This window comes from Novosphingobium sp. TH158 (genome assembly GCF_002855555.1).
Lineage (GTDB): Bacteria > Pseudomonadota > Alphaproteobacteria > Sphingomonadales > Sphingomonadaceae > Novosphingobium.
Genome location: NZ_PKRT01000002.1, coordinates 111331 through 167147, shown reverse-complemented (window position 1 = coordinate 167147; position 55817 = coordinate 111331). Strand labels below are relative to the sequence as shown.

The following is a 55817-nucleotide window of genomic DNA, read 5'->3' as shown; positions in this document are numbered from 1 at the left end:
GGCTGCAGTTGCGACCAGCTGGCGGGCGATCCGGCCGCCGAGCTTGGCGGTGAAGTGGAACCAGCCGCGCTTGTGCAGGATGGCATAGAGCAGCAGGCAGTTGAGGCTGGCAGAAGCCGCCGTCGCCGCCGCGAGGCCGACGATGCCATAGCGTTCGACGACGTAGATGTTCACTGCCACGTTGAAGATCAGCGAGGCGAGTGCCGTCCACACCGGGGTGCGCGTGTCCTCGCGGGCGAAGAAGCCGGGGTTGAGGATCTTGACGATGACATAGGCGGGCAGGCCGGCAACAAGGGCAACCACGATGTTGGCCATGATCGCTCCGTCATTGGCCGTGAACTTGCCGCCGACGAAAAAGGCCGTGCAGAATGCCGGTGCGCAGACTGCCAGTGCCACGGCAGCGGGCAGGGTCAGCAGGGTGGCGATCTCGAAGGCGTTCGATTGCAGGCGCTGCGCTTCCTTCGCATCACCGGTGTGAATGTGGCGCGAGAGCATCGGCAGGATCGCGGTGCCCAGCGCGATGCCGACAATGCCCAGCGGCATCTGGTTGAGCCGGTCCGCCAGCTTGAGCAGCGACAGCGATCCCTGCGGCAGGCTGGTGGCGAAGAAGGTGTCGACCAGCTGGCTGATCTGGTAAATGCCGGCGCCGAAAGTGGCGGGCAGGATCAGCGCGCCCATCTTGCGCACTTCGGGCGTCAGGCGCGGCATTGTGACCTTGAGGCGCACGCCTGCGCGGCGCGTTTCCCACCACAGGTAGAGAAATTGTGCCAGGCCCGAGAGCGAGACTGCCCCGGCCAGGCAATAGCCGACAACGGTATCGTCGATGCTGGTGCCGCGCAGGTGGTTGCCCAGCAGGATGCCGCTGATCAGGAAAATGTTGAGCAGCACCGGCGCAAATGCGCCCGGCCCGAAGCGCGAGCGCGCATTGAGCAGGCCGGATAGCATGGCGACCAGGCTGATGAAGAACAGGTAAGGGAAGGTGACCCGGCTGAGGAAGACCGAAAGTTCGAACTTCCCGGCTACGTTGGCATATTCGCGGGCCAGCAGCCAGACGATCCCCGGCATGAAGACCATGGCCAGCGCGCTGAAGGCAAACAGCACCCAGACGAAAACCGCGAGCACGTCGTCCGCGAACTTTTCGGCCGCTTCCTCGCTACCCGGCTTGCCGTCCGCACCGTGCAGGGCGCGGCTGTACATCGGCACGAAGGCAACGCTGAAGGCGCCTTCGGCAAACAGCCGGCGGAAGGTGTTCGGCAGGGTAAAGGCCAGCTGGAACGCGTCTGCCACCAGCCCCGCGCCGAGCACGCGGGCCAGCAGCATGTCGCGTGCGAAGCCGAAGACGCGGCTGATCGCCGTCAGCCCTCCGATCGTGCCGACGTTCCTGATCAGGCTCATGCTGCGACCCGCGGTTCAGCCGGGCGTCAGGCGTTGCCGGCCGGCTCGCCTTCAGCGGCGGACTGCGCTGCGGCAAGCTGCTGCGCGTAGAGCCCGTTGAAGTCGATCGGATCGAGCATCACCGGCGGGAAGCCCGCATCGCGCACGGCATCGGCGATGATGCGGCGGGCGAAGGGGAACAGGATGCGCGGCGCTTCGGCATAGGTGAAGGCGTGCATGGCCTCGGCCGGAAGGCCGCGCATGCCGATCAGGCCGCAGTAGGTCAGTTCGACGATGAAGGCCGTGCCGGCTTCGTGCTTCGAGGTGAGCTGGATGCGCAGCTTCACTTCGTGGATTTCGCCATCGACCTGGTCGGATTCGACGTTCAGCTGCACGTCAAGCTGCGGAGCGTCCTGCCACTGGTAAGCCGCCGGGGCATTCGGGTTCTCGACCGACAGGTCCTTCACATACTGCGAAATCACGCCTGCTGCGGGACCGGTGTCTTCGCCGTTGGGAGCGGGCGAATCGAGGTTGAGATCGGTGATGACGTTGCCTTCGTCGGCCATTTTCGACATGTTCCTGAAGCTAGATGGAAAGCTGTTGCGGCGCGCCTAGCACCCCGCAGGTGGCGCGGCAACCGTGCTTGCATGGACACACTGCGGCAGGCCTGCATCGCTTGGGCGCGAAAAGTTGCCCGAATATCGCCGCTCACTCGTTGTTCATTTGTCAACGATACCTATCTGGGTTTAGGAAACAGCAGTGTGGGGCATTCCCACGCATGGAGTGAAAGTCGCAACCGTGACCGAGATCGTCATCCTGGCCCTTATCGCAGCCTTCCTTGGCCTGCGCCTCTATTCGGTTCTCGGCCGCCGTGCCGAGCACGAGGAAGAGACGATTGCCGGTCGGTTCGACGCTGGTTCGCAAGCCCGCCCGTCAAACGTGGTGCCGATGCCCAAGCCGGCTGACCGGCTTGCTCCGCCGCAGGGTCGTGAACGCGAGATGCAGGGCGTGATGGCGCCGGCAGATCGCGCGCTGCGCGAGATCGCCGCCGTTGACCGCCGGTTCGACCTGCTCACCTTCCTTGCCGGTGCCGAAGGTGCCTATCGCATGATCCTCGAAGCCTATTGGCGCGGTGACAAGGAAGAGCTTTCGCACCTGTGCGACCGTGACGTCTACGAAGGCTTCTGCGCCGCCATTGATGCGCGCAATGCGGCGGGCGAAGTTCTCGACAACCGGCTGGTCCGCATCGAGGAAGCGGTCGTTGCCGAAGCCAGCTTCAATGCCCCGATGGCGCGCATCACCGTGCGCTTCCGCTCGGACATTGCCGCCGTCACCCGCGACGCCAGTGGCACTGTCATTGCCGGTTCGCTGACTGACGCGGTCGAGGCGATCGACGTGTGGACCTTCAGCCGCAACGTGAAGTCTGCCAGCCTGGACTGGCTGCTCGACGAAACCGACGAAGGCTGAGGTTCCGGTTATGGGGGGCTGGTTCAGGGGTGCCTTTGCACTCGCCGCACTTGCCAGCCTTTCCGCCTGCACCCTGATACCGCAAGCATCGCCGCCGCCGGGCTATCCGGCTGCGATCCCTAGCCCCGCAATTACGCCGGCTCCTGTGCCGCCGCCGCCTCCTGCCGCCACTGCCGCGCAACTCGGCGTGCGGCCCGGGCCTGCGATAGAAACACTGGCGCTGGGCAACGGACGGGCAAGCGCCGCGCTGCGCTCGTTCATCGAAAGCTGCCCCCGGCTGACCGCGCGAACGGACACCAGCGGGCTCACCCGGCCTTCCGACTGGGGCGAGGCTTGCCGCGCCGCGCCGGCATGGAGCGCGGCCGAGGCCCCGGCCTTTTTCGCCCGCCACTTCGAGACCGCGCAGGTAGGCGAGGGCAAGGCCTTTGCCACCGGCTATTACGAGCCGGAGATCGCCGGCACCCGCTCCGAACAGCCCGGCTTTACCGTTCCGGTCTACAAGCTGCCGCCTGATCTGGTGCGTGGCTGGCCTGATGAAATTCCCCTCGAACAGCGCACGGGCACACCGCCGCTTGGCCGGGTGAACGAGTTCGGCAAGTTCGTGCCTTACCATGATCGTGCAGCCATCGAAGACGGTGCGCTCAAGGGCAAGGGGCTGGAAATTGCCTATGCTGCCGACGCCATCGAGTTCTTCTTCCTGCAAATCCAGGGCTCCGGCCGCCTGATCGGTCCCGATGGCACGGTGATCCGCATTGGCTATGCCGGGCAGAATGGCCGCGATTATGTTGGCATCGGCTCGCTGATGCGCGAACGCGGGCTGATCGGCGGGCCGGGGCAATATCCAACCTCGATGCAGGGCCTGATGGCCTGGCTGCGCGAGAATCCCGAGGCCGGCAAGGCAATCATGCGGGAAAACCTTTCCTACATCTTCTTCCGCGAGATCACCGGGGATGGACCGCTCGGAGCGCTTGGCGTGCCGGTGCGCGGACAGTCCAGCGTGGCGGCAGATCCGGCCTTCACCCCGCTTGGTGCCCCCGTCTGGCTGGCGCTTGACCGGCCGGAGGCAAGCGGCCTGTGGGTGGCCCAGGATACCGGTGGCGCAATCAAGGGTGCCAACCGTTTCGATACGTTCTGGGGAGCCGGTCCTACCGCGCGGACAATCGCCGGCGGAATGACCGGCCGGGGCGAGGCCTTGCTGCTGCTCCCCAAGGGCACGCTTTCGCGGCTCGGAACCCAGTAAACGTGCGCCGTCCCCGCAAGTTGAGCGGCGAGGAAGCTGCGCTGTGGTCGCGCGTCGCGGCAACGGTGAAGCCGCTTCACGGCGCGCGCATGGCGATGGCCGATCTCGAGCTTGCAGCCAGCCCGGACCCGGCGATGCGCGCCGCGCGGACGAAGTCCGCTCAGGCTCCCGCCGCGCCGCAGCCGGTCGAGGCTCCGCGCCCTGGGGCAGAAGCGCCGCGCTCGCTGGTCCGCCATGGTCTTGATGCCACCTGGGATCGCAAGCTGTTGCGCGGAGTGGTTTCGCCCGATTTCACCATCGACCTGCATGGCCATTCGCTCGACGCGGCGTGGAGCCGGCTGGAGCATGGCCTGCACCTTGCCCACTCCCAGGGCGTGCGGATGGTGCTGGTGATAACCGGCCGGCCGCGCCCGGTCGATCGCGGGGCGGGGCACGGTCAGCGCGGGGTGATCCGCGCCAAGCTGCTCGACTGGCTGGCTCACGGTAGCCATGCGTCGAAGATCGCTGCCGTTCGTGGCGCCCATCCGCGCCACGGCGGTGCAGGTGCGGTCTATGTCGTGCTGCGGCGAAAGTAGCGCCGCTACTCGGTCAGCATGAACTGTTCCCAGCAGCCCTGATCGCCGGCTTCGGCATAGGTGCTGAGGTAGAGCGACCGGCCCGGCCAGCTCACCTTGAACACCCGGTTGACGAAACCGCCGCGCAGGCGGGGCGAGCGCAGCGGCTCGATCGCGGTCGGCTCACCCAGCCGGGCCAGGGTTTCGCGATAGTCCGCAAGCGTCGCCGGCGTGAAATAGTACCGGGCGTTTTCGGTGAACCGGGCCGGATCGATGGTGCCCTTCGCGAGTCCGGCGAGGACAGAGCGGGCATCCTCCGTGCGGGGTGTTTCGGCGAGGCTCGCCTGCGGGCCGCGCGGCAGGACAATCTCTGCCACCGCATCCGAGATCTTGTCCTGCGCTCCGCCGAAATCGCCGTTGGTCAGGACGGACACTGCCGCCCGGGCGTCCGGCCAGACCCGGTTGAGCGAGAGGAAGCCCACCGAAGCGCCGCCATGGTCGATCAGCGTTCGACCGCCCGAAGTGACCTTGAATACACCCAGGCCATAATTGCTTGTTGTGCCGCCTTTAAGGATCGCCGGGCGCTCCATCTCTTCCCAGTCTTCGGGCGGCAGCAGCTTGCGTTCGATCCGCGCGATATTCCACTTGGCCAGATCCTGGGCCGACATGGCGAGTTCGCCCGCCGCCCACAGCCAGCCGCGCGCCGGGGGCGTTGCCGGCCGCACCGGGCCAAGGGCAAAGCGGTTGTGCCCTTCAGGAAAGGCGGGGCCGGTGGTGGAATCGATCGGCACCGGATCAATCCCCAGCGGCTTGAATATCCGCTTCTCGAACTGATACCAAAGATGCGCCCCGCCGGCCTTTTCGGCGATCATCCCGGCCACGACATAACCGGTGTTGGAATATTGCCAGCGCGTGCCAGGTTCGTAGTCGAGTGGCTTCCTGCCCCAGCGCTCGACGATGTCGCGCGGCGAGACGGGCTTTTCCATCGCGGCAAAGGCAAAGTCCTGCGGCCAGTAATCCTGCAACCCGGAGGTGTGGTTGAGCAGCTGCCGCACGGTAATGCGATCGGCCCCGGTCACCTCGGGCAGCCACTTTGCCACCTTGTCGTCGAGGCTCAGCTTGCCCTCATCCTCGAGCATCAGCATCAGCGCGCCAAGGAACTGCTTCGAGATCGAGGCTACCTGGAACCGCATGTCCGCCCGTGCCACCGGCTGGCTGCGCGATGCTTTGCCCCAGGCCCGCGACAAGACGATGCGGCCGTCGCGCACCACGGAGACCTGCGCTGCGGGCACACCGGTTTCCGTCAGGACCTTGGTAACCGCCGCATCGATGCGCGCGGCCTCGTCCGGCGAAAGCTCTTGCGCGAAGGAGATTGCGGGAAGGGTGACTGCTGCAACGGCGATGACGGCCTTGGCCGCGAACAGGGACATCTTCATGGCCCCGCAGGTTAGCTCTGTCCGCCGATTAGTCCACACCCGAGCGTGTCTCACCATTGTCATGAAACCGTCATGCAACTAGCGCGTTTTGCGGATGGGAACGCGATTCGAACACTTCGTTTCGAGGGGAATTTTTCATGTTTGCTTGGTTCCAGAGGCTGCTGCCCAAGTCGGGTGACTTCTACGAACTGTTCGAGAGCCACGGTGCGACGATTGTCGAGGCTGCCAAGGCGCTCGATGCCCTGTCGCGCGGCGAGGGCGATGCCCACGCCCAGATCGCGACGATCCGCGACCGTGAACACGATGCGGACGATATCATCCGCAAGACGCTGCACGAGGTCCGCCAGACCTTTCTCGCACCGTTCGATCGCGGTGCCATCACTTCGCTGATCGGCGCGATGGACGATGTGATCGACGAGATGCAATCTGCCGCATCGGCCGTGGAACTGTACGAGTTCTCCGCCTTCGACGTGCAGATGCAGGAGATCGCCGGAATCGCTCTCACTGCCTCGAACATCATTGCCGAAGCACTGCCCCTGCTGCGCGATCTGGAGCGCAACGGCGATCGCCTGCACAAGCTGACCGGCGAGCTGGTCAGCCTGGAAGGCAAGGTGGACAACCTGCACGATGCCGGGATGAAGGCGCACTACATGAAGGCGCGCGACGGCGGCAAGACGCTGGACTTCATCGTTGCCCGCGAGATCTACAAGCACCTCGAACGCATCGCCGATGCCTTCGAGGACGTTGCCAACGAGATCGACAGCCTCGTCATCGACCACGCCTGAGAAGGCTCGCGAAGGAGAACGGCAATGCACGAGCTTGCCATGCCGCTGCTGATCGGCCTCGTCGCTCTGGCGCTGGCTTTCGATTTTCTCAACGGGCTGCACGATGCGGCCAATTCGATTGCCACGGTGGTTTCCACCCGCCTGCTTTCGCCGGTCATGGCCGTGGCATTTGCCGCGCTCGGCAACTTTGCCGCTTACTGGCTTGTCGGCCTCCACGTTGCCGAGACCATCGGCAAGGGGATCATCGATCCCAATACGGTCACTCCGGCTGTGGTTTTCGGCGCCTTGGTCGGGGCCATGTTCTGGAACGTGCTGACCTGGATCAAGGGCATCCCCTCATCGTCCAGTCACGCGCTGATCGGCGGCCTGCTTGGCGCCGGTATTGCCCATGGCGGTACCGAGGCGGTGGGCGGCCCGAAGACCATCGAGACCTTCCTGGCCATCTTCCTTTCGCCGACACTCGGCATGGTGATTGCCATGGCTCTGGTGCTGCTGACCTCGTGGATCTTCCGCGCGGTTCACCCGCGCAAGGCGGAGAACGTGTTCAAGGGCATGCACCTGTTCTCGTCTGCGGCCTATTCGATCAGCCATGGTGGCAACGATGCGCAGAAGACGATGGGGATCATCACCGTCCTGCTCTATTCGACCGGCCACCTTGGCGGCGAATTCCACGTGCCGGAATGGGTGGTGCTGAGCTGCTACGGCGCGATCGCACTGGGAACGCTCTCAGGCGGCTGGAAGATCATCAAGACCATGGGCACCAAGATCACCAAGCTGAACCACCACACGGGGTTCTGCGCTTCGACGGCAGGGTCCATCATCGTGTTCGGCGCTTCTTCGCTGGGCATTCCGATTTCCACCACCCATGCGATCACTGGCTCGGTCATCGGCACGGGCGTTGCCCGCCGTGCAAGCGCGGTGCGCTGGGGCGTGGCGGCAAATGTGGTCGCGGCCTGGTTCATCACCATCCCGATGAGCGGCTTGGTGGGCGCAGCGTTCTATCTCCTCACCCGCCTGTTCTGATCGGCAGGCTGGCTTCCAGCCGCCTGATAGCGAACAAAAAAATGGCCCGGACGTTGCCGTCCGGGCCTTTGAAAGTCTTTGGGAGAGGATGCCTGAAAGGCACGCTCCATATGAGTTGCGAATCGCAATGCTGCAAGTGCGAAAGCGGCATAAGCGATTGCGCATTTTGCAACTGGATAAGGAAAAATCCCCGCACGCTGCAACGGCTGGCGGGCGAAACGGCGGTCACGCGGCTCCGGCAATAGCTCCGAACAGGTCGTGCGCATCGGCGTCCTCGATCAGTACCTGGACGACATCTCCGGCTTCGAGGCCTTCGGGCACGTTGCGCAGGTAGACCGCGCCGTCGATTTCCGGGGCATCAGCCTGTGACCGGCCGGTCGCGCCGACATCGCCGTCTTCGTCGGGTTCACCCACTTCGTCGATGATGACCGGGATCGTGCGCCCGACCTTTGCGGCCAGCTTTGCTGCCGAAATGCGCTCGGTCACTTCCATGATCCGGGCATAGCGCTCTTCCTTCACCGCTTCGGGCACCGGATCGGGCAGGTCATTGGCCGAGGCACCTTCGACCGGTTCGAAGCGGAAGGCGCCGACGCGATCAAGCTGGGCCTGTTCCAGCCAGTCCAGCAGGTACTGGAAATCCTCTTCCGTTTCGCCGGGGAAGCCGACGACGAAGGACGAACGGATGGCGATATCCGGGCAGATCGCGCGCCACTGGGCGATCCGTTCCAGCACTTTCGCCTCGTTAGCCGGGCGCTTCATGGCCTTCAGCACCTTGGGGCTGGCGTGCTGGAAGGGAATGTCGAGGTAGGGGGTGATCAGGCCCTCGGCCATCAGCGGGATCACCGCATCGACGTGCGGATAGGGATAGACGTAGTGCAGCCGCACCCACGGCGGCGTGCCATCGGCGCAGCGCAGGGCGCCAAGCTCGCGGGCAAGGTCGGTCATGTGCGTGCGGACCGGCCGGCCTTTCCACTCGCGCTCCTCATGGCGCACATCGACGCCATAGGCAGAGGTATCCTGGCTGATCACCAGCAGTTCGCGCGTGCCGCCTGCCACCAGCTTTTCCGCCTCGCGCAGCACGGCGTCGATCCGGCGGCTGGCCAGCTTGCCGCGCAGCGAGGGGATGATGCAGAACGAACAGGCGTGATTGCAGCCTTCGGAGATCTTGAGATAGCTGTAATGGCGCGGGGTCAGCTTGACGTCGCCTTGCGGCACGAGGTCGATGAACGGCCCCTGCGCGGGGGGTGCAGCCTCGTGCACGGCCTCCACCACGGCTTCGTACTGGTGTGCGCCGGTTACGGCGAGGACCTGCGGAAACTTGGCCCTGATCGCTTCTGCCTCGTTCCCCATGCAGCCGGTCACGATGACGCGGCCGTTCTCGGCAATCGCCTCGCCAATTGCGGCAAGGCTTTCTTCCTTGGCGGAATCAAGGAAGCCGCAGGTGTTGACCAGCACCACGTCCGCCCCGGCATAATCGGGGCTCATGGCATAGCCGTCGGCGCGCAGCTTGGTGAGGATGCGCTCGGAATCGACGAGCGCCTTGGGACAGCCGAGGCTGACCATGCCGACGCGTTTCTGATCGGGAATCTTGGTGGTGGAGTTCGAGGCCATGGGCGCGGCCCCTACACCTTCGCGGCTCAATAGGCTACCATTGCCGCATTGCAGGAACGGGAGCGGGGCAATGGGAACGATTAACTGGCTGGCGGTAGTGCTTTCCGCCAACCTCGCCGTGGCTATCGGGCTGGTATGGTATGGCCCGCTGTTCGGCGGTGCCGCGCTGTTCGGCCGGGTGACGGGCGATGAACAGGGGCCTGCCCACAAAAGCCCGGTCGGCGGGATGCTGGGGGCGATCGTCCTGCAGGCGATTTCCGCGCTGATGCTCGCCCATGCCTTTGCCCGGATCGGTTCGGACACGCTGGCGGTGAAGCCCTGGCTTTACTGGATGCAGTCCGGCGGGGTGGCCCTGGCCTTCGTGGGGCCGGCGATCTTCATTTCCTATGCCCGTCACCGCATGCCCCTGCGCGAAGCGCTGGTCGATGCCGGTTTCTGGCTGGCGGTCTATATTGCCAGTGGCACCGTATTCTGGCTGCTCGCCTAGCGCTCCGGCAGCAGGAGTTCGGGATCGACCGGCAGGTTATAGCGCCGCACTTCGAAATGCAGTTCGGTGCGCGGGGTTTCGCCAGTGTTGCCAAGCAGGCCGACACGTTCGCCCGCCTTGGCCCGGTCTCCTTTTTTCACCGTCACCTTCTGCAACTTGGCATAGGCGCTGTGCCAGCCGTTGCCGTGGTCGATCACTACAAGGTTGCCCAGCTTGCGCGGTTCGAGACCGGCAAAGATGACCCGACCGGCGGCCACCGCGCGGACCGGGGAGCCGAGTTCACCGCCGATATCCAGGCCCGGATGGGCGTTCCGGCGCGAAGTCGGCACGAATCCGCGCAGCAGCTTGCCCGATGCAGGCCAGGCAAATGCCGGCCGGTTGGGCGCGGTTGCCAGCGTGGGGCGTGGGGCCTTGGTCGGCGCCAGTCCTTTGCTTGCAGGCACTGCCGGGCCAGCGGGCGGGGCATCGACCTTTGCCATCGTGGGAATTGCCAGCTTGGCCCCCGTAACGACCGGCTTTTTCGAATCGAGGCCGTTGGCCGTGGCGATGGCTTCCCAAGGCACGCCATATTGCAGGGCGATTTCGAAGCCGGTCTCGCCCGCCTTCACCGTGTGGCTGCGGCGGCGCGGAATGACGAGTTTCTGACCGGCCTTCAGCGCATAGGGGGCTTTGAGCCCGTTTGCCTCGATGATGAGGATGCGTGGCACCACGGCGCGCTGGGCGACCCCGCCCAAGGTCTCACCCGGCTTGACGACATGGACCGTCTCGGTCGCTGGATCGCTTTCCTGCGCCTGTACCAGCCCTGCGGGAATTGCCAGCAGCAGCGCAAGCGGCGCCAGCCGCCTCATGCAAGGCGTTCCCGCAGCAGGGCGAGCGAGGCTTCGTGCGTCAGGTCAAGCTGCAGCGGCGTCACGGCGACATAGCCGTCGGCGATCGCCTCAAGGTCGCTGTCATGCCCGCTGGTGTGCTCGATCCCGTGCAGGCCGAACCAGTAATAGCGATAGCCGCGCGGGTCCGTGCCTTCGACCACCGAACCGCGGGCATAATCGTGGAACCCCTGTCGCACCACGCGAATGCCTTTCACGTCATCCGCCGCAAGTGGCGGGAAGTTGACGTTAACCAAGGTACGCGGGGCGAAAGGCACGTCAATAAGGGATTTCAACAGTTTGCATCCCCAGGCCTCGGCCGCGTGGAATGGAACGGCATCGGCCATGCCCTCCTTCACGTAGACCTGGCTGAGCGCGACCGAGCGGATGCCCGCCAGCGCGCCTTCGATGGCCGCGGATACGGTGCCCGAATAGGTCACGTCATCGCCAAGGTTGGCCCCGCGGTTGACGCCGGAAAGCAGCAGGTCGGGCGGGCCGGGCAGCACCTTCTTGAGCGCCATGGTGACGGCATCGGTTGGCGTTCCGGTTACCGAAAAGCGCCGCTCGGCGTGCTTGTGCAGGCGGATCGGGCGGTTGAGCGTCAGGCTGTGCCCTGCGCCGGACTGCTCTTCCGAGGGGGCGCAGATCCACACGTCGTCGGAAAGCTGGCGCGCAATCCGTTCCAGCACGTTGAGGCCGGGGGCGTTGATGCCATCGTCGTTGGTCAGCAGGATGCGCATCACGGCACCAGCCGCGTCACGCCGCCCATGTAGGGTTGCAGCGCGGCGGGGACATCCACCGAGCCATCTTCCTGCTGGTAGTTTTCCAGCACCGCCACCAGCGTGCGCCCGACGGCGAGGCCCGATCCGTTAAGCGTATGGACGAATTCGGGCTTGGCCTTCTCACCGGCCGGCCGGTAACGGGCATCCATGCGCCGCGCCTGGAAATCGCCGCAGTTGGAGATGGAGCTGATCTCGCGGTACGCGCCCTGGCCCGGCAGCCAGACTTCAAGGTCGAAGGTCTTGCGGGCAGTGAAACCCATGTCGCCCGAGCACAGCAGCACCTTGCGATAGGGCAGTTCCAGCGCCTGCAGGATCGATTCGGCCGCCGCCGTCATCTTTTCGTGCTCGGCCTCGCTATCTTCGGGGCGGCAGATCGTGACCAGCTCGACCTTCTCGAACTGATGCTGGCGGATGTAACCGCGCGTGTCCTTGCCGGCGGCACCGGCCTCGGAACGGAAGCACGGGGTCAGCGCCGTCATGCGCAGGGGAAGGGCGCCATCGGGCAGGATCTGTTCGCGCACCGAATTGGTCAGGCTGACCTCGGCCGTGGGGATCAGCCAACGCCCGTCCGTCGTGCGGAACAGGTCTTCGGAGAACTTGGGCAGCTGGCCAGTGCCAAATGCGGCCTCGTCGCGCACCAGCAGTGGCGTGGCACATTCGGTATAGCCGTTCACCTGCGTCTGGTGGTCGAGCATGAACTGGCCGAGCGCGCGCTGCAGGCGGGCCATCTGGCCCTTGAGGAAGGTGAAACGGGCACCCGAAAGCAGGGCCCCGGTTTCGAAATCGAGCCCCAGCGCCGGGCCAAGATCGGCGTGTTCCTGCGGGGTGAAGGCAAAGCTGCGCGGAGTGCCCCAGCGGCTGACCTCGACGTTCTGGGTCTCGTCCTCGCCATCCGGCACCTCGGCGACGGGGATGTTGGGATGGCGGGCGAGGGCGTCCTGCAGGGCGGCGGACAGCTCGCGATCTTCCTGCTCCCATGCGGGCAGGGTATTTTTCAGCTCGGCAACCTCGGCCTTCAGGGCCTCGGCGGTGTCCTTGTCACCCTTGGCCATGGCCGCGCCAATGGCCTTCGAAGCCTCGTTGCGGCGGTTCTGCGCTTCCTGCATCTTCGTCGCGACTGCGCGGCGCGCAGTATCGAGCGCAAGGATGGCACTGGCCTGAGGCTCGACGCCGCGACGGGCAAGCCCGGCATCGAAAGCTTCGGGGTTTTCGCGGATCAGTCGGATATCGTGCATGGCGCTGCGCTATGCCGCCAGCGGCACCGCAGCGCAAGCACGGCTTCCCGGCCTCAGCGGCGCGGGCAGGTGTTCATGCCGATGATCGAATAGAGCGGGCAGGTGCTGAGGAACCCGGTTGCCAGCGGTATCAGGCCGAGCCAGCCCCAATTGCCGATGGGGGCGCCAACCTTGTCTCCGATGAAGACGAGGGCGATCAGCACCACACCGATCACGATACGCAGAACGCGGTCAATGCCGCCAACATTGGTCTTGAACATGGCTGGGTTCTCCTTCCAGAACGCCTGCGACCATCGGCCTAGGGGTAATCCCGTGCATTGATGCGAATCAAAAGCAGGAAGGGGAAGGAAGTGGTGGGCGCGACAGGGATTGAACCTGTGACCCCACCCGTGTGAAGGGTGTGCTCTACCGCTGAGCTACGCGCCCACTTCCATGAAGAAGCGCGCCCTTAGAGCGCCCCGCGCGAATTGACAAGCGGGCTTATCGCACTAGAGGCGCGGTTTATGACCGAAGAACAGAATTCCGCCCCTGCCGCCGGTGCTGGCGACGTTCCGCCCGATCGCCTTGCGATCAATCCGCGCAGCCCGCACTTCGATGCAGAAAAGTTGCAGCGCGGTGTCGGCATCCGCTTCAAGGGCGTGGTGCGCACGAATGTCGAAGAATATTGCATTTCCGAAGGCTGGGTGCGCGTGCAGGCAGGCAAGACGATGGACCGCAAGGGCCAGCCGCTGACGATCAAGCTCAACGGTCCGGTCGAGGCGTGGTACGAGGATCTTGGCGAGAACGCGCCTGTCGCCAAGGCCTGACGCTGTTTTCTAACCACATTTGTACATTCCCCGCGTTGTGACATGATGTTAGCCTGAGGGCGGACACGTATGCTTCAGTGGGGAATGGCAATTGGGGTTGATCAGGTGGTGCCTGGCGGCAATGGCCGGGCTGGCGCTTTGCGGTGCCGCGCAGGCACAATCCCCCGCTGAAATCACGGCGACATTCAACACGGCCAAGGCCGCGCTGGATCGCGGCGATTTTGCCACTGCCCTGGCAGGCTTCCAGAAGGGCTGCGATCTGGGCGATGGCGGTGCCTGCACCAACCTGGGTTTCCTCTATTACAACGGCCGCGGAACGCCGCGCGACGTGAGCCTTGCCATGGGGCTTTACCTCAAAGGCTGTAACAGCCGCTCCATGGCCGGGTGTTCCAACCTTGGCAGGATGTACAGCGAGGGCGTGGGTACGCCGGTCGACCTCGTGAAGGCGGCCGGCTATTTCCAGCAGGCCTGCACGGGCAGCCATATGCCGGGATGCGCCGAACTTGCATTTGCCTATGCCAACGGCCGGGGTGTGCCGACCGACCGGGCGCGGGCAGTCGCGCTCTACAGGCAGGCCTGCGACCGTGATCTGGCGCATGCCTGTGCCAATCTTGGCATCGCTTTGATGAATGGCATCGCCGTTCAGAAGGACCCGGCCGGGGCCGTGGCCATCTATCGCAAGGGCTGTGACATGGGCTCTGGGGCGAGCTGCACCAATCTTGGTGCGGCCTATGGAACGGGCATCGGTGTCAGCAAGGATCAGGTCCAGGCCGCGGCCCTGTACAAGCGGGGCTGCGATGGCAAGGATATGCTGGGCTGCGGCAACCTGGCAGACTATTATCTGAACGGTACCGGCGTGGTGAAGGACGTGGCGAAGGCCAATGCGCTTTACCGGCAGGCCTGCGAAGGAGGCCAAGCGGCTGCTTGCGTTGCCGTGGGCAATTCCGCCGAGTTCGGACGCGGACAGGCAATCGATCTTCCCGCCGCCGCCGCTGCATATCGCAAGGCCTGCGAGGGTTCCATCGGCAGGGCTTGCACGAACCTTGGCATCATGTTTTCGCAAGGCAGAGGCATGGCCAGGGATGATGCCAAGGCTGCCGAAGTCTATCGCAAGGCTTGCAGCCTGAAGGACAGCTGGGGCTGCACCAACCTTGGCGTAGCCTATGTCACCGGCAAGGGGGTCGCGGTGGATGCGGCGTCGGGAGCCAGCTTCTACAAGCAAGGCTGCGAGCTGGATGACATGCTGGGCTGCAACAATCTGGGCATGATGTATGATGACGGCAACGGCGTCCCCGTCGATCGGGCAAAGGCCATGGAACTGTACCGCAAGGCCTGCGACGGGAACAATCCGAACGGCTGCGCCAATCTGGGAGCCATCTATGAATCCGGGCGAGGCGTTGCCGCGAACAAGGCAACTGCGCTGAACCTCTACAAGAAGGCGATGCAGCTCAAGCCGAGCGACGCCCAGCGCCAGCGCATCGAAGCAGCGATTGCGCGGATAGGGGGCTAGGCCGGGGAAGGCGGGCCCGCTTACTTGCGGCGGGCGCGCAGGCTTTCGGCGATGATCGCGCCGATGGGATCTGCGGCATAGCGCGGATCGATCGGAGGCAGCTTCTGCTTCTTCGCCGGCGTGGAGGTGACTTCATCCAGCAGCGAAGGCTTGGGCTTGTCCTCGCGGTTGGAGAGCTTGTCCTTCTTGCCCGGCTTTTCGTTGTAAATGAAGCCGTGCACTGGCCAGGCCGTGCCGCCGATGTCCTGCAGGGGGGCAAACCAGACGCGGACCTTCGACCAGTCGTTATTCTCCGACACGTCGATGGCGCGCACGTCGTCCTCGATCTGCCCGCGCGCACCGTTGATCGGCGACCAGTTGGCATGACGGAGCAGCACGGTGCGCGAATCGATGATCCGGCTGACCGCGGCGACATGGCCCAGTTCCATGCGGCCATAAGGCTTGAAGGCCATGACCGCGCCGATCTTCGGCCGGTCTCCGCGGGCATACTTGCCGGCGGCCTGGTTCCACCAGGTATGGGCATCGCCATAGATCTGGACGCCCGAAACGGTCCGGGCATAGGGAACGCACTGCAGCATCATCAGTTGCAGCGCCGACATTCCCGCCGCACCGGCAATCGCCGTTTCAGTGCCCGCAGACTGGCCCATTGCGGGGGTTCCGCAAAGGGCAAGGGCTGGCAGCAGCAAGGAGGAAAGTGGGCGCTTCATGATCTCGCAGCAATGGTGAAAGCGACCGGTTAAGATCCGGATATCTACTTATGGTTACTGTCCGGTTTACGTCCCGTTACACACGAGTTTACATTTAGTTTACATTTAAGGCAAGTTGGGCCCGCAGGCAAAAAGCGGCAGCGCGCTTGCCTAATTGCTCGGGAAAGGCCACTTGGCCGGCATGGCGAAAGCGCAGGTCATCATCATCGGGCGTCCGAACGTCGGCAAATCGACGCTGTTCAACCGGCTTGTCGGCAAGAGGCTGGCGCTGGTCGACGACCAGCCGGGCGTCACGCGTGACCGCCGCTTCGGCGAGGCGAACCTGCTGGGGCTGGAATTTACCGTGGTCGATACGGCCGGCTGGGAGGACGAGGATCCCGACAGCCTGCCCGGCCGGATGCGCGCACAGACCGAGGTTTCGCTGCAGGGGGCCGATGTTGCCCTGTTCGTCTTCGATGCGCGAGCAGGGCTGACCCCGCTTGACGAGGAGATCGCCCGCTGGCTGCGCCAGTCCACCGTGCCGGTCGTGCTGGTGGGCAACAAGGCGGAAGGACGCGCGGCGGAACCGGGCCTGCTGGAAAGCTATTCGCTCGGCTTTGGTGAACCCATCGGCCTTTCCGCCGAACATGGCGAGGGCATGGCCGACCTGTTCCAGGCGCTGCTGCCGCATGTCGAGGGCAAGGAAGCGCAGGAAGACTACGACGAGGATGAAGAGGCCGCCGCCGGCCCGCTCAAGCTTGCCATCGTCGGACGACCGAACGCGGGCAAGTCGACGCTGATCAACGCCATGCTGCGCGAGGATCGCCTGCTGACCGGGCCCGAGGCCGGCATTACCCGCGATTCGATTGCGGTTGACTGGCAATGGACCGATCCGAAGACCGGCGAGACCCGGCCTGTCCGCCTGATCGACACGGCCGGTATGCGCAAGAAGGCGCGGGTGGTGGAAAAGCTGGAAAGGCTTGCCGTTGCCGATGCGCGCCACGCAGTGGACTTTGCCGAGGTTGTCGTGCTGCTGCTCGATGCCACCAAGGGGCTGGAACACCAGGACCTGAAGATCGCCTCGCTGGTGCTCGAAGAAGGCCGCGCGCTGATTATCGCGATCAACAAGTGGGACGTGGCTGAGGATGCGTCCGGCCTGTTCAACGGCATTCGCAACGCGCTGGACGAAGGGTTGGCGCAGGTGAAGGGCCTGCCGCTGCTCGCCGTGTCTGCCCGCACGGGCAAGGGGCTGGACGATCTGATCGCCGCCGCCTTCGAAATCCGTGAGGCATGGTCGAAGCGCGTGCCAACCGCGCTGCTCAATCGCTGGTTCGACGATGCGCTGGAAAAGAACCCGCCCCCGGCTCCCGGCGGCAAGCGGATCAAGCTGCGCTACATCACCCAGGCCAAGACCCGCCCGCCTGGCTTCGTGCTGTTCGGCACGCGGCTGGACGAGCTGCCGATGTCCTACCAGCGCTATCTGGTGAACGGCATCCGCCGCGACCTGGGGTTCGATTCGGTGCCGGTGCGGCTGACCCTGCGCAGCCCGAAGAATCCCTTCGCCAAGAACTGAGGGGCCGGCGACAGGCGCCAAGCCCCTCGCGTTCGGGGATCAGCTGCCGACAGCCTCGCTGTTGAGCTGCACGTAGTTCTGCAGGCCCATGCGCGCGATCATCTCGAACTGGGTCTCGATGAAGTCGACATGCTCTTCCTCGCTGTCGAGGATCGAGCGGAACAGGTCGCGGCTGACGTAGTCGCGCACGCTTTCGCAATGGGCGATGGCATCGCGCAGATCCGGGATGGCGTCCTGCTCCAGCGCGAGGTCCGCCTTGAGGATTTCCTCCACGTTCTCGCCAATGCGCAGCTTGCCGAGCGCCTGGAAGTTGGGCAGGCCTTCAAGGAACAGGATGCGCTCAGCAACCTGGTCGGCGTGCTTCATCTCGTCGATCGATTCGTGCCGTTCATGGTCGGCCAGTTTCTTGATGCCCCAGTTGTCGAGCATGCGGTAATGCAGCCAGTACTGGTTGACCGCGGTGAGTTCGTTGAACAGCACCTTGTTGAGGTATTCGATAACCTTGGCATCGCCCTTCATGGCGAAAACTCCCCAGTTTGACCGGCTTTGAATGGATCCGGATTCTACGTTCGGGCGTGGCTGGCGACAAGGGATTTCGGTTAGGAATCAAGATCTTTGCGAGGCACTCGCAATAAGCGCAAGCGGCGCGCCAAACCCTTGAACCGGTGGGATTATCAGAAAGGTGTGTAAACCGGAGGTTCGGTCAGTCCACGTTCCTCGATGAGGATTTTTGCCGCATCGTCGAGGCATGAGCCGCACTGGGGCGTGCAGCCGAGCGATTCGTAAACCGCGTCCACATCGCCGCTGCATATCTTTGCTGCGGCGCGCAGGTCCTTTTCGCGAATGGCGTTGCAGATGCAGATGTACATTGCCGTGAGCCTCGATTCGCGGATCAGCTTATTGCGAACCGCTCGCAAGAACAAGTGCCAACTCCGTACCTGCCTTCACGAGGCCAGCCTGCGCCATAACCGCTCGGCCGGCCCCTGACCGAACCGTGCGAGCCAGGGCTTGCTCCACCACAGCATGGCGATCCATCCGCCGAGCACGAATGCCCAGTGCCAGCGTTGCGGTACCGTGCCGATCAGGCCAAGGCCCCAGCCGTAGAAGATTGCGGTGAAGGCCAGCGAACAGGCGAGATAATTGCTCAGCGCGAGTTGCCCAACCGCGACGATGCGGCGGCCGAACCGGCCTTCGCCATGGCGTTCCCCCAGCAGCACGAGGAGGGCGGCGTAGCCCAGTGTCATCAGGAGGTGGGGCACCGCAGCCCAGTAGGCGAGCACGGCCTCCATGGTGATAGCTGCAAAGTCCGCCCTCGATGCCATGATGGCGAGCCCCAGCGTCACGATCGCCCCGCAGCCGATGCCCGCGACGGCCACGCGTCTCAGCATTCGAACTGGCCAGCCGCCGGTGAAGAATCCGCTGCGGTAGAGGGCCATGCCGATCAGCATCATCGGCAGGACTTCGCCGAGGCTCAAAAGCGCGGCGATCATCGGCAAGGCGGCATCCGGTCCGGCCTTGTGCGCCAGCAGGGGGAGGTATGCGCCCTGTTCGCGGGCCAGTTCGGCCCTGTTCATCGCCTCCTTGCGCGCTTTCAGCTCGGCGAGAGCTTTTGCTTCCGCCGGTGGCGAGACCCTCGCCTCAAAGCGGGCCTCGGCGAGGATCGGGGCGATGCTCGATGCCATGCCGGATCCATGCCATGCGCCAAAGGCCAGGAGGGCCGCCGGTACCATCGCCTTTACCGGCAAGTGCCGCAGCAGCAGCGCGAAGAACCCTGCAAGCGCGTAAGTGAACAGGATATCGCCCCACCAAAGCAGCAGGAAATGCAGGTAGCCGATCACCCCGAGCCAGATAAGCCGGCGCAGCTGCAGGCCATCGCCGCTGCGTCCGCGAGCTTCTGCACTTTCAAGGAACAGCATCATGCTGGCACCGAACAGCAGGCTCAGCAGGCCGCGCATCTTGCCTTCGAAGAGAACGAAGGTGGCAAGGAAGGCGAGGTGGTCACCGGCAGAGGCCGGACCGTTCCAGTCGGGCGTCAGGGTAGCAGCCATGGGGCCGGCGAAACCGGCCATGTTGACGGTCAGGATGCCCAGGATCGCAACGCCCCGGATAAGGTCGAGCGTGCGGATTCGCCCGGCCGACCTTGCAGGGGCATCGATCATCGGCGCATCAGTTCCGCACCGGGGCGCAGGCAAAGCCTGCCGCGGCAAGGCTGCGGCAGGCGGAACGGGCGCCGTCTTCGCTATAGCCGCCGGCCTGCAGCTTGGTCACCGCACCGGCACTGACATTGATGCGGCCATGCCCGGCAATCTCGGGCCGGCCCTTGATCCGGGCCCAGAGGGCATCGGCATTGGCCGCTACACCAAATGCGCCGAGCTGGATGCGCCAGCTGCCGGCGGCAGCCGTGGCGGCTGGTCGCGGTGCCGGGGCGGCGGAGTTCGTCGTCGCCGGTTTCGGTGCAGTGGCTGCGGGGAAGGGCTGGCCCTGCGGCAAGGAGACCGGCTTGGGCGCCGCTGCAACCGCCGGCGGAGGCGTGGCCGGGCGGGCATAGTCTGCCCCGGCAGAGCGCGGGCTGGACCCGGCGGCGACGCGTTCAGCCTCGGCCACGGCCTCTTCCGGTGTCGGCTGGCGACGGACCGGTGCTGCGGCGACCTGTGGCGGCGTTCTGGCAACGCCCGCAGGATTTTTCACGCCAAGGTCATCGGCGGCGAACTGGCGGTTGCGCGTCGCTTCGGCTTCTGCGGCGAGCTGCTGCGACAGGCTTACCGCCTGCTGGCGCTGGGCAAGGGGGATGTGCACGTCCATCTGCTGCAGCCCCGGCGTAGCCTGCGGCAGGCCTGCCTGCTGCGCCAGGCTCATCAGCGCATAGGCGCGGACCCAGTCCTTGTTCACCAGGTCGCCGTTGAAATGCATGATCGCCAACAGGTACTGCGCGCGCGGATCGCCGCGGCCGGATGCCGCCTTCACATAGGGCAGGGCCTGCCCGCGCTCACCGCGGTCGAACAGCAGCAGGCCGTAATTGTCCGAAGCTTCGATATGGCCCTGCGCCGCGGCCTTGCCGAAGTACAATTCCGCCTTCTTCAGGTCCTGGTTGACGCCCTTGCCCCATTTGTAGGCCTGGCCAAGGTTGAACTGGGCATCGGCATCGCCGCGTCCTGCCGGGCCTTCCCACTCCTTGATCGCAGCCGGAAAATCGCCTCGTGCCCAGGCATCGACACCGGCCTTCACATCGGCGCGGGCCACGCCGGCCAAGGCGAGACCGCCGAGCATCGCCCCGGCCAGCAACAAGCGCAGCTTCATATCTACCCCCTGAAGTCGCGGCGACCCCGCCGGCGTTAACCATGGCAAATTGCCACATGATTTCTATGCGCGATACCCCTTGCCAAGCAATGAACGCCCGACTCCGCCGCGAACAATTCCGTTCGGCGCATTAATACAAAATTAGGGAGGTTCTGTTCTTTTTACGCGCAATCGAATGGCTCCTTTCGTTCGGGGGGAATGAACTTTGCGCGTATTGGCACTGGCATCACAGAAGGGTGGATCGGGCAAGACGACCTTGTCCGGGCATCTAGCCGTGCAGGCGCAGCGCGCCGGCGCTGGCCCCGTTGTCCTGATCGACATCGACCCGCAGGGGTCTCTGGCTGACTGGTGGAACGAGCGCGAGGCGGAGTTTCCCGCCTTTGCCCAGACCACCGTTTCACGCCTTGCAGCCGATCTTCAGGTCCTGCGCCAGCAGGGCTTCAAGCTGGCCGTGATCGACACGCCGCCGGCGATTACCATGGCGATCCAGTCGGTGATCTCGGTTGCCGAACTGATCGTCGTCCCCACCCGTCCCAGTCCGCATGACCTGCGCGCTGTCGGCGCCACGGTCGATCTGTGCGAACGTGCCGGCAAGCCGCTGATCTTTGTGGTGAACGCGGCAACTCCCAAGGCCAAGATCACGTCGGAAGCTGCCGTCGCGCTGTCGCAGCACGGCACGGTCGCGCCGATCACGCTGCACCATCGCACAGACTATGCCGCCTCGATGATCGATGGCCGCACGGTGATGGAAGTCGATCCCATGGGCCGTTCGGCGATGGAGATCGCCGCGCTGTGGAACTACATCTACGACCGGCTGGAAAAGAACTTCCGCCGCACCGTCTTTGCGGCGCCCGCCCAGGTCGGCGGCGTTCAGGCAGCGCCCGGTTATGCTCGCCCGGTAGGTGGCTTCGGCCGCCGCGTAGCGGGGTCTTAAGGAGGCATGGCCTTGGAAAATTCCAAGCCCTCCGGCGGAAAGCCCCTGGCCTCGCTCTCGCCCACGCTGCTTGCCCGCAAGGGTGGCGCCAAGCCGGCCATGCGTCCGCACACCATGGCGATTCCCGCACCGGCCGACTTTTCCGCCGATTCGATCGATCACGAACTCGGCTGGAACGACATGGGCGAGCCTGCGCATGAAGCCCAGGTGGTTCCGATCAACCGCGAATCGGAAGTCCGCCGCCAGCAGGATCGCCTTGCCCGCGAATTCGCTCCGCGTTCCTCGCGAGAGCGTCGCTCGGCATTCGCCGAAGGCCGCAAGGCCGCCTTCACCCTGCGTCTCGACGAGGAGCGGCACCTGCGCCTGCGCCTTGCCTGCACGGCGCAGAACCTCAGCGCCCAGGCCGTGGTGACCCAGGCGCTCGACCAGTTTCTCTCCGATCATCCGGAACTCAGCGCCATTGCCGGCGAACTGCGCCGCAAGCGCAAGTGAATTTACCAAGGGGGTAAGAACCATGGCTTCCCGCATCAAGAAGACCCGCCTCAACCTGTTCGCCGGAGCCGTGATGGCCGTGGGCCTGCTTGCCGGCTGTGCCGCGCAGGGCATGACCGTACGTAACAATTCCGCCGAGGCGGCGCGCCTTGCGCTGAAGAGCGGCAAGGGCGAAAAGGCGGTTTCCAGCGCCGAAGCGGCGGTTGCCGCCAGCCCGCGCGATGCCTCGCTGCGCGTCCTTCTGGGCCAGTCCTATTTCAAGGCCGGCCGCTTCCAGTCTGCCGCCACGACCTTCGACGATGCGATGAAGCTGGGTGACAATTCGGCCCGCACCGCGCTGAGCCTTGCGCTTGCGCAGATCGGCGCCGGCCAGCAGCAGGCGGCACTTTCCGTGCTGGATGACTGGCGCGGCGAAATCCCCGCCAGCGACCTTGGCCTTGCGCTTGCCCTTGCCGGTGAGCCGGAACGCGGCGTTGCCGTGCTTGCCGATGCCCTGCGCAATGGCGAAAACACGCCGAAGATCCGCCAGAACCTTGCCTATGCCTATGCGCTGGCCGGTCGCTGGAAGGAGGCCCGCATCATGGCCTCGCAGGACGTGCCCGCCGACAAGCTTGACGTTCGCCTGACCGAATGGGCCAGCTCGGTCGCGCCGGAACTTTACCAGAAGCGTGTCGCCACGCTGCTCAACACCCCGATTCGCCGCGATGCCGGCCAGCCGGCCATGCTGGCGCTGGCCAACAATCCGGCGATGGAACAGGTCGCGGCAGAAACCACGGCCAACCCCGCCGCTCCGGTCGCTGCCGAAAAGGCCCCGGTGGTTGCAGTTGGCGGCGAACTGCCTGCCGCCGATGCCGCTCCGGCGCTGGCTGCGGCGCCCGCTCCGGTCGCGCCTCCGGTTGCAGCGCCGGTTGAGGCTGCTCCCGTGGAATTCGCGGCGGCGCCCGCTGCCCCGGCCCCGCGCTTTGTTTCCGAACCGGTCGTGCAGAACCTGGTGATCGCCCCTGCCCGTCAGGCCCGTGCCGTCGTTCAGAAGGCGGCCGGCACGCATCTCGTGCAGCTCGGCTCGTTCTCCAGCCCGCAGGGCGCGCGTCGCGCCTGGGGCATCTACAGTGCCCGCAACAGCGCGCTGTCGAACTATCACATGCAGATCACGCCCGCCGTGGTGCGCGGCAAGAACGTGTGGCGTGTCGCCGCAGCCGGCATTTCCGGTGCCGGTGCCGCGAACGGCCTGTGCTCGTCTGTCAAGAAGCGGGGCGGGGCGTGCTTTGCCTATGCTGCGCCGCGCGGCAAGTCGCCTTCGGCGCCCGGTCGCGATGCCAGCGGCCCGATGATGGCGAGGAAGCGTTAACCATCGCGTTTAACCGGCTGGCATCTTTCGTCGGCTAAACCCGTCCTATCGACCAACCGGAGCCCCTTCCACCCAGCGTGGAGGGGGCTCTTGTCTTATCCGGGGGTACGCTTGCCGAGGAACTGGCTGAGCGGATTCGGCCCGCGCATGCGCGCCTTGTCCGGGTTCATCGCCTCGTAGACGACTGCATTTTCCAGCACCCGCTGCACGTAATTGCGCGTTTCCGACAGGCCGATGCGTTCGATCCAGTCGATCCAGTCGACCGCTCTGGTGCGCGGGTCGCCGTTGGCGCGCAGCCACTTGTTCACGTTGCCGGGACCGGCGTTATAGGCGGCAACGGCCAGCGGATAGCTGCCGTTGAAATAGGACAGCACCCGCTGAAAATAGCCATCGCCCAGCCGCAGGTTGTAGCTGGCATCGCCCATCACCGCTTGCGGATCGTAGGGCAGGCCCATCTTGCCTGCCTGCTCGCGCGCTGTCCCCGGCATCAGCTGCATCAGCCCGCGCGCGCCGGCATGGCTTACAGCGTTCATCGCGAACTGGCTTTCCTGCCGGCTGATCGCGTGCACCATGGTCCAGTTCGAACCCTGCGGCACGGGGATGAGCGGATAGCTTGTGGTCCGGTAGATGCCGTGGCCGTCGACATGGGCTGCCTGGCCAAGGATCACGCCCAGATCGCGCCGCCCGATTTCGCGTGCCAGATCGGCAACGAGAACGTGATCGGTCTCGCTCTCGGCCTGGTCGGCGATCTCGCGGAAAAAGCGAACGGCGGTCGGCCAGTCGCTTTCCCTTGCAACCTCGCGGACCGCCTGGGTGATCGGGCGATCATTGAAGGCATCACGCTGCGCCCGCGACGGGCGGGCCGAGGGGCCGCCGGCAAGCGTCGGGATCTGCTGGCCCAGCCGCTCAAGCGCCAGCATGCCATAGAACTGGTCGGGATATTCGGCAGCGGCCCTGAAATAACGCTGCGCTCCGGCCTGATCGCCGGCCAGCGCCATTGCCCGGCCGGCCCAGTAGAAGCCCTTCGAGCGCGTCTGCGGCGTGCGTGCGGCAGCGCCATAGCGCCAGAACAGCGGCGCGGCACCGCGCGGATCGTTGAGGTGGTACAGCGACCGCTGGCCGCCAAGCCACATCAGCGAGGTGTAATCATCACGCAGGTCGAACGAGAGCTGGCTGATATCCTGCCCCGGCGCAAAGCCATCGTCGATCTTCGCGGCAATCCGCACTGCGGTCGATGCATCGGCATCGCGCGCGGCGGCCAGTTGCAGCTCCACCCACTTTTCCGCATCGAGCGGCGGGCGCGAAAGCGCGGGGCGGTTGGCAAGCAACGATGCGGCAGAGAGCTTCTCGTTGATCCGCCGCAGCTGCCGTGCGCGGTTATACAGCCAGCCCGCATCGGAATAGGCCCCCGCCGGCACCACCAGCGTCGTGTCGCCGGGATCGTTGCCTTGCAGGGCGGCCAACCGCGAAGCGAACAGCGGCCGCATTGCCAGCGAAACATTGTCCATCTGACGGGCCGCGGCCTCGCTCAGTCCCGCCCATAGCAGGGCGTCCATGCGGGCGTCGTGATCGGCAACGGTCAGTTTTCCGGCGAGCATTGCGGCCAGCGGGCCTTCAAGCCTTTCGCCCGCCGCACCGCCGCGCCACGCCGCAAGTCCCTGCGCCTGTGCCTGGGCGAGCCGCCCGGACGAAGCGAGGGCGAGGGCATATTGCGCCCGCGCCGCATTAGTCAGCGGTGACATGCGATCGAAATAGGCGACCACGCGTGAGGCATCTGCCCCCTCGCGATCGAGTGCGCGTTCGGCATTACGGCGGAACTTGGCCTCGTTGGGCAAGCCGGGATAGGACAGGACGAAGCCGGAATAGTCGGCAAAGCTCAGCGAATCGGACTGGTTGAGCATCTTCCAGCGCGAAATCGCGAAGGCCATGTCCGTGGGCCCGCTCTGCCGGTGTCGGGCGCGCGCATGGTCCCATTCGCCGCCTTCACCCACCATCGGGATCACCAGCGGGGCACTGGGCCGGGGCGCACCTTCCTGCGGTTCGCTGCCGGGCCGGTAGCCTTCGGGCAGCTTCTGCACGACCGGGACCGACACGCTCTGGGCGAGCGCGGGGGCCGAAACCAGGAGGCCGATCAGCAGGGCGAGGGGGCGATCAATGAAAAAACGTGGCTTCACCATGCTGGACATTTTCGCCAAAGGCTCCTTATCAGGCGCTGAACACACGACCCCTTGACCGCGGATTGCGCGATCCGAGCGTTCCTTGGGGCAAACGACGGGATATTGTCCATGTTTTCCGGTTCCATTCCGGCTCTGGTGACTCCTTTTCGCGATGGAGCGTTCGACGAACCGGCCTTCCGCCGCCTTGTCGAATGGCAGATCGAGAACGGCAGTTCGGCACTGGTGCCCTGCGGTACGACGGGGGAAGCATCGACGCTTTCCAATGCCGAACACCACCGCGTTATCGAAGTCTGCATCGAACAGGCCGCCGGCCGTGTGCCGGTGATCGCCGGCTGCGGCAGCAACGATACGATGAATGCGCTGCTACACCTGACCTTCTCGAAGAAGAGCGGCGCGGCGGCGGGGCTCTGCGTGGCGCCTTACTACAACCGGCCCAGCCAGGCTGGCCTGATCGCGCATTTCAGCTATCTGGCCGAACATACCGACCTGCCCATCGTGCTTTACAACGTGCCGGGGCGCACCGTGGCCGATCTCAAGCCGGAAACGGTGATCGAGCTGGTCAATCGCTATCCCGACAGCTTCATCGGCATCAAGGACGCCAGCGGCGATCTCAGCCGGGTGACCGACCACCGGATGGGCATCAAGCACGCCTTCGCCCAGCTTTCGGGCGATGACGAGCTTTGGCTGCCGCACTCGGCCGCGGGCGGGGTGGGCTGCATCTCGGTAACGACCAATGTCGCCCCCAAGCTGTGTTCGGAGTTCCAGGCGGCGATCGCGGCGAATGACCTGACCAGGGCGCGCGAACTGAACGACAAGCTCTATCCGCTGCACTACGCGATGTTCGCCGATGCCAGCCCCGCACCCTGCAAGTATGCGCTCAGCCGCGTGCATGACTGGATCACGGATGATTTGCGCCTGCCGCTGGTCAAGGTTGGCGATGCGGTGAAGAAGCAGGTGGACGAGGCGCTTGAACACGCCGGGCTGATCTGATGCCGCCGCGCATCCCCCCGCTTCCGCGCGAGGAGTGGACGGACGCTGCCCGCGATGTCTTCGCCTATTGGGAGGGGGATGAGGCGCGCCAGAACGGTTCGCGGTCGAACACCATGATGGTGCTGGCCCAGCACCCGGCGCTGGCCATGGCCAGCCTCGATTTCGGCAAGTACTTCATGGTTGCCGCCACCCTGTCGGGCCGTCTCCAGAAGATGATCGTGCTGCGCGTGGCGCATCGCACCGGTTCCACTTACCAGTGGACGCACAATGCGCTGGGCGCGCAGCAGATCGGCATGACCCCCGCCGAAGTGGAAGCGCTCGCCAGCCCGCTCGAAGCCGGGCAATGGTGCCCGTCGGAACGGGCCATGCTGCGGGTGATCGACCAGTTGCTTGACGGCGGCCGCATCAGCGACGACGCCTGGGCCGAAGCCAGCACACACTTCGACAAGCGCCAGATGCTCGATCTGGTGCAGGCCACCGGCTATTTCACCACCGTCGCCTGGACCTTGCTGGCCGCAGGCGTGGAGATCGAACCGGACTTCGCCGAATTCTCCAGGAACCGCGCGAAGGCGGACTGACCGCTTCGCGGCGCACCCCGGCGCAGCTGCCGGAACTGTGCCACAGGCCGCAGGTTGTGCCGGCATGGACCGGGTGCCCAGTCATATCCACGATGCGCCACTGCGCGCTGCCGCCTCTGCCCATCGGCGAGCGGTCGTTTTCCATGCTCCCGATGGCCGCGTCTTCGCCCTGACGCCCGAGGCCGTCGAGCAATCGCTGGCCGGCATGGCAGAGGCCGCGCGGCTCGCAGGTGCGAACGGTGCTTGCCGGGGCACGGTGCTGTTCCGCCATTTTCCGGCCTTTCGCCCGGTTGCCAGGCTGCGCCAGCGCATGATGCTGGGCGCCGGGCAGGGCAGCAGCCAGCGGCGGCTCGTAGCCCTGCTGCTGGTGCCGATTGTCTTCGTCGTGCTCGCTGGGAGCGGCGCGATCGCGCTTCTGGCCTGGCTGGATGGCAAGTCGCCGGCGCTCTGGTGGCTGCTGTTGCCGCTGTTCGCCCTGGGCGCGGCGCTGCCCATTGCCTGGCGAATCGCTCCGCACCTGATGGCCTGCGACGAGAGCCGCCCGCAGCAGCGAAGGGCGCAGCTTCGGCTTGTCTAGCGACATCAGGCGCAAACGCCGCTTTCCAAGCGGGCACGGCATCCCTACATGGCGGCAATCATGGCCCGCCCGACTCCCGCCCAGTTCGACAAGAAGAAGGTCGTCGCCGAAAACCGGCGCGCGCGCTTCGATTATCATATCGAGGACACGACCGAGGCGGGCATCGCGCTGACCGGCACCGAAGTGAAGAGCCTGCGCTTCGGCGAGGGCTCGATCGCCGAATCCTATGCCGAAGTGAAGAACGGCGAGGTCTGGCTGATCAATTCGAACGTGCCCGAATTCAGCCACGGCAACCGTTTCAACCACGAGCCCAAGCGTCCGCGCAAACTGCTGCTGCATGAGCGCGAGATCGCCAAGTTCACCGGCGCGGTAGAGCGCAAGGGCATGACGCTGGTGCCTTTGTCGATCTATTTCAACGGCCGGGGCCGGGCCAAGGTGGAACTGGCGCTCGCCAAGGGCAAGAACTCTGCCGACAAGCGCCAGACGATGAAGGAACGCGACTGGAAGCGCGATCAGCAGCGCATCTTGCGCGAACACAAGTAGGGCTTGCTTGCGCGCCGCCTTTGTCGCGCTAGAGCCGCCCTTCATCGTGTTGCAAGGATTTGCTGCCTAGGCTCCCCTTTCAGGAGCCCGAGTGAATGACTACATCTGCAAGGCCCATGGGAATGTTCACACGCATCGCCGCCTGGAGTGACCGTAACCTGCCCAAGCGCGAAGAGCTTGAGCAGGTGCGTTTCGTCGCCCCGCTGGCGCGCCGTGCGGAACTGTGGCGTTTTACCCGCCGGTCTGTGCCGCGCGGGGTATTCGTTGGCCTGCTGATCGGCATCTTCGCCCTGATCCCGGGTATCCAGATCGTCGGCGCGGCGCTGATGTGCGTGCCGTTCCGCGGCAATATCCCGATCGCCGCGGCCATGACATTCCTGTCCAATCCGGCGACCACGCCCTTCATCCTGGCGGGTTCGATCTATGTCGGCAACACGCTTGGCTACCATGCCGATATCTCGACCTTCCAGACGCTTTATTCGCACGGCGCCGGGATCGACAAGTGGCTCGGCTGGCTGTTTTCCGATGCCGCGCCATCGCTCGTATCGGGCCTGCTGATCATCAGCCTGGTGGTTTCGGCTGTGGGTTACTTCATCGCGGTCTTTACCTGGAACTGGTGGGTACGGCACAAGCGCCGCGTGAAACTTGAAGGCATGAAGGCGGATCAGGGGTGAGCGCTTCGGCGCAATCTCCCAAGCAATCCCGGACCGAATGGCTGGCACTCGTGCTGGCCGTTGCGGCGTCGTTCGCCCTCGTCTGGTTCGCCACGCGCTCTGTCGCGGTCCTGGCAGGTTTTGCCGGCGGAACCATTGCCCTTGGCGGAATTGCCTTCCTTTTCATCCGCCGTCGCGGGCCCGAACCGCAGGCCGAATGGGCCTTGCCGGACTGGTCGGTTACCGTCGCTGCGATTGCCCGGCCCGATGCCGGAATGTGCATCACCGATCGCGCCGGGCGGCTGACCTGCGCCAATGCCCTGTTCGAAAGCTGGTTCGGCACCGGCCAGTCGCCGCCCAAGCTTGACGTCGATGGCCCCTCGCTCGAACGGCTGGCCAAGGCGGCGCGCACGGCCTGGCGCGACGGGTTGGGCACTGCCGACCTTGTCGAAGGGGCACAGGGCCGATGGCGGGCCGAGGCGGAGCGGGCCGGGCGGGGCGACGATTACCTCGTATGGCGCTTTGCCCCGCTGACGGTCGCCGACCCCATTGCCGATACCGTCCGCGCCATCGAGGGCAAGGCCGGCCGCGCCATGGCGAAATACGGCATTGCCGCCGCATTGGTCGATGCCGATGGCATGATCCGCAGCGCCAGCCCCGGCTTTGTCGAACGCGCGACCGGCGATCCGCGCGCGCTGGTAACCGGCAAGCCGTTCGTCTCGTTCCTCCAGCAGGACGACCGCGAGAGGTTGAGCTGGGCGCGCGAAGGCCGGCGCGGCGCGGCGCTGACCATGTACTACGTGCCGGTCGCCGATCCCGACGGGCCAGAGCCAGACATGGACGAAACGCCTTCGCTGATGCTGGTGGTAGACGCCGGCATCGCCATCGGCAGCAGTCCGGAGCGGGATGTCCCCACCGCCGCCCCGCATCTGGAAGCGCTGCTAGGGCAGTTGCCGCTCGGCCTCGCCATGGCCGATCGCGATGGGCACATGCTGTTTGCCAACCCCGCCTTCATGCGTGCGGCCGGGATGGAGGGCGAGCCGCCTCCGCCCTATCCGACCGACCTGGTGGTCAAGGAAGACAAGGGCGCGCTCTCCGATGCGGTGCGCCGTTTTGCCCAGGGACCGGCCGCCAGCGGCGATATCGCCGTGCGGCTCAAGCATCAGCCGGACGAGCCGGTTTCGCTCAGCCTTGCCGGCGTTCGCGGGCTTGGCGAAGCCGCCGTGCTGCTGGGGCTTACCGACAGCACCGAGGAAACCCGGCTTAAGCGACAGGTCGCCCAGGCCACCAAGATGCAGGCGGTGGGCCAACTCGCCGGCGGCGTGGCGCACGATTTCAATAATGTGCTCACCGCCATCCTCGGGACCTGCGATCTCATGCTGCTGCGTCATACGCCGGGCGACAGCGACTATGACGATATCCAGCAGATCCGCGCCAATTCAAACCGCGCGGCCTCACTGACCCGACAGCTGCTTGCCTTCAGTCGCCAGCAGACGCTGCGCCCCGAAGTGCTGCAATTGCCCGATGTCGTCGCCGATATCGGCCAGATGCTGAAGCGGCTGGTGGGCGAGAAGATCCAGTTCACCATCACCCATGACCGCGATCTCGGCCCGGTCCGTGCCGATCCGACCCAGCTGGAACAGGTGATCGTCAACCTGGTGGTCAATGCGCGCGATGCCATGGCGGGCAAGCTGGATGGGCACGCAAAGCTTACGCTCTCCACCCGCCGGATCACCGCCGACACCGTGCGCGCCATGCGCAGCGAGATCATCCCGCAGGGCGATTATACCGCGCTGGTGGTCGAGGACACGGGCAGCGGCATTGCGCCTGAGCACCTCGGCAAGATTTTCGAACCCTTCTTCACCACCAAGGAGCAGGGCCGCGGAACCGGGCTGGGGCTGTCGACCGTCTATGGCATCGTCAAGCAATCCGGCGGCTTCATCTTTGCTGATAGCGAGCAGGGCCGGGGCACCAGGTTCACCGTTTACCTGCCCGTCCACCACGGCGAACCGGCCGCAGCCGGCGATGTCGCAAAAGCCGAGCCGAAGGCCGCCTGGGGCGGCGGCGGGCGCGTGCTGCTGGTCGAGGATGAGGACACCGTCCGCGCCGTTGCCGAACGCGCTCTCTCCCGCGCCGGCTACACGGTCACCTGCGCCTCCGATGGCGAAGAAGGGCTGGAACTGGTGCAGCAGGGCGGCGAGTTCGACCTTGTCGTTTCCGATGTCGTCATGCCGGTGATGGATGGCCCCGCCATGGCCAAGGCGATCCGCAAGCTGCATCCGGGCATGCCGGTGCTGTTCATGTCGGGCTATGCCGAGGAACAGCTGCGCAAGGAAATCGACCTCGAAGGCGTCCATTTCCTGCCAAAGCCGTTCTCGGTCCAGCAGATCAGCGACAAGGTGGGGACCGTGCTCGGAGCCCGGTGAGCGGCGTTCCGGCAATGAGAACAAAAAAAGATCGTTCCACTCTTGTTCCGTAGGAACAAATGCGATACACGAATCGCAGAGGTTGACCTTTCCGGTCGCCGCCACCTAGGCAGAGGGGACTAACCATGGCAGCGCAGCTCAAGCTGATTCAGGAAGGCAAAGACAAGGATATGGACCGGCAGAAGGCGCTTGAAGCGGCACTCGCACAGATCGATCGGGCGTTCGGCAAGGGGTCGGCAATGAAGCTCGGATCGAAAGAGGCGATGGAGGTGGAAGCCATTTCCACCGGCAGCCTCGGGCTCGATATCGCGCTGGGCATCGGTGGCCTGCCGCGTGGCCGCGTGATCGAGATCTACGGGCCGGAAAGCTCGGGCAAGACCACGCTTGCCCTCCATGCGATTGCCGAGGCGCAGAAGGGCGGCGGCACGGCTGCCTTCGTCGATGCCGAGCACGCGCTCGATCCCGTCTATGCCAAGAAGCTGGGCGTCGACATCGATGAACTGATCGTTTCGCAGCCCGATACGGGTGAGCAGGCGCTGGAAATCGTCGACACGCTGGTGCGCTCCAATGCCATCGACGTGCTGGTGGTGGACTCGGTTGCCGCACTGGTTCCCCGCGCCGAAATCGAAGGCGAAATGGGTGACAGCCACGTCGGCCTCCAGGCCCGCCTGATGAGCCAGGCCCTGCGCAAGCTCACCGGTTCGATCAGCCGCTCGCGCTGCATGGTGATCTTCATCAACCAGGTGCGCATGAAGATCGGCGTGATGTACGGCAATCCGGAAACCACCACCGGCGGCAACGCGCTCAAGTTCTACGCCTCGGTCCGCCTCGACATTCGCCGCACCGGCCAGATCAAGGACCGCGACGATATCGTCGGCAACACCACCCGCGTGAAGGTCGTCAAGAACAAGGTGGCCCCGCCGTTCAAGCAGGTCGAATTCGACATCATGTATGGCGAAGGCATTTCGAAGATCGGCGAAATCCTCGATCTCGGCGTCAAGGCCGGCATCGTCGAAAAGTCGGGCGCGTGGTTCTCCTATGACTCGATCCGCATCGGTCAGGGGCGCGAGAATGCCAAGACCTACCTCAAGGAAAATCCCGAAGTTTGCGACCGTCTGGAAGCCGCGATCCGCGGCCGGACCGACAAGGTCGCCGAAGAGATGATGTCCGGCCCGGACGCGGACGACGACATCTGATCTTCAAGGAGCCGCCAAGCCCGCGCCTCGGCGCGGGTGGCTCGGAACCAGCAGCCGGCGCGAAGGTCCCCCCTTCGCGCCGGTTTCCGTTTGTTCGCTTCACGCAGCCTCGGCCAGCCTTGCCCTTACGACCTCGTCGGCCTGCTTGCCGCCCAGTTCCGACAGATGGTCGAATGTCGCCGTGAAGCTCGCCAGGCCCTGACTCATGGAGCGCAATTCGGAATCGAGACCGTGCAGACCGGCTTCGGGCAACAGTGCTTCGACGCGCTCCCAGCGGGCCCAGTCGGGGTGCGGAGACAGACCAAGGATCTGGCCCCGGCGACTGGAAAGAACCGACCCGGCCTTCGATCCCGTGCCGGCAGGCGTATCGACGCTGATCCGGACGACCGGTTCAAGCAGGTAGGGGGAGGCCATAGCCAGAGCTTCGCCCATGGCCATCCTGCCCGCGATCCGGAATGCAAGCTCGCTCGAATCGACGGAGTGGCACGATCCGTCGGTCAGTGTCACTGCGACATCGACCACCGGAAAGCCGAGCGGACCGCGCTCCATGGCATCCCTGATACCCGCTTCGACAGCGGGGATATATTGCCGCGGGATGGCGCCGCCGGTGATCCGGTCCTCGAAGACAAAGCCCGACCCGCGCTCGAGCGGGCGGATCTCGATCACGCAATCGCCGTACTGTCCGTGTCCGCCCGACTGTTTCTTGTGCCGCCCCCGCGCCCCGGCCGCCTTGCGGATCGATTCGCGATAGGCGATTCGCGGTGGGCGGCCTTGCACGGCCACGCCATAGCGCCGCTCCAGCCGCGACAGCACGACCGACAAGTGCTCGTTGTTGATGCCGCGCAGCACGGTCTCATGGCTGGCATCATCCTGCAGCCATTGAAGCGCCGGGTCTTCCTCGCACAGGCGGTGAAGCGCGGTGGAGAGCTTGACGTCATCCTTGCGATCACGCGTGGAGATCGCGATCGCCGCATTGCGCACCGGTGCGCCGATTGGCGTTTCGCCAAGAACCCCGGCGCTCCGGCTGCCCAGCAGCGAGCCGGGCCGGGCACCGTCCACCTTGGCCACGGCGATCACGTCTCCGGGTGCTGCGCGGGCCTGTTTCGCGGTCTTTTCACCCTGCACGAAAAAGATCGATCCGGTGCGCGACGGCTCCCCATCGACCAGGAGCTCGGCACCTTCGCTCAGCGGTTCGCCCAGCACCCGGCCGAGCGCCAGCCGTCCCATGGCGCCGGCATTGGTTACCTTGAAAACATGCAACGCGCCGCCCCCGGCCAGTCCAACGCGCTCGCTCGCTGCGACCGGCGTGGGAGCCTCGTGGCGCAGGAACTTGAGCAGTCGGTGCACGCCGCCATCCCCAAGCGCCGAACCAAGCAGCACGGGCACGATCTTGTTCGCACCAGTATCGGCGGCAAGGTCGCCCATTACAGTTGCCTGCTCCGGCTGCTCGTCCATCAGCAGGGCTTCCATTAGCGCAACGTCGAAATCGGCCAGCGTTTCGAGCAGGTGCGTGCGCTCTTCCTTCTCACGCAGCAGCACGTCGCCCGGGATTTCCACCCGCTCGCTTTCCTTGCCGGGGCGGTAGCGATAGGCCCGTTCCAGCGCGAGATCGACGTAGCCGGTAACATGGTCCCCCTCGCGAATGGGAATCTGCCGCAGGGCTAGCGGTTCGCGGCTCATCGGCTGCAATTCGGCCACCAGTTCGCGCACGGCCCCGGCGCGGGCGGTTTCGATCTTGTTGACGAATATCGCGTGCGGCAGGCCCAGCTCGTCCAGCCGCCGCAGCACGGGTTCTACCAGCGCGGCGCGTTCGGGCGAGGGGTCTATCACCACCAGCGCCATGTCGGCCGCTGGCAGGGCCGCGAGCGCATCGGCAGCAAAACCGGGCGCACCGGGGGTGTCTATCAGGGCAAAGCGATCGCCCATGTAGTCGAAATGCATCAGGTTCAGCTCGGTCGAGCCGCGTCGCGCCCGGGCCTCGGGGCTGGTATCGCCCACCGTATTGCCCGCCTCTACCGAACCCTGCCGGTTGATCGCGCCACTGGCAAATAGCAGCGCCTCCGCCAGGCTGGTCTTACCCGTGCCTGCCGGTCCGACCAGAACGACCGCACGGGTGGCTTTGCTGCCATCGGGTGTACTGCCAAACGGGGTGTTGCCCATTGTCCGCCTCCTCGTCGATGAGGCGCGCCGGGCGCTCCGTGCGTCAGACGCGCACTGGGACATGGGAAGGGATGGTCTGCCTCTTGCCGGTGAGTCGCAAGCGGAATCTGCATTGCTGCGCCAGAGGGCGGTGCCTAGACAGGGGGCATGACCGATGTTCGAGACTGGCAGGAAGGCGTGGGCAAGGCCTGGGCCGCATCGTGGAAGCTGACTGACCGGTCCTTCGCCGGCCTGACCGCGCAATTGCTCGATACGCTGTCCGGGATGCCGGGGCGCCGGGTGCTCGATATCGGCTGCGGGGCGGGTGAGCTTTCGCTGGCGCTGGCCCGGCTGCGGCCCGATGCCGAAGTTATCGGCGTCGATGTTTCGGCAGACCTTCTCGCCGCGGCGCGCGATCGTGCGGGCGGCAATCCGCGGGTGCGCTTTATCGAGGCAGATGCGGCGGTGTGGAACGGCGACGGTTTCGAACCGGACCTGCTGGTTTCGCGTCACGGGGTGATGTTCTTCGATGATCCGCCGGCGGCTTTTGCCAATCTGCTGGACCTTGCCGCCCCGCAGGCGCGGATGATCTTCTCCTGCTTTCGCTCGCCGCAGGAAAACGGCTGGGCCAGCGGGCTTGCCGCGCTCCTGCCCGGCGGTGGTCCCAGGCCCGATCCCCATGCGCCGGGGCCCTTCGCCTTTGCCGATGCCGGGCGCGTCCACGCCCTGCTCGAAGAGGCGGGCTGGCATGGTGTGCGGATCGAGGCGCGCGATTTTGCCTATGTGGCAGGCACGGGGGATGGTCCCGTGGCCGATGCCATGGCCTTCTTCCAGCGGATCGGCCCTGCCGCCCCGGTCCTGCGCGCGCTGGAGGGCGAGGAGCGGCAGGCTATTCTTGAGCGGATGGAGCGCTGGCTGGGCGGCAACCTGCACGATAGCATGGTCGTGTTCCCTGCCGCCGCCTGGCAGGTCACCGCGCGCAAGGGTTGATCACCGGTTGACGAACCTGCGCCTAGAGACTTGCCGCATTTCCGCGCCTGCCCTATCGGCGCAGGCATGACTTCGACGAACGAAATCCGCCGCTCCTTCCTCGAATACTTCGGCCGTAACGGGCACGAGGTGGTGCAATCGGCGCCGCTGGTTCCCTACAACGACCCGACCCTGATGTTCACGAACGCCGGCATGGTGCCGTTCAAGAACGTTTTCACGGGGCTTGAGACGCGCGGCACCCCGCGTGCGACCAGCAGCCAGAAGTGCGTTCGCGCCGGTGGCAAGCACAACGATCTCGACAATGTGGGCTACACCGCGCGCCACCACACGTTCTTCGAGATGCTCGGCAACTTCTCGTTCGGCGACTATTTCAAGGAACAGGCGATCACCCACGCCTGGACCCTGCTGACCAAGGAATGGGGCCTTCCCAAGGAAAAGCTGCTCGCCACGGTCTATCACACCGATGACGAGGCGTTCGAGCTGTGGAAGAAGATCGCCGGTCTGCCCGAAGACCGCATCATCCGCATCCCCACCAAGGACAATTTCTGGGCCATGGGCGATGATGGCCCGTGCGGTCCGTGCTCGGAAATCTTCTTCGACCATGGCGATCACATCTGGGGCGGGCCTCCGGGATCGCCGGAGGAAGATGGCGATCGCTTCATCGAGATCTGGAACCTGGTGTTCATGCAGTTCGAGCAGGCGGCGGGCGAGATCGTTTCCGAACTGCCCAAGCCCAGCATCGACACCGGCATGGGGCTGGAACGTATTTCGGCCGTGCTGCAGGGCGTGCATGACAACTACGATACCGACACCTTCAAGGCGCTGATCGCCGCCAGCGAAAGCCTGACCGGCGTCAAGGCCGAGGGCGAGACGCAGGCTAGCCACCGCGTGATCGCGGACCACCTGCGCTCCACCTCGTTCCTGCTGGCAGACGGCGTGCTGCCTTCGAACGAAGGCCGCGGCTATGTGCTGCGCCGCATCATGCGCCGCGCCATGCGCCATGCCCACCTGCTGGGCGCGAAGGAGCCCCTGATGCACCGGCTGGTGCCCGCGCTGGTGGTCGAGATGGGCCAGGCCTATCCCGAACTTGGCCGCGCCGAACCGCTGATCCGCGAAGTGCTGGAGCGCGAGGAAACCAAGTTCCGCCAGACGCTGGCCAACGGCCTCAAACTGCTCGACGAGGCGACCGGCGGAATGAGCGAGGGCGGGGAACTTGCCGGCGATGTCGCCTTCAAGCTCTACGACACTTACGGCTTCCCCTACGACCTGACCGAAGACGCCCTGCGCGCGCGCGGCATCGGCGTGGACAAGGCCGGCTTCGATGCTGCCATGGCGCAGCAGAAGGCAGCCGCCCGCGCCGCCTGGAAGGGCTCGGGCGAGGCCGCCGACAGTGAAGTCTGGTTCGACATCGCCGAACGCGTCGGCGCGACCGAATTCACCGGCTACACCGCCTCCACCGGCGAGGCCCAGGTCGTTGCCCTGGTCAAGGACGGCAAGGAAGTCTCCTCGGCCCAGGCCGGCGACAAGGTGACAGTCATCACCAACCAGACGCCTTTCTATGGCGAAAGCGGCGGCCAGACGGGCGATGCCGGCACGATCACCGGCGCCAACGGCCTTGCCATTGCGGTGGCCGATACGGCCAAGCCGCTTGGCCGGCTTCATGCCCACAACGGCGTGGTGGAAAACGGCAAGCTGGAAGTCGGCGACATGGTGAAGCTCGATATCGATGTCGCGCGCCGCGATGCCATCCGGGCCAACCACTCGGCCACCCACCTGCTGCATGCTGCGCTGCGCCACCGCCTTGGCGGGCATGTGACGCAGAAAGGGTCGATGGTGGCGGCAGAGCGCCTGCGCTTCGACTTCTCGCAGCCCACGGCCCTCACGGCTGATGACATTGCCGCGATCGAAGCGGAAGTGAACGCCGAAATCCGCGCCAACGAAGCGGTCGTTACCCGCCTGATGAGCCCCGACGATGCCATCGCGGCAGGCGCCATGGCGCTGTTCGGCGAAAAGTACGGTGATGAAGTGCGCGTGCTTTCGATGGGCCGCAACACCGGCAACCAGCATTATTCGGTCGAACTGTGCGGCGGTACCCACGTGCGCGCCACCGGCGATATCGGCGTGTTCCGCATCGTTTCCGAAAGCGCTGTCTCTTCCGGCGTGCGCCGCATCGAGGCGCTGACCGGGGAGGGTGCGCGCCAGTGGCTTGTCGGGCGCGAGGAAGCGCTGAAGAGCGCTGCTTCGGTGCTCCGCACGACGCCCGACGAGGTCGAGGCACGCGTTACCGCCCTGCTTGACGAGCGCAAGAAGCTGGAACGCGAACTGGCCGAGGTCAAGAAGGCGCTCGCGCTTGGCGGGGGCGGGGCCAAGGCCGCCGCTGCCGACGAGGAAGTGGGTGGCATCAAGTTCTCGGGCCAGGTGATCAACGGTCTCGATGCCAAGGAACTGCGCGGCCTGCTTGACCAGGAAAAGGCGCGCATGGGTTCGGGCGTGGCGGTGATCGTGGCCGTGAACGAGGGCAAGGCCAGCATTGCCGCTGCCGTGACCGAAGACCTGACCGGCAAGGTCAGCGCGGTGGATCTTGTGCGGGCCGGCGTCGAAGCGCTGGGCGGCAAGGGTGGCGGTGGCCGTGCGGACATGGCGCAGGGCGGGGGTCCCGACGGGGCCAAGGCCGCTGATGCCATCGCCGCTGCAAGAAACGCTCTGGCCGGATAAGGCTTTGCAAGCTATCGTCCCCAAAGGATAATTTTTCCGGAGGGGTGCGATGAAGCCTGCAAAGCCGATCCTGTACACATTTGTCGCCATGCTGGCGGCGCCGCTTGCCGCCCAGGCAAATGACTCCACGCCTCCGCCGCCGGTCCTTGTTCCGTCTCCGCCGCCGCGGACTGTTTTGATGCCGCCTCCGCCTCCGCCTCCGCTTCCGCCGGTGATGGTTGCGCCGACGGCCAGGATTCCTTCGCCGCCGCCGCCACCGGCCCTGTTCCAGGTTGAGTTGTGGGGTGGCGGCGAAAAGCTGTGGAGCGGGCAGATGCGGCTCGCGAATTATGCCGGTGCCAGTTTCAACAGCACGCTCTCCGAAGCACCCGAGCCCTGCCCGGCGGACAAGAGCGCGCTTGGAACCTATGCGCCCAACCAGTCCCGCTCGCTGCGCGTAGCTATCAACCGGCGGGGCTATGCGCCCGAGAATCCGGAGTACACCGTTTCCGCCAGCTGGACGCGCCCTGCCGGCGGCTGCGAGGCCGGGGGCACGTCAAGCGTCAGCTTCGACCGTCCGATGACAATCGCCGTCGGTCAGAAGCAGGAACTAAAGGGCGATGGCGGCCTTGCCGTCGTGGTGACGCGCCTTAAGTAACCGGCGTTACTGCCGACGGCGACTAGCTGCGCGGGTTTCCGGTTCGGACCCGCGCGCCAGATCCTTTTCGGCCATGGTGGCGTCGGTGCGCTGCGGCCGCTTGATCTTGCCCTTCTCCTCGCCGGCTTCGGCAGCGGGATCGAAGCTTTCGTTCGGTTGGCGGGGATCGCGGTCTGACATGGGCTGGCTCCTTTGGGGCCAGGTCAAACCGCTTCACTCCGCGCTGTGTTCCCGCAGGCTGGCGCTCTTCAGGCGGGGTTTCACCTCAAGCTCGCCTTCTTCCATGATCTGCGCGCGCAGCTCGTCGCGTTTTTCGTGGACCGAGGCGATGACGAAGCCCATGGGCACGCCCAGGTCCACCAGCACCGCCTCGGACAGCTGCAGCGAGCTTTCCAGCGTTTCCGGCACGGCATGGCTGGCACCGGCCTTGTAAAGCTGCGCGGCATGGCTGGCATCGCGCGCGCGGGCAATGATCGGCAGGTCCGGATACTGCGTCCGCAGGCTGCGGATGATCCGCTGCATCGAATGCGGCTCGTCCATGGTCAGGATCACCGCGCTTGCCCGGTCGATCCCCAGGTGGCTGAGCACCCGGCCATGAACGGCATCGCCGAAGACCACCGGATAACCGTCCGCCGCGCCCTGCGCGATCAGGTCTGCATCGGCATCGAGCGCAATGAAGGGCTTCTCGTGCGTGCGCAGCATATCCGCCACCATCCGCCCGACGCGACCGAACCCGACGATGATGGCGCGTGGTTCGTTGCCTTCGACAACCGGCGGGGGAGAGGGTTTCGCCCGGTCGATCCGCTTGCCGAGCCGCCGGCCGAGCAAGGCCAGCAGCGGGGTGATCGTCAGGCCCAGCGCTGTTACTGCCTGCCAGAAGCGCGCCGCCTCTGCGTGGATCAGGCCGACGCCCATGGCCGTGCCGAGCACGATCAGCGTCGTTTCCGATGGACTGGCCATCAGGATGCCCGTTTCGGTCGAAGTGCCTGCCCGCACGCCCATGGCGCGCAGTACCAGCGCGGTGACCAGCGCCTTTACGCCCAGCACGGCAATCACCGCGATCAGGATCGACCCGATCTGCTCCCAGACCTGGCCAAGGTCGAGGCTCATGCCCACGGTGATCAGGAACACGCCGAGCGCCAGCCCCTTGAACGGTTCGGTCATCGCTTCGACTTCGCCCGAATATTCGGTTTCGGCGATCAGCAGGCCGGCGATCAGCGCGCCGACAATGGGTGAAAGGCCGCTCGCTGCCGTGGCCAGGGCGGCGACGATCACCACCAGCAGGCTGGCGGCAAGGAACAGCTCGGGACTCTTGGTGCGCGCCGCCTGCGCGAACAGGCGCGGCAGGAGCATCCGACCCAGTGCCATCAGCAGCACAACGGTAAGCCCGCCGAGCCAGAGCGTGCGCAGGATGTCCGATGCGTCCTGCGTCTCGCCCCCGCGCCCCATCGCGCCGAGCAGGAAGATGATCGGCACCAGCGCGATATCCTCGAACAGCAGCATCGAAAGCGCGGCCTTGCCCACGGGCGTGCGGGTATCGGTGATCTTGAGCACCAGTGCGGTGGAGCTCATCGCCAGGGCCAGGCCGAGCGCGAGTGCCGTGCTGAGCGAATTGCCGAGCAGCAGCAGGCCGCTGCCGATCAGGACGGCACAGATGATCAGTTCAAGCGAACCCAGCCCGAAAACCTGCTTTCGCATTGACCACAGGCGGGCGAACGACAGTTCGAGCCCCACCGAGAACAGCAGCAGGATGATGCCGAATTCGGCAAAGGGCGCCAGTCCTCCGGGGTCCGATATGGTGATGTAGGCAAGCCAGGGCGCATCGGGCACCATCGCGCCGAGGCCGAACGGGCCGACCAGCATGCCGACGAGGATGAAGCCGATCACCGGCGTGATGCGGTAGCGGGCGAACAGCGGAATGACGATCCCCGCCGCACCCAGGACCACGAGGGCATCGCCAAGGGGAGAGTTGGGGCTGAAATCGAACGCTGCGGGCATGACTTGCACCTAAGCCAATGTGGGTGCATTTGTCACGGCGGGAAAGGGAGAGGGGCCGTGAAGACAGAGGGATTCTGGATCCTGGCGATATTCCTGTGCTTCGCCGTGATCGAGGCGCTGCGCGGCAGCTTCCTGCACAAGCGCGGTCAGACGCGCGACGATGCCCTTGTCGAACTGATCGGATCGCCCGTGCTGCTCCTCGTGACGCAGCCGTTGATCCTGTTGGTTGCCTGGCTGGGCATGGCCTGGGCCTTTCCGGACCATGCCGGAGCGCTGGCCGCTCTGCCGGTAATCGCGCAGGTGGCGCTGCTGCTTATCTTCGATGACATGGCGCAATACTGGTGGCACCGGGCCTCGCACAGCTTTCCCTGGCTCTACAACCTGCACCGCGCGCACCATTCGGGCGAGTACATGTCGGTGCGGATCGTGTTTCGCAACAACGTGTTCTACTATCTCACCATGCCCAGCCTGTGGTTTTCCGGGGCGCTGATCTACCTTGGCCTGGGCGCGGTCTATGTGCCCTATGTGGTGATCAAGCAGCTGGTGATCATCGCGGCCCATTCGGACGTGCCGTGGGACAGGCCGCTCTATCGGATCCGCTGGCTCTCGCCGCTGATGTGGCTGGTTGAGCGGACCATCTCCACCCCGTCGACGCACAGTGCCCACCACGGCAAGCATCTTTCCGACGGCGTGACCCACTACAAAGGGAACTTCGGGAACCTGCTGTTCCTGTGGGATGTGCTGTTCGGAACGGCGAAGATCACCCGCCGCTATCCGGCAGAGATCGGCATCGAGAACCTGCCGCCGATCACGGCCGCCGAGCAGCTCGCCTGGCCGCTGTTCCGCTCGGAAGCGACACGGCAGACCTAGCGGCTGCCCGCGAACAGCTTGTCGACATCACCGCCATTCGCCGCAAGGATCGCGGCGACTCGCCGGCGGCCGTGATAGTAAACCAGCGCTGGGTGCGTTTCGCCGCGCGCTTTGAGCCCCGCAACATCGGCATCCGAAAGGCTGCTTTCACCGGCGACATGGTCGCAATAGCCTTCGCGCATCCAGGCGGGCCTGGTGATGTCCACGGTCAGCCGCCCGAAATGGCGGCGCAGCATGCCATGGCAGGTTTCATGCGCGATCACGCCCGAAAGCAAGCGCTGCCCGCCGATCGACCCGCCGTTCTCCACGCGGTTGGTGGCAAGATCGCTGCGGTTGATCACCATGTAACCGGTCAGCGCCCGCGTCAGGGCGAAGGCACCCCGGCTTTGCAGCGTCAGCCAGGTCCAGCGCCAGCCGCCAGAGGTGAGGTAGATATCCCGCTGTTCGCCCGCCGGATCGGCCAAGGGGCTTGATGCAATGCGCTGACGTGCATCGTTCAGCACGGCCTGCAGTTGCCCGGGCGGGAGCGGGCTTTCGCTGCGCACGTCGAATTCGCCCACCTGCGCGCGGTGCGGGAAGGCAAGCGTCTGCGGTGCCAGCAGCGGCAGGACCAGCAAAAAGGCCGCCCCCGTTGCCAGGAGCGGCCCTTTCGATTTCATGGCACCGGGCCTCAAGCCCAGTTCTTCATTTCGGCTTCGAGGTTCTCGACGATCGCCTCGAAGAAGCCCTCGGTGGTCAGCCAGGGCTGTTCCGGTCCGATGAGGATCGCGAGATCCTTGGTCATCTTGCCGCTTTCCACCGTCTCGATGCAGACCTTCTCGAGCGTTTCGGCGAAGCGCACCACGTCCGGCGTGTTGTCGAACTTGCCGCGATACATCAGGCCGCGGGTCCAGGCGAAGATCGACGCAATCGGGTTGGTCGAGGTTGCCTTGCCCTGCTGGTGCTGGCGGTAGTGGCGGGTGACGGTGCCGTGGGCGGCTTCGGCCTCCACGGTCTTGCCATCGGGGGTGAGCAGAACCGAGGTCATCAGGCCCAGCGAGCCGAAGCCCTGCGCCACCTGGTCCGACTGCACGTCGCCATCATAGTTCTTGCAGGCCCAGACGAACTTGCCCGACCACTTGAGCGCCGAGGCGACCATGTCGTCGATCAGGCGGTGTTCGTAGACGATGCCGGCTTCGGCGAACTTTTCCTTGAAGCCTTCGGTTTCGTACACTTCCTGGAACAGGTCCTTGAAGCGGCCGTCGTACTTCTTGAGGATGGTGTTCTTGGTCGAAAGGTACACCGGCCAGTTCAGGCCAAGGCCGTAATGGAACGAAGCGCGCGCGAAATCGCGGATCGATTCGTCAAGGTTGTACATCGCCATGGCCACGCCGGCGGCGGGGAACTTGAACACTTCCAGATCAATGTCCTGGCCATCGTCGCCATTGAACACCAGGCGCAGCGTGCCGGGGCCGGGGATCAGCGTGTCGGTGGCGCGGTACTGGTCACCATAGGCATGGCGGCCGACGACGATCGGATCGGTCCAGCCCGGGATCAGGCGGGGCACGTTCTGGATGACGATCGGTTCGCGGAAGATGGTGCCGCCAAGGATGTTGCGGATCGTGCCGTTGGGGCTCTTCCACATGGCCTTGAGGTTGAATTCCTCGACGCGGGCTTCATCGGGCGTGATGGTCGCGCACTTCACGGCAACGCCGTACTTCTTGGTGGCTTCCGCCGAATCGATGGTGATCTGGTCGTTCGTCTCGTCGCGCTTCTCGACCGAAAGGTCGTAGTACTTCAGATCGATGTCCAGATAGGGCAGGATCAGCCGCTCGCGGATCCACTGCCAGATGATGCGGGTCATTTCATCGCCGTCCATTTCGACGACGGGGTTCGCTACCTTGATCTTGGCCATTTTCTGCCTTCCCGGGGAGTGATTTCCGTGACCCCTTAGCAGGGAAAAAGCGCATCGCAAGCGCGGTTACGTCCGCCAAGTCTCGACTTCGCTGCGGCGGCGCGGCAGGGAGGGTTCAAACAGCGACACAACGGGAGTTTGGCGTGAGCGATCAGGTTATAGTCGAGGCGCGCGAGGGCGTGCTTGAAGTCACCATCAACCGGCCCGAGGCGAAGAACGCCATGACCAAGGCCGCGGCCGAGGCGATTGCCGCGGCGATGGACCGCCTCGATGCCGAAACGGACCTGCGCTGCGCCATCCTGACAGGAGCGGGCGGATCGTTCTGCTCGGGCATGGATCTCAAGGGCTTCCTCGCCGGCGAACTGCCGGTGGCCGGAAAGCGCGGCTTTGGTGGGCTGACCGCCTGGACGCCGAAGAAGCCGGTGATTGCAGCCGTCGATGGTTATGCGCTTGCCGGCGGCATGGAGCTGGCCATTGCCTGTGACATGATCGTGGCCAGCAAGGGTGCGAAATTCGGCATTCCCGAAGTGAAGCGCGGCCTGGCCGCTGGCGGCGGCGGCATGGTGCAACTGCCGCGCCTGCTGCCGCGCACGCTGGCGATGGAACTGGCGCTTACCGGCGATCCGATCACGGCCGAACGCGCGCATGAGCTGGGGCTGGTCAACGTGCTGACCGATGGTCCTGCGATCGAGGGCGCGCGCGCCCTTGCAGCGCGGGTGGCGGCGAATGGCCCGCTGGCAGTCATCGCCTCGAAGGGCGTGGTGCGTGATTCGTGGCTATGGTCGGACGCGGAGATCATCCCCAACCAGAACCCCTACATCGAGCACGTTTTCCAGAGCGAAGATGCGCGCGAAGGCGCCATGGCCTTCGCCCAGAAGCGCAAGCCCGACTGGAAGGGCCGCTAAAGGCCGCGCCGGTGACGCTGGGGGGTAATCGGGCGCACTTCGCCTTCGCGGCGCTGATCGCCTTTGCCATTACGGCGTTCATCCCCCAGGTCCTGGCCGACGGCGATTCCTGGTGGCACGTACGGGCTGGCGAATGGATGCTCGATCACGGCGCCGTGCCGATGACCGACCCCTTCTCGCACAGCTTTGCCGGCAAGCCCTGGCACGCCCACGAATGGCTGGCCGAAGTGATCATGGCCGTGGCTTACTGGCTGGCGGGCTGGGCCGGTGTCATGCTGCTTGTGGCCGCGGCCATGGGCACGGCCATCGGCCTGCTCTACCAGTGGCTGCGCCGGCACATTCCGGCGCTCGAATCACTTGTGGCGGTGATCCTCGCCCTGGGATGCCTTTCGCCCGGCCTGCTTGCGCGGCCGCACCTGCTGGCTATTCCCATGCTGGTGGCATGGATGCGCGCGCTGATGGACGCGCGGGCAGAGGGCAGGGCGCCGGGCTGGCCCTGGCTGCTGCTGATCCTGCTTTGGGCCAACATGCATGGCACGGCGCTGTTCGCGGTCGCCCTGATCGGACCCTTCGCGCTTGAAGCGCTGATCGAGCAGCGGCGCGACTGGCAGCGGGTTCTGCGCCAGTGGGTGCCCTTCGGCCTCGGGGCGCTGGTCATGCTGGTCCTCACCCCGCGCGGACCGGAGGGTACGCTGTTCCTGATCCAGCTGACGCAGATGGAAAGCCTGAAGCTGATCATCGAGTGGCTGCCGATGGACTTCACCAAGCTCACCGGCTTCGAGGTGCTGCTGATGGCCGGCCTTGCGGTGATCATGTTGCGCGGTGTCAGGATCAGGCCGTTGCGGATCTTCGTGATCCTGCTGCTGCTTCACATGACGTTGCAGCACCAGCGCCACCAGCTGCTGTTCGGCGTTGTCGCCACCATGATCCTGGCCGAAGCAATGGGCGGCCGGGCAGAGGCGGCGCGCAGCCTGCCGCGCTGGGCCATGCCCCTGGCCGGGCTGGCCGCGCTGGCGGTGATCGGGGTGCGGCTGGCAATCCCGGCACAGGTGCTGGAAAGCGATACGGCACCTGCCAGCTCGTTCGCCCATGTGCCGGCCGAACTGCGCGGGCAGCACGTGCTCAACGGCTATCCTTCGGGCGGTTTCCTGATCGGGCAGGGCGTGCGGCCCTTCATCGACGGGCGCACCGATCTCTATGGCGATGCCTTCATGGCGCGGTACGATGCAATCATGGAGGGTAAGCCGGCGGAACTGGACAAGGCGCTGGCCGAATTCGGCATTGCCTGGACCTTCCTGCCTGCCGGCAGCACCCCGGCACACGAGATGGACCGCAAGCCGGGCTGGCGCAGGCATCATGTCGATTCGCTGATCGCCATCCACGTTCGGCAAAGCGGGGGCCAGTAAAAGCAAAACCCGCCGGGGTGCCGGCGGGTTTTGCTATGGAATGGTGGGCGTAGCAAGGATTGAACTTGCGACCCCTACGATGTCAACATAGTGCTCTACCACTGAGCTATACGCCCATTCCATTCGAGCAGCCGGTGCGGCGAACCGCCTCGGCAGGGGTGCGCCAATAGTGGAGCCTCCCCGGCAAATCAAGTGCTCTTTTACCTCTGTCTGCCCGTGGCAGCGGCTCTGGCGCGCTGCCCTTTTGTCCGGGCCGGCAAACTAGATGCGTGCGCTGCTCTGCAGGTCGAAAACGCGCTCCACTTCCATGACCAGGTCCTTGAGGTGGAACGGCTTGGAAAGCACGCGCGCCTGCGGTGCCTCGCGGCTGGCCTTGAGCGTGACGGCGGCAAAGCCGGTGATGAACATCACCTTGGTTTCCGGGCTGACCTCGGCACAGCGCTGGGCCAGCTCGATTCCGTCCATTTCGGGCATGACGATGTCCGACAACAGCAGGTCGAAATGCTCCCGCTCCAGCAGGGGCAGGGCAGCGGTGCCGCGATCGACGGCAACCACGTCGTAACCCGCGTTTTCCAGGGCCCGCGCCAGATAGGTGCGCATGGCGTCTTCGTCTTCGGCAAGCAGAATGCGGATCATGTGCCCGTAGTGTTCCCAATTATCGCAACGCAGGCCCACCCTATACCCCGGCACAAGTTAAGAAGTCTTGCCCTCCCTCGACCGTGGCCGACTTTGACACAAGGCGCGTTCCGGGCCAGCAACGGCACATGTCGCCGAAAGACAGCAGGCAGGCCGATTCGCACCGGCAGGAAGGGGGAACCATCCCCGGTTCTGCCGGAACGCCGGCTTTTGTGCTGACTGCACCGCAGCCCTCGACCATCCCGGTGCTGATCGCCGTGCCCCACGCGGGGCGGGCCTATCCGGCCTCCATCTTCGAGCATATGCGCAACCCCGGAACCGCGGCGGTGCGGCTGGAAGACCGCTACGCCGACGAACTGGCCCGCCGAGTCGCCGATGCCACAGGCGCAGCGCTGCTGGTTGCCCAGGCGCCGCGCGCGATGATCGATCTCAACCGGGCGCCAGACGATGTCGATTGGGACATGTTCTCGCGCGGCAGGCCGGACCGGTTGGGCTCCTACGAGCCGGGGCGGCGGGCGCGCAGCGGTCTGGGGCTGATTCCCCGGCGGCTGCCCGGCCTGGGTGAGATCTGGAAGCGCAGGCATGAGGAATCGGAGCTGGAGGACCGCATCCAGCTGATCCACCAGCCCTATCACATGGCGCTCTCGGCAGAACTGGCGCGCCTTCGCGAAAGGTGGGGGGCGGCGCTTCTGCTCGATCTCCATTCAATGCCACCGCTGCCGAAGCAGGGCAGCAGCTGGCCGGCGGAATTCGTTCTGGGCGACCGTTTCGGCGCGACCTGCGCGGGCTCGCTTGTCGCATCGGCCTTTTCCTATTTTTCGGAGATGCGCCGGGCGATTGCCCATAACCGGCCCTATTCCGGGGGCTACGTGCTCGAACGCCATGCCAGCCCGGAAACCGAACTTCACGCCTTCCAGCTGGAGATCGACCGGACGAGCTATCTCGATCCCCACCAGTCGGAACCGGGGGCAGGCTTTGCCGCGATGGTCCACCTGCTGACCGGGCTGGTGCGCAGGCTGGCGGGCGACGTGGCGGAACTGGGCCGCATTTCCCGCAACATGGGCGGCGAATGGGCCGATGCCGCCGAGTAGGTTCGTGGCCGGGTGAAGACCTTTCGGGGCTGATGCGCTTCAGCCAATAAAAAACCACCTCGTGCAGCGCACGAGGTGGCCAAGGTTCAGGGAGGAGGTGCACTTTCGCGCACCAGCCCGACCGATGCCATGAGGGAAGCACCAATCAGGCAGACTCGAACCTATGCCTAAGATTCTGGAAATTCAAGCCCGCATTTCGACGATGCGGGCTTGAACCGGGATCAGGCCTTCTTCTTGGCGCCCTTGGCAGCCGGCTTCTCTTCCGAGGCAGGCGCGGCAGCGGCCGGAGCCGAACCGGCAGGGCCCTTGCCCTGCATGACCTGGCGGCCGAAGATCTCGCGGATCAGCTGCAGCGAGAACAGGTGGGCGTAGATCAGGGCGAGAATGCCGTTCTGATTGAGCGTACGCAGCACGTCGCCGCGCAGGTCGCGCAGCTTGGCTTCGTCGACCATGCGGAAGCCGCGGTAGATGAAGGGCTGCTCGTTGCCTTCCTGCTGGATGGCCACTTCGCCGTCCATCAGCAGGTCATGCTTTTCCAGTTCCTGCACGAAGTTCTGGGTGCGCTGGCCGGCTTCCTCGAACTGCTTGCAGAATTCGAGCAGGCCCTTGGTCGAATCGGTCGGCTGGTCGCCGTCGAACAGGGCATGGCCCTCGTCGCCTTCGCCAACCAGCTCGCTGGTCGGGTCGAAGCAGAGCGACAGCTCTTCGCTGGTCTCGGTCAGCTTGGCGAGGAGGAACGGATAGCGGCGGACATAGGCCGGGACATAGACGTTCTCGAGCAGCTTGGCTTCGGCGTCGAGGAAGACGTTGGTGCCTTCGTTCAGGCCCATCAGCGCCAGCGGAACCGAGTTTTCCCCAGCCGAGAAGATGATCGGGTAGTGGCGCGACGCGTCGGGAAATTCCTCGGCGGTCAGCGGCACGGCGTGCTGGCCGGAGAGCCAGGTGGCGCGATCGGTCTGGCGGCTCTTGTAGCCCGCATGGTCGCGGCTGTTGAGCGGCATCAGGTCCTTGTAGAAAAGCGGAAGCTGTGCTTGCGGCGCGCTGGCCATAAATTTTCTCTCCGGTAGCTGTAGTATACTTGTGGCGCGAAAGGCGCGGCTTTAGGCGCTGGCGCGATCCGGCGCAAGAGATACGAGTTTACCCGGATTAAGGATTCCGTGGGGATCGAGCGCCTTTTTCACACTGCGCATCAGTGCAAGCGCCACCGGATCGCCAAGCCGTTCCAGTTCGGCACGCTTTGACCGGCCGATTCCGTGCTCGGCAGAGATCGACCCACCCCATTCGGTGACGAGATCGTGGATTCGCGCGCTGATTTTTGGCCCAGCACCCGAATCGTATTCCGCCTGCGAGATTCCCGATCCGGCGAGGACGTGGAAGTGGACGTTGCCATCGCCCAGGTGCCCGAAGGCAAGCGCGTGCACGCCGGGAAACTCGGCCTCGATCAGCGGCACGGCATGATGGACGAAGGCGGGCATCCTCTCGACCGGCACCGAGATATCGTGCTGCACGGCCGCGCCCTTGGCGCGTTCGGCCGGCGCGATATTGTCGCGCAGCAGCCAGAACGCCTCGGCCTGCGTCTCGCTGGCAGAGAGCACGGCGTCTTCCACAAGCCCGGCTTCGAAGGCGGAGGCGACCATCGTCTCGGCCCGCTCCTGCAGGCCTTCGGCAGTCTCGCGCCCGGCAACCACTTCGATCAGGACGTGCCACGGGTGCGAACCTGCCAGCGGAGCGCGCGTTCCGGGCACGTGGGCCAGCACGGCGGCAAGGCTGCTGGCCGGTAGCACCTCGAACCCTTCGAGAGCGTCTCCGGCGATTTTCTCGCAGTGGAGCAGCAGGGCGCGGGCCACGTGCAGGTCGGGCACGCCGGCCCAGACGACGATCCGGTCAGCCAGTGCCGGCACCAGCCGGAGCGTTGCTGCGGTAACGATGCCAAGCGTGCCTTCCGATCCGATCAGCAACTGCTTGAGGTCGAAGCCGCGATTGTCCTTCTTCAACGGGGTCAGGGCGCTGAACACGCTGCCGTCAGCCAGCACGGCCTCCACGCCCAGCACGAGCGCGCGCATCGAGCCATGGCGCAGCACCTGCGTGCCGCCGGCATTGGTCGAGATCAGCCCGCCGACCGTTGCCGAACCCTTGCCCCCCAGCGTCAGGGGAAAGCGCAGGCCTTGCGCTTCGGCTGCCTGGTGCAGGGTTTCGAGGATGACGCCCGCATCGCAGGTCACCTGCCGGGCATCGGCATCGAGGCTGCGGATGCGGTTCATGCGGCGCAGCGAAAGCAGCAGTTCGCCGCCACTGCCATCGGGCGTTGCCCCGCCGGACATGCCCGAATTGCCGCCCTGCGGCACCACGGCAATGCGATGGCGGCTGCACAGCTTCATCAGCTGCGCCAGTTGCCCGGTCGATGCCGGCGATGCCATGGCCAGGGCGCGTCCGTGATAGCGCCCGCGCCAGTCCGTCAGCCAGGGCTCGACAAGGTCGGGGTCGCGCGTCAGGCCGCTGTCGCCCAGCAGGGCGGCGGCCTCGTCCAGGAAGTCCTGCCGGTTGTCCATGGCGGGCCTATGGCACAGGCCCGCGCGGCGCGAAACATTGCATTCCCTGACAATCGGGTTAAGCGATGGTTCAAGAGGCAAGGCATAACCGGCAAGCCTGAAAACCGGTTGTGCCCTGACGCCGGGACCGTCGATCTAGACAAGGCCGTGACGACCGCACCGCAATGAATCCGCTTGCCGCCCTTGTTGCTCCCCTGTTGCTTCTGCCTGCCGCGATCGCGCCGGAAGAGTCTTCTGGTGTGGCGGATCCGATCGCCATGGAATCTGCGGGGCTTGCAGGTGACTTGCCCGGAGCCGAGGCCGAATGGCCGCAGGCCGATGCCGGGCCGCTGCTTTCGATTGTCGGCGCGGTTGGCAGGGATGTGGCGCGACAGGTGTCCATCGAACAGCGCCTGATCATCCGCATCGCGCCGCAGGCACCATCGCCGCAGCAGCGCGCCACCATCCTCAGCGACTTGCCGCGCAAGTCTGCCAGCCCCAAGGTGGAAGAGCGATCAATGGGCAAGTGCGTGCCGGTGGCTGGCATTGCCGGGGTGCAGATCGCCCCGCAGAACCGGCTGCTGCTGTTCATGCGCGATACCCGCGTGGTCAGCGCCGCGCTCGACAAGGGCTGCACCGCCCGCGATTTCTATTCCGGCTTCTACGTTGCCCGCACCGCAGACGGGCAGATGTGCTCGGGCCGGGACAAGCTGCAATCGCGCAATGGGGCTAATTGCAAGCTCGGCAAGCTCAAACAGCTGGTCCAGACCGGCAACTGAGCCGCATTTCTTGACTTTTCGGGCGATTTGCGACTAGGGCGCGCTCAGCCGCGCGCTTGCGTGGCGACATGGCGTGGTGCGAATATGCTCCCGCAATCCAGGAATCCAGAAAAAGCTCATGAATTTTGCCGACCTCGGCCTGTCCGAAGAACTAGTGCAGGCGGTCACCGCCAAGGGGTATGACACGCCCACGCCGATCCAGGCGCAGGCGATCCCCCAGGTGCTGATGATGCGCGACCTGATCGCCATCGCCCAGACCGGTACGGGCAAGACGGCCTCCTTCGTGCTGCCGATGATCGACGTCCTGCATCACGGCCGCCGCCGCGCGATGATGCCGCGCAGCCTGATCCTTGAGCCGACCCGCGAACTCGCCGCCCAGGTGGCCGAGAATTTCGAGGCATACGGCGTCAACCACGACCTCAAGATGGCGCTGCTGATCGGCGGCGTGCAGATGGGCGACCAGGTGAAGGCGCTGAACGAGGGCGTGGATGTGCTGATCGCCACGCCGGGCCGCCTCATGGACCTTTTCGAGCGCGGCAAGATCCTGCTGACGGGCTGCGAACTGCTGGTCATCGACGAAGCCGACCGCATGCTCGACATGGGCTTCATCCCCGATATCGAGACGATCTGTTCGAAGCTGCCGGCCAATCGCCAGACCTTGCTGTTCAGCGCGACGATGCCGCCGCCGATCAAGAAGCTGGCGGACAAGTTCCTTTCGAACCCCAAGTCGATCGAGGTGGCGCGACCGGCTTCGACCAACGTCAACATTGCCCAGCACAAGGTCCCGGTTGCCAGCTCGCGCAACAAGCGCGAAGTGCTGCGCTACCTGTTGCGCAACGACAATGTCTCCACGGCGATGATCTTCGCCAACCGCAAGACCACGGTGCGCGAGCTCAACAAGAGCCTGCAGCGCCACGGCTTTGCCAGTGGCGAGATCCATGGCGACATGGACCAGTCATCGCGCATTGCCGAGCTTGACCGCTTCAAGGACGGCAAGATCAATATCCTGTGCTGTTCCGACGTTGCCGCGCGCGGGCTTGACGTGAAGGGCGTCAGCCACGTGTTCAACTTCGACACGCCCTGGCATCCGGACGATTACGTTCACCGCATCGGTCGTACTGGCCGCGCCGGAGCAACCGGTCGCGCCTTCACGCTGGTCGCCCCCGAAGATGCCGAGGCGATCGAGAATGTCGAGAAGCTGACGGGCGCGAAGGTTCCGGTCTACGAGGTCGCGCTCGAAGGAAAGTCGGAGCGTCCCAGGCGCGAGGAGCGCCCGCGTGAGGATCGCAAGGCCCGCAGCGACCGTCCGCGCGAGGAAAAGCCCCGCCGCGAACGCGAGCCACGCGAAGAACGCGCGCCGCGTCCCGAGCGCGAACCGCGCGCGGCCCGGCACGAGGAACCCCGCCGGCCGCGCCGTGACGAGCCAGCCGAACCGCCGAGCAAGCCCGGTGAATGGAACGGCCCGATTCCCGAGTTCCTGGGGCTGTCGGCACTCTAGGCAGGGTCTTTCAGGCTGCCTTCAGCAGCCCGGCATGGCCGCGCAAAAGCACAGTTCACGGTCTGCGGCGTTATAGTCGATCAGCCAGGGCTGGTCCTCGCCAGCCAGCCAGAACTCACGCAAGGCCGGAAGGATGGACGCAAGGTTTGCGGCAAGATCCATGGCCTTGAGGCGCAGCCCGGATTCGTGGGTGTGGAAGACCATCGTGATGCGCTCATCGGGCGCAGCGAAGTGTTCCAGGGCTGCCGCGACCAGTTGCCGTGCCTCATCCGAAGACTGCCAGTGCCGGATCGTCGCACCCGGAATCCGCTGCCAGTCGAACCGCTCATCGATTGCCGGAGCTGCCAGCTTGGTGCCAAGCAACGCGCGCACTTGCGGCGGTGGCACGCGCACCCAGCGAATGCCCTGATCGCATAGCAAGGCCCCCAAGCGGCGCGCCTCTGCCGATTCGGCTTTGCGTTGCTGCCGCAGGGCCAGCATCGCCCGGCGGCGCTGCGCCCGGTCGCGGCTGGCTGCGTCCACCGCTCAGCCCTCGGCCAGTTTGACGAAGCTGTCGATCACCCGCTTTGGTCCGGCGGTTTCGAAATCGATCTCCAGCTTGTTGCCCTCCTGCGCGGTGACGCGGCCGTAGCCGAACTTCTCGTGGAACACGCGCGCGCCCACGGCCACGTCGGTGCGGGGCTTGGCGGCGAAGCTGGCGGCGGATCGCGTTGCCTCGGGCAGGCGGCGGGGAGCGGGATCGAAATCGCGGCTGGCGGCGCGCTGCCAGCCGGGCCCGCGCGTGGTGCTGCGCGCAGGCTGCGAACGGGCGAGGTGGGCGAAGGGATCCTCGCGTTCCGACCATTGCGCCTTCCACAGGCTAGCCCCGCCGGTCAGCGTAGTCTCCACATCGACATGGGCCGGCGGAATCTCACCGATGAACCGGCTGGGGATCGAACTGGTCCACTGCCCGTAGATGCGCCGGTTTGCCGCGTGCAGGATGGTGCAGCGCTTGCGGGCCCGGGTAATCGCCACATAGGCGAGGCGACGTTCCTCCTCCAGGCTGGCAAGCCCGCCTTCGTCCATTGCCCGCTGGCTGGGAAACACGCCTTCTTCCCAGCCAGGCAGGAACACCTGGTCGAATTCCAGGCCCTTGGCGGCGTGAATGGTCATGATCGTCACCTTCTCGGCATCGTCGGCGGCGTCATTGTCCATGACGAGGCTGACGTGTTCGAGGAAATCGCCCAGCGTTTCGTATTCCTCCATGGCGCGGGCCAATTCGGAGAGGTTTTCCAGCCGCCCCGCCGCCTCGGCGCTGCGCTCTGCCTGAAGCATCGCGGTATAGCCGCTTTCGTCGAGCAGGGTGCGGACCAGTTCTGCCGGCGTCGCGGTTTTCGACAGGTCGCGCCAGCGGGCGAAATCGCGCATCAGGGCCAGAACGGTGTTGCGCGCCCGCGTCGGCAACTCGTCCGTATCCACGATCTCGATGGCGGCAAGGGACAAGGGAACGCCGCGGGCACGGGCGTGCCGATGCAGCTTTTCCAGCGCCTTGTCACCCAGTCCCCGCTTGGGCGTATTGTAAATTCGTTCGAACGCGAGGTCGTCGGATGGCTGGGCGATGAGCCGCAGGTATGCCATCGCATCGCGCACTTCGGCGCGCTCGTAAAAGCGGAAACCGCCGATAATCTTGTAGTTGAGGCCGATGGTTATGAACCGGTCTTCGAACTCGCGGGTCTGGAACTGCGCCCGCACGAGGATCGCCACCTGGTTGAGGCTGGCCCCCTCGCGCTCCATGCGCTCGATCTCTTCGCCAACGCGCCGCGCCTCTTCCGGGCCGTCCCAGACGCCGATCACCCGAACCTTGTCGCCGGCATGACGCTCGGTCCACAGGGTCTTGCCCAGCCGCTGGCTGTTGGCATCGATCAGGCCCGATGCGGCGGCAAGGATTTCCGGGGTTGAGCGGTAATTCTGCTCAAGCCGGATGACCTTCGCGCCGGGAAAATCCTTTTCGAACTTCAGGATTTTCGCAACTTCTGCGCCGCGCCATGAATAGATCGACTGGTCGTCGTCACCCACGACGCATATGTTCTTGCGCTCTTGCGCCAGCAGCCGCAGCCACAGGTACTGGACCTGGTTGGTGTCCTGGTATTCGTCCACCATCACGTATTTGAAGCGCTGGCGGTATTGCTCCAGCACCTCGCGGTGGGTGCGCAAGATGTTGAGCATGTGCAGCAGCAGGTCGCCGAAATCGCAGGCGTTCAGCGCTTTCAGCCGATCCTGGTAAAGCCGGTAGAAGTGCTGTCCCTTGCCGTTGGCATAGCTCTCGTTTTCCCCGGCATCGAGATCGTCGGGGTTGAGGCCGCGGTTCTTCCAGCGATCGATGCAGGCGGCCAGCTGGCGTGCGGGCCAGCGCTTTTCATCCAGTCCCTCGGCCTGGATCAGCTGCTTCAGCAGGCGCAGCTGATCGTCGGTGTCGATGATGGTGTAATTGGATTGCAGCCCGGCCAGCTCGGCATGGCGGCGCAGCATCTTGGCGGCAATTGCGTGGAACGTGCCGAGCCACGGCATCCCTTCCACCGCCGGCCCGATCAGCTCGCCCACCCGCTCGCGCATTTCGCGGGCTGCCTTGTTGGTGAATGTGACGCAAAGGATTTCGCTCGGCCAGGCGCGGCGGCTGCGGATGAGGTGGGCGAGGCGCGCGGTAAGCGCCGCCGTCTTCCCCGTACCCGCGCCGGCGAGCATCAGCACCGGCCCCTCCGTTGTCAGGACCGCCTCGCGCTGGGGATCGTTCAGTCCATTGAGCCAGGATTCGTCGGTCGAAGCGGGGGGAGCGGGGGGATTCATGGCGAACAACTAGGGAACATGAAGATCAGGCGCAAGCCTGGCACGACAAGTCGCGCCGGCATGCTGCCCTGTTCATCGCGGACTCATCCTTGGCGGGAAATAAGGTGGGCGGATCAAGAGGGTTTGGGTGCATCCGAAAGGAGCTATCCATGACCAGGCTTGCCCTTGCCTCGACAAGCGCCGCGGTGGCGGCTGCACTGTGCCTTGAATCGCTGCCGCTGAATGCGGCGCAGCCCGACCCCGAACCGCCCGCCGTTCCGCC

The 55817-nt window shown here is 65.4% G+C and carries 53 protein-coding genes and 2 tRNA genes (2 of these 55 only partly in view); 29 read left to right on the top strand and 26 right to left on the bottom strand.

The genetic code is table 11. The features are described from left to right. Together murJ and secB are read right to left on the bottom strand one after the other, a co-directional pair. Positions 1-1395, bottom strand: the 5' portion of a protein-coding gene (murJ, locus tag C0V78_RS13870; RefSeq protein WP_101798512.1) for a murein biosynthesis integral membrane protein MurJ. 225 nt of this gene lie to the left of the window's left edge; the window shows 1395 of its 1620 coding nt (coding positions 1-1395); the start codon lies at positions 1393-1395; its stop codon lies beyond the left edge, outside the window. Between the two features lie 26 nt (positions 1396-1421). Further along, entirely contained in the window at positions 1422-1940 is a 519-nt protein-coding gene (gene secB, locus C0V78_RS13865; RefSeq protein WP_101798511.1) for a protein-export chaperone SecB, read from the bottom strand. A 217-nt stretch (positions 1941-2157) separates the two neighbouring features. On the opposite strand from secB, the gene C0V78_RS13860 reads away from it, so the two are divergent. From C0V78_RS13860 to C0V78_RS13850, 3 genes are read left to right on the top strand one after another with little or no spacing between them, the layout of a single operon-like run. Further along, on the top strand, positions 2158-2841 hold the full coding sequence (locus tag C0V78_RS13860; protein ID WP_254049954.1) for a Tim44/TimA family putative adaptor protein: 684 nt from the start codon (positions 2158-2160) through the stop codon (positions 2839-2841). Positions 2842-2851: 10 nt separating this feature from the next. After that, complete coding sequence (locus C0V78_RS13855; protein ID WP_101798510.1) at positions 2852-4081, top strand: murein transglycosylase A; 1230 nt, start codon at positions 2852-2854, stop codon at positions 4079-4081. 2 nt (positions 4082-4083) lie between these two features. Further along, on the top strand, positions 4084-4656 hold the full coding sequence (locus C0V78_RS13850) for a Smr/MutS family protein (protein ID WP_101798509.1): 573 nt from the start codon (positions 4084-4086) through the stop codon (positions 4654-4656). A gap of 5 nt (positions 4657-4661) precedes the next feature. On the opposite strand, the gene C0V78_RS13845 is transcribed toward C0V78_RS13850, so the two are convergent. Then, complete coding sequence (locus C0V78_RS13845; protein ID WP_101798508.1) at positions 4662-6071, bottom strand: serine hydrolase; 1410 nt, start codon at positions 6069-6071, stop codon at positions 4662-4664. Positions 6072-6208: 137 nt separating this feature from the next. Between C0V78_RS13845 and C0V78_RS13840 the strand changes: the two genes are divergently transcribed. After that, positions 6209-6856, top strand: coding sequence for a DUF47 domain-containing protein (locus C0V78_RS13840; RefSeq protein ID WP_101798507.1), 648 nt, complete (start codon positions 6209-6211; stop codon positions 6854-6856). A gap of 24 nt (positions 6857-6880) precedes the next feature. Further along, positions 6881-7879 carry an inorganic phosphate transporter gene (locus C0V78_RS13835; RefSeq protein ID WP_101798506.1) on the top strand — a complete coding sequence of 333 codons (999 nt, stop codon included), beginning with the start codon at positions 6881-6883 and terminating at the stop codon, positions 7877-7879. Positions 7880-8104: 225 nt separating this feature from the next. Here C0V78_RS13835 and rimO read toward each other — a convergent pair whose 3' ends face one another. Next, a complete protein-coding gene (gene rimO, locus C0V78_RS13830) occupies positions 8105-9490 on the bottom strand; it encodes a 30S ribosomal protein S12 methylthiotransferase RimO (protein ID WP_101798505.1) in 1386 nt (461 codons plus the stop codon). 70 nt (positions 9491-9560) lie between these two features. Between rimO and C0V78_RS13825 the strand changes: the two genes are divergently transcribed. Next, entirely contained in the window at positions 9561-9977 is a 417-nt protein-coding gene (locus tag C0V78_RS13825) for a DUF1761 domain-containing protein (RefSeq protein ID WP_101798504.1), read from the top strand. On the opposite strand, the gene C0V78_RS13820 is transcribed toward C0V78_RS13825, so the two are convergent. From C0V78_RS13820 to C0V78_RS13800, 5 genes are all read right to left on the bottom strand, one after another. Next, positions 9974-10825 (bottom strand): M23 family metallopeptidase, encoded by an 852-nt coding sequence (locus C0V78_RS13820; protein WP_101798503.1) that lies wholly within the window; start codon positions 10823-10825, stop codon positions 9974-9976. The two genes, C0V78_RS13825 and C0V78_RS13820, sit on opposite strands and share 4 nt — an antisense overlap. Continuing rightward, the gene (surE, locus tag C0V78_RS13815; protein ID WP_101798502.1) at positions 10822-11583 is read right to left on the bottom strand and encodes a 5'/3'-nucleotidase SurE; all 762 of its coding nucleotides are present in this window, start codon (positions 11581-11583) and stop codon (positions 10822-10824) included. The genes C0V78_RS13820 and surE overlap by 4 nt, the downstream gene beginning before the upstream one ends. Then, complete coding sequence (gene serS / locus C0V78_RS13810) at positions 11583-12860, bottom strand: serine--tRNA ligase (protein WP_101798501.1); 1278 nt, start codon at positions 12858-12860, stop codon at positions 11583-11585. The genes surE and serS overlap by 1 nt, the downstream gene beginning before the upstream one ends. A 53-nt stretch (positions 12861-12913) precedes the next feature. Then, positions 12914-13120, bottom strand: a complete 207-nt coding sequence (locus C0V78_RS13805) for a DUF2892 domain-containing protein (RefSeq protein ID WP_101798500.1) — start codon at positions 13118-13120, stop codon at positions 12914-12916. Between the two features lie 91 nt (positions 13121-13211). Beyond that, positions 13212-13286 (bottom strand) — tRNA-Val (locus C0V78_RS13800). A gap of 77 nt (positions 13287-13363) precedes the next feature. Between C0V78_RS13800 and C0V78_RS13795 the strand changes: the two genes are divergently transcribed. Together C0V78_RS13795 and C0V78_RS13790 are read left to right on the top strand one after the other, a co-directional pair. Continuing rightward, positions 13364-13666: a DUF3297 family protein gene (locus tag C0V78_RS13795; protein WP_101798499.1), complete on the top strand. Its 303-nt coding sequence runs from the start codon at positions 13364-13366 to the stop codon at positions 13664-13666. Between the two features lie 121 nt (positions 13667-13787). Beyond that, positions 13788-15176, top strand: a complete 1389-nt coding sequence (locus C0V78_RS13790) for a tetratricopeptide repeat protein (RefSeq protein WP_101798498.1) — start codon at positions 13788-13790, stop codon at positions 15174-15176. 20 nt (positions 15177-15196) lie between these two features. Here the strand turns inward: C0V78_RS13790 and C0V78_RS13785 are convergent, their stop codons facing one another. Beyond that, on the bottom strand, positions 15197-15823 hold the full coding sequence (locus tag C0V78_RS13785) for a CHAP domain-containing protein (RefSeq protein ID WP_254049953.1): 627 nt from the start codon (positions 15821-15823) through the stop codon (positions 15197-15199). Positions 15824-16064: 241 nt separating this feature from the next. Here C0V78_RS13785 and der point away from each other — a divergent pair, with 241 nt between their 5' ends. Next, positions 16065-17435 carry a ribosome biogenesis GTPase Der gene (gene der, locus C0V78_RS13780; RefSeq protein WP_101798496.1) on the top strand — a complete coding sequence of 457 codons (1371 nt, stop codon included), beginning with the start codon at positions 16065-16067 and terminating at the stop codon, positions 17433-17435. Positions 17436-17474: 39 nt separating this feature from the next. Here the strand turns inward: der and bfr are convergent, their stop codons facing one another. From bfr to C0V78_RS13760, 4 genes are all read right to left on the bottom strand, one after another. After that, the gene (gene bfr, locus C0V78_RS13775) at positions 17475-17954 is read right to left on the bottom strand and encodes a bacterioferritin (protein WP_101798495.1); all 480 of its coding nucleotides are present in this window, start codon (positions 17952-17954) and stop codon (positions 17475-17477) included. Positions 17955-18109: 155 nt separating this feature from the next. Beyond that, on the bottom strand, positions 18110-18304 hold the full coding sequence (locus C0V78_RS13770) for a bacterioferritin-associated ferredoxin (protein ID WP_101798494.1): 195 nt from the start codon (positions 18302-18304) through the stop codon (positions 18110-18112). Positions 18305-18379: 75 nt separating this feature from the next. Beyond that, a complete protein-coding gene (locus C0V78_RS13765) occupies positions 18380-19594 on the bottom strand; it encodes a DUF418 domain-containing protein (RefSeq protein ID WP_101798493.1) in 1215 nt (404 codons plus the stop codon). Positions 19595-19601: 7 nt separating this feature from the next. Beyond that, a complete protein-coding gene (locus tag C0V78_RS13760) occupies positions 19602-20732 on the bottom strand; it encodes an SPOR domain-containing protein (protein ID WP_101798492.1) in 1131 nt (376 codons plus the stop codon). Positions 20733-20937: 205 nt separating this feature from the next. Between C0V78_RS13760 and C0V78_RS13755 the strand changes: the two genes are divergently transcribed. From C0V78_RS13755 to C0V78_RS13745, 3 genes are read left to right on the top strand one after another with little or no spacing between them, the layout of a single operon-like run. Continuing rightward, positions 20938-21666, top strand: coding sequence for a ParA family protein (locus C0V78_RS13755; protein WP_101798491.1), 729 nt, complete (start codon positions 20938-20940; stop codon positions 21664-21666). 12 nt (positions 21667-21678) lie between these two features. After that, positions 21679-22158, top strand: coding sequence for a hypothetical protein (locus C0V78_RS13750; protein ID WP_254049952.1), 480 nt, complete (start codon positions 21679-21681; stop codon positions 22156-22158). Between the two features lie 22 nt (positions 22159-22180). After that, positions 22181-23506 (top strand): M48 family metallopeptidase, encoded by a 1326-nt coding sequence (locus C0V78_RS13745; protein WP_101798489.1) that lies wholly within the window; start codon positions 22181-22183, stop codon positions 23504-23506. A gap of 95 nt (positions 23507-23601) precedes the next feature. Here C0V78_RS13745 and C0V78_RS13740 read toward each other — a convergent pair whose 3' ends face one another. Next, complete coding sequence (locus C0V78_RS13740) at positions 23602-25692, bottom strand: lytic transglycosylase domain-containing protein (RefSeq protein ID WP_254049951.1); 2091 nt, start codon at positions 25690-25692, stop codon at positions 23602-23604. Between the two features lie 99 nt (positions 25693-25791). On the opposite strand from C0V78_RS13740, the gene dapA reads away from it, so the two are divergent. From dapA to recA, 7 genes are all read left to right on the top strand, one after another. Continuing rightward, on the top strand, positions 25792-26673 hold the full coding sequence (gene dapA, locus C0V78_RS13735) for a 4-hydroxy-tetrahydrodipicolinate synthase (protein WP_101798488.1): 882 nt from the start codon (positions 25792-25794) through the stop codon (positions 26671-26673). Next, entirely contained in the window at positions 26673-27251 is a 579-nt protein-coding gene (locus tag C0V78_RS13730) for a carboxymuconolactone decarboxylase family protein (protein ID WP_101798487.1), read from the top strand. The genes dapA and C0V78_RS13730 overlap by 1 nt, the downstream gene beginning before the upstream one ends. Before the next feature lie 64 nt (positions 27252-27315). Beyond that, positions 27316-27828 (top strand): hypothetical protein, encoded by a 513-nt coding sequence (locus tag C0V78_RS13725; RefSeq protein ID WP_101798486.1) that lies wholly within the window; start codon positions 27316-27318, stop codon positions 27826-27828. Between the two features lie 60 nt (positions 27829-27888). Beyond that, the gene (gene smpB / locus C0V78_RS13720; RefSeq protein ID WP_101798655.1) at positions 27889-28371 is read left to right on the top strand and encodes an SsrA-binding protein SmpB; all 483 of its coding nucleotides are present in this window, start codon (positions 27889-27891) and stop codon (positions 28369-28371) included. Between the two features lie 122 nt (positions 28372-28493). Beyond that, positions 28494-29045 (top strand): DUF2062 domain-containing protein, encoded by a 552-nt coding sequence (locus tag C0V78_RS13715; protein WP_101798654.1) that lies wholly within the window; start codon positions 28494-28496, stop codon positions 29043-29045. Next, positions 29042-31450 carry an ATP-binding protein gene (locus tag C0V78_RS13710; protein WP_101798485.1) on the top strand — a complete coding sequence of 803 codons (2409 nt, stop codon included), beginning with the start codon at positions 29042-29044 and terminating at the stop codon, positions 31448-31450. Before C0V78_RS13715 ends, C0V78_RS13710 begins: the two co-directional genes overlap by 4 nt. A 125-nt stretch (positions 31451-31575) precedes the next feature. After that, complete coding sequence (gene recA / locus C0V78_RS13705; protein ID WP_101798484.1) at positions 31576-32646, top strand: recombinase RecA; 1071 nt, start codon at positions 31576-31578, stop codon at positions 32644-32646. Positions 32647-32745: 99 nt separating this feature from the next. On the opposite strand, the gene C0V78_RS13700 is transcribed toward recA, so the two are convergent. Then, positions 32746-34806, bottom strand: coding sequence for an elongation factor G (locus C0V78_RS13700; protein ID WP_101798483.1), 2061 nt, complete (start codon positions 34804-34806; stop codon positions 32746-32748). A 147-nt stretch (positions 34807-34953) separates the two neighbouring features. Here C0V78_RS13700 and C0V78_RS13695 point away from each other — a divergent pair, with 147 nt between their 5' ends. The 3 genes from C0V78_RS13695 (at position 34954) to C0V78_RS13685 (ending at position 39127) form a co-directional block, all read left to right on the top strand. Next, positions 34954-35775 carry a trans-aconitate 2-methyltransferase gene (locus C0V78_RS13695; protein ID WP_101798482.1) on the top strand — a complete coding sequence of 274 codons (822 nt, stop codon included), beginning with the start codon at positions 34954-34956 and terminating at the stop codon, positions 35773-35775. Positions 35776-35841: 66 nt separating this feature from the next. Next, positions 35842-38490, top strand: a complete 2649-nt coding sequence (gene alaS, locus C0V78_RS13690; protein ID WP_101798481.1) for an alanine--tRNA ligase — start codon at positions 35842-35844, stop codon at positions 38488-38490. 211 nt (positions 38491-38701) lie between these two features. Then, complete coding sequence (locus C0V78_RS13685) at positions 38702-39127, top strand: hypothetical protein (protein ID WP_144039923.1); 426 nt, start codon at positions 38702-38704, stop codon at positions 39125-39127. 6 nt (positions 39128-39133) lie between these two features. On the opposite strand, the gene C0V78_RS14985 is transcribed toward C0V78_RS13685, so the two are convergent. Next, positions 39134-39307 carry a hypothetical protein gene (locus C0V78_RS14985; RefSeq protein ID WP_158241566.1) on the bottom strand — a complete coding sequence of 58 codons (174 nt, stop codon included), beginning with the start codon at positions 39305-39307 and terminating at the stop codon, positions 39134-39136. A 33-nt stretch (positions 39308-39340) separates the two neighbouring features. Continuing rightward, the gene (locus tag C0V78_RS13680) at positions 39341-41125 is read right to left on the bottom strand and encodes a cation:proton antiporter (RefSeq protein WP_101798479.1); all 1785 of its coding nucleotides are present in this window, start codon (positions 41123-41125) and stop codon (positions 39341-39343) included. 57 nt (positions 41126-41182) lie between these two features. On the opposite strand from C0V78_RS13680, the gene C0V78_RS13675 reads away from it, so the two are divergent. Continuing rightward, on the top strand, positions 41183-41995 hold the full coding sequence (locus C0V78_RS13675) for a sterol desaturase family protein (protein ID WP_101798478.1): 813 nt from the start codon (positions 41183-41185) through the stop codon (positions 41993-41995). Here the strand turns inward: C0V78_RS13675 and C0V78_RS13670 are convergent. Together C0V78_RS13670 and C0V78_RS13665 are read right to left on the bottom strand one after the other, a co-directional pair. Beyond that, entirely contained in the window at positions 41992-42654 is a 663-nt protein-coding gene (locus tag C0V78_RS13670; protein ID WP_101798477.1) for a hypothetical protein, read from the bottom strand. The two genes, C0V78_RS13675 and C0V78_RS13670, sit on opposite strands and share 4 nt — an antisense overlap. A gap of 11 nt (positions 42655-42665) precedes the next feature. Then, a complete protein-coding gene (locus C0V78_RS13665) occupies positions 42666-43889 on the bottom strand; it encodes an NADP-dependent isocitrate dehydrogenase (protein ID WP_101798476.1) in 1224 nt (407 codons plus the stop codon). Between the two features lie 143 nt (positions 43890-44032). Here C0V78_RS13665 and C0V78_RS13660 point away from each other — a divergent pair, with 143 nt between their 5' ends. Further along, on the top strand, positions 44033-44794 hold the full coding sequence (locus tag C0V78_RS13660; protein ID WP_101798475.1) for a crotonase/enoyl-CoA hydratase family protein: 762 nt from the start codon (positions 44033-44035) through the stop codon (positions 44792-44794). Between the two features lie 11 nt (positions 44795-44805). Next, positions 44806-46200, top strand: coding sequence for a hypothetical protein (locus C0V78_RS13655; protein WP_101798474.1), 1395 nt, complete (start codon positions 44806-44808; stop codon positions 46198-46200). A gap of 41 nt (positions 46201-46241) precedes the next feature. On the opposite strand, the gene C0V78_RS13650 is transcribed toward C0V78_RS13655, so the two are convergent. Both C0V78_RS13650 and cpdR read right to left on the bottom strand, forming a co-directional pair. Beyond that, positions 46242-46316: transfer RNA gene (locus tag C0V78_RS13650), tRNA-Val, on the bottom strand. 145 nt (positions 46317-46461) lie between these two features. Beyond that, a complete protein-coding gene (gene cpdR / locus C0V78_RS13645) occupies positions 46462-46836 on the bottom strand; it encodes a cell cycle two-component system response regulator CpdR (RefSeq protein WP_101798473.1) in 375 nt (124 codons plus the stop codon). Positions 46837-46964: 128 nt separating this feature from the next. Here cpdR and C0V78_RS13640 point away from each other — a divergent pair, with 128 nt between their 5' ends. Further along, the gene (locus tag C0V78_RS13640; RefSeq protein WP_101798472.1) at positions 46965-47927 is read left to right on the top strand and encodes an N-formylglutamate amidohydrolase; all 963 of its coding nucleotides are present in this window, start codon (positions 46965-46967) and stop codon (positions 47925-47927) included. A 221-nt stretch (positions 47928-48148) separates the two neighbouring features. Here the strand turns inward: C0V78_RS13640 and C0V78_RS13635 are convergent, their stop codons facing one another. Together C0V78_RS13635 and C0V78_RS13630 are read right to left on the bottom strand one after the other, a co-directional pair. Continuing rightward, a complete protein-coding gene (locus C0V78_RS13635; protein WP_101798471.1) occupies positions 48149-48976 on the bottom strand; it encodes a SapC family protein in 828 nt (275 codons plus the stop codon). Positions 48977-49027: 51 nt separating this feature from the next. Beyond that, positions 49028-50476 (bottom strand): FAD-binding oxidoreductase, encoded by a 1449-nt coding sequence (locus C0V78_RS13630; protein ID WP_101798470.1) that lies wholly within the window; start codon positions 50474-50476, stop codon positions 49028-49030. A gap of 239 nt (positions 50477-50715) precedes the next feature. On the opposite strand from C0V78_RS13630, the gene C0V78_RS13625 reads away from it, so the two are divergent. Both C0V78_RS13625 and C0V78_RS13620 read left to right on the top strand, forming a co-directional pair. Further along, entirely contained in the window at positions 50716-51234 is a 519-nt protein-coding gene (locus tag C0V78_RS13625; RefSeq protein WP_144039922.1) for a hypothetical protein, read from the top strand. Between the two features lie 118 nt (positions 51235-51352). Then, positions 51353-52732, top strand: coding sequence for a DEAD/DEAH box helicase (locus C0V78_RS13620; RefSeq protein ID WP_101798468.1), 1380 nt, complete (start codon positions 51353-51355; stop codon positions 52730-52732). A 21-nt stretch (positions 52733-52753) separates the two neighbouring features. Here the strand turns inward: C0V78_RS13620 and C0V78_RS13615 are convergent, their stop codons facing one another. Together C0V78_RS13615 and C0V78_RS13610 are read right to left on the bottom strand one after the other, a co-directional pair. Then, positions 52754-53254, bottom strand: coding sequence for a hypothetical protein (locus C0V78_RS13615; protein ID WP_101798467.1), 501 nt, complete (start codon positions 53252-53254; stop codon positions 52754-52756). Between the two features lie 3 nt (positions 53255-53257). Further along, positions 53258-55555 (bottom strand): ATP-dependent helicase, encoded by a 2298-nt coding sequence (locus C0V78_RS13610; RefSeq protein ID WP_101798466.1) that lies wholly within the window; start codon positions 55553-55555, stop codon positions 53258-53260. 149 nt (positions 55556-55704) lie between these two features. On the opposite strand from C0V78_RS13610, the gene C0V78_RS13605 reads away from it, so the two are divergent. Continuing rightward, positions 55705-55817: the 5' portion of a hypothetical protein gene (locus C0V78_RS13605; RefSeq protein WP_101798465.1), read on the top strand. 277 nt of this gene lie beyond the right edge of the window; the window shows 113 of its 390 coding nt (coding positions 1-113); it begins with the start codon at positions 55705-55707; its stop codon lies beyond the right edge, outside the window.

Excerpts from the sequence above, each read along its gene's own strand:
- C0V78_RS13610 (WP_101798466.1), bottom strand. The coding sequence starts at position 55,555 with ATGAATCCCCCCGCTCCCCCCGCTTCGACCGACGAATCCTGGCTCAAT.
- C0V78_RS13820 (WP_101798503.1), bottom strand. The coding sequence starts at position 10,825 with ATGAGGCGGCTGGCGCCGCTTGCGCTGCTGCTGGCAATTCCCGCAGGG.
- serS (WP_101798501.1), bottom strand. The coding sequence starts at position 12,860 with ATGCACGATATCCGACTGATCCGCGAAAACCCCGAAGCTTTCGATGCC.
- C0V78_RS13835 (WP_101798506.1), top strand. The coding sequence starts at position 6,881 with ATGCACGAGCTTGCCATGCCGCTGCTGATCGGCCTCGTCGCTCTGGCG.
- recA (WP_101798484.1), top strand. The coding sequence starts at position 31,576 with ATGGCAGCGCAGCTCAAGCTGATTCAGGAAGGCAAAGACAAGGATATG.
- C0V78_RS13635 (WP_101798471.1), bottom strand. The coding sequence starts at position 48,976 with ATGGCCAGCGCGCCGCAAGCACAGCTTCCGCTTTTCTACAAGGACCTG.
- C0V78_RS13845 (WP_101798508.1), bottom strand. The coding sequence starts at position 6,071 with ATGAAGATGTCCCTGTTCGCGGCCAAGGCCGTCATCGCCGTTGCAGCA.
- surE (WP_101798502.1), bottom strand. The coding sequence starts at position 11,583 with ATGCGCATCCTGCTGACCAACGACGATGGCATCAACGCCCCCGGCCTC.
- secB (WP_101798511.1), bottom strand. The coding sequence starts at position 1,940 with ATGGCCGACGAAGGCAACGTCATCACCGATCTCAACCTCGATTCGCCC.
- C0V78_RS13630 (WP_101798470.1), bottom strand. The coding sequence starts at position 50,476 with ATGGACAACCGGCAGGACTTCCTGGACGAGGCCGCCGCCCTGCTGGGC.
- C0V78_RS13785 (WP_254049953.1), bottom strand. The coding sequence starts at position 15,823 with ATGGGCCAGTCTGCGGGCACTGAAACGGCGATTGCCGGTGCGGCGGGA.
- C0V78_RS13790 (WP_101798498.1), top strand. The coding sequence starts at position 13,788 with ATGGCCGGGCTGGCGCTTTGCGGTGCCGCGCAGGCACAATCCCCCGCT.
- C0V78_RS13640 (WP_101798472.1), top strand. The coding sequence starts at position 46,965 with ATGTCGCCGAAAGACAGCAGGCAGGCCGATTCGCACCGGCAGGAAGGG.
- C0V78_RS14985 (WP_158241566.1), bottom strand. The coding sequence starts at position 39,307 with ATGTCAGACCGCGATCCCCGCCAACCGAACGAAAGCTTCGATCCCGCT.
- C0V78_RS13795 (WP_101798499.1), top strand. The coding sequence starts at position 13,364 with ATGACCGAAGAACAGAATTCCGCCCCTGCCGCCGGTGCTGGCGACGTT.
- C0V78_RS13700 (WP_101798483.1), bottom strand. The coding sequence starts at position 34,806 with ATGGGCAACACCCCGTTTGGCAGTACACCCGATGGCAGCAAAGCCACC.
- C0V78_RS13765 (WP_101798493.1), bottom strand. The coding sequence starts at position 19,594 with ATGATCGATGCCCCTGCAAGGTCGGCCGGGCGAATCCGCACGCTCGAC.
- C0V78_RS13745 (WP_101798489.1), top strand. The coding sequence starts at position 22,181 with ATGGCTTCCCGCATCAAGAAGACCCGCCTCAACCTGTTCGCCGGAGCC.
- C0V78_RS13740 (WP_254049951.1), bottom strand. The coding sequence starts at position 25,692 with ATGTCCAGCATGGTGAAGCCACGTTTTTTCATTGATCGCCCCCTCGCC.
- C0V78_RS13825 (WP_101798504.1), top strand. The coding sequence starts at position 9,561 with ATGGGAACGATTAACTGGCTGGCGGTAGTGCTTTCCGCCAACCTCGCC.
- C0V78_RS13760 (WP_101798492.1), bottom strand. The coding sequence starts at position 20,732 with ATGAAGCTGCGCTTGTTGCTGGCCGGGGCGATGCTCGGCGGTCTCGCC.
- bfr (WP_101798495.1), bottom strand. The coding sequence starts at position 17,954 with ATGAAGGGCGATGCCAAGGTTATCGAATACCTCAACAAGGTGCTGTTC.
- dapA (WP_101798488.1), top strand. The coding sequence starts at position 25,792 with ATGTTTTCCGGTTCCATTCCGGCTCTGGTGACTCCTTTTCGCGATGGA.
- C0V78_RS13805 (WP_101798500.1), bottom strand. The coding sequence starts at position 13,120 with ATGTTCAAGACCAATGTTGGCGGCATTGACCGCGTTCTGCGTATCGTG.
- C0V78_RS13770 (WP_101798494.1), bottom strand. The coding sequence starts at position 18,304 with ATGTACATCTGCATCTGCAACGCCATTCGCGAAAAGGACCTGCGCGCC.
- C0V78_RS13725 (WP_101798486.1), top strand. The coding sequence starts at position 27,316 with ATGGACCGGGTGCCCAGTCATATCCACGATGCGCCACTGCGCGCTGCC.
- C0V78_RS13665 (WP_101798476.1), bottom strand. The coding sequence starts at position 43,889 with ATGGCCAAGATCAAGGTAGCGAACCCCGTCGTCGAAATGGACGGCGAT.
- C0V78_RS13620 (WP_101798468.1), top strand. The coding sequence starts at position 51,353 with ATGAATTTTGCCGACCTCGGCCTGTCCGAAGAACTAGTGCAGGCGGTC.
- C0V78_RS13695 (WP_101798482.1), top strand. The coding sequence starts at position 34,954 with ATGACCGATGTTCGAGACTGGCAGGAAGGCGTGGGCAAGGCCTGGGCC.
- C0V78_RS13670 (WP_101798477.1), bottom strand. The coding sequence starts at position 42,654 with ATGAAATCGAAAGGGCCGCTCCTGGCAACGGGGGCGGCCTTTTTGCTG.
- C0V78_RS13855 (WP_101798510.1), top strand. The coding sequence starts at position 2,852 with ATGGGGGGCTGGTTCAGGGGTGCCTTTGCACTCGCCGCACTTGCCAGC.
- rimO (WP_101798505.1), bottom strand. The coding sequence starts at position 9,490 with ATGGCCTCGAACTCCACCACCAAGATTCCCGATCAGAAACGCGTCGGC.
- C0V78_RS13680 (WP_101798479.1), bottom strand. The coding sequence starts at position 41,125 with ATGCCCGCAGCGTTCGATTTCAGCCCCAACTCTCCCCTTGGCGATGCC.
- C0V78_RS13840 (WP_101798507.1), top strand. The coding sequence starts at position 6,209 with ATGTTTGCTTGGTTCCAGAGGCTGCTGCCCAAGTCGGGTGACTTCTAC.
- alaS (WP_101798481.1), top strand. The coding sequence starts at position 35,842 with ATGACTTCGACGAACGAAATCCGCCGCTCCTTCCTCGAATACTTCGGC.
- cpdR (WP_101798473.1), bottom strand. The coding sequence starts at position 46,836 with ATGATCCGCATTCTGCTTGCCGAAGACGAAGACGCCATGCGCACCTAT.
- der (WP_101798496.1), top strand. The coding sequence starts at position 16,065 with ATGGCGAAAGCGCAGGTCATCATCATCGGGCGTCCGAACGTCGGCAAA.
- C0V78_RS13730 (WP_101798487.1), top strand. The coding sequence starts at position 26,673 with ATGCCGCCGCGCATCCCCCCGCTTCCGCGCGAGGAGTGGACGGACGCT.
- C0V78_RS13715 (WP_101798654.1), top strand. The coding sequence starts at position 28,494 with ATGTTCACACGCATCGCCGCCTGGAGTGACCGTAACCTGCCCAAGCGC.
- smpB (WP_101798655.1), top strand. The coding sequence starts at position 27,889 with ATGGCCCGCCCGACTCCCGCCCAGTTCGACAAGAAGAAGGTCGTCGCC.